This is a genomic window from Klebsiella pneumoniae, assembly GCF_000742135.1.
GTDB lineage: Bacteria > Pseudomonadota > Gammaproteobacteria > Enterobacterales > Enterobacteriaceae > Klebsiella > Klebsiella pneumoniae.
Window position 1 is genome coordinate 5163404 of record NZ_KN046818.1, and the last position, 57671, is coordinate 5221074.

Annotated in this window: 53 protein-coding genes and 4 tRNA genes (2 of these 57 running past the window's edge); 39 read left to right on the forward strand and 18 right to left on the reverse strand. The window is 57.6% G+C overall.

Features of this window, described 5'->3' with window-relative positions; all coding sequences use genetic code 11:
* The 3 genes in view from ilvE to ilvA are tightly spaced (at most 60 nt apart) and all read left to right on the forward strand, a layout consistent with a single transcriptional unit that may run on beyond the window.
* Positions 1-258: the end of a branched-chain-amino-acid transaminase gene (ilvE, locus tag DR88_RS01615; protein WP_002883171.1), read on the forward strand. It extends 672 nt beyond the left edge of the window; only the last 258 of its 930 coding nucleotides appear in the window; its start codon lies beyond the left edge, outside the window; its stop codon occupies positions 256-258.
* 60 nt (positions 259-318) lie between these two features.
* Positions 319-2169: a dihydroxy-acid dehydratase gene (ilvD, locus tag DR88_RS01610; protein WP_002883173.1), complete on the forward strand. Its 1851-nt coding sequence runs from the start codon at positions 319-321 to the stop codon at positions 2167-2169.
* A gap of 2 nt (positions 2170-2171) precedes the next feature.
* The gene (gene ilvA / locus DR88_RS01605) at positions 2172-3716 is read left to right on the forward strand and encodes a threonine ammonia-lyase, biosynthetic (protein ID WP_002883174.1); all 1545 of its coding nucleotides are present in this window, start codon (positions 2172-2174) and stop codon (positions 3714-3716) included.
* Here the strand turns inward: ilvA and ilvY are convergent.
* Positions 3713-4603 (reverse strand): HTH-type transcriptional activator IlvY, encoded by an 891-nt coding sequence (ilvY, locus tag DR88_RS01600; protein WP_002883176.1) that lies wholly within the window; start codon positions 4601-4603, stop codon positions 3713-3715. The two genes, ilvA and ilvY, sit on opposite strands and share 4 nt — an antisense overlap.
* A gap of 152 nt (positions 4604-4755) precedes the next feature.
* Here ilvY and ilvC point away from each other — a divergent pair, with 152 nt between their 5' ends.
* Complete coding sequence (gene ilvC / locus DR88_RS01595) at positions 4756-6231, forward strand: ketol-acid reductoisomerase (protein WP_002883178.1); 1476 nt, start codon at positions 4756-4758, stop codon at positions 6229-6231.
* 203 nt (positions 6232-6434) lie between these two features.
* Here ilvC and ppiC (DR88_RS01590) read toward each other — a convergent pair whose 3' ends face one another.
* Entirely contained in the window at positions 6435-6716 is a 282-nt protein-coding gene (gene ppiC, locus DR88_RS01590) for a peptidylprolyl isomerase PpiC (RefSeq protein WP_002883180.1), read from the reverse strand.
* A 51-nt stretch (positions 6717-6767) separates the two neighbouring features.
* Entirely contained in the window at positions 6768-7049 is a 282-nt protein-coding gene (ppiC, locus tag DR88_RS01585; protein ID WP_002883181.1) for a peptidylprolyl isomerase PpiC, read from the reverse strand.
* Between the two features lie 112 nt (positions 7050-7161).
* Between ppiC (DR88_RS01585) and rep the strand changes: the two genes are divergently transcribed.
* Positions 7162-9183, forward strand: a complete 2022-nt coding sequence (gene rep, locus DR88_RS01580; protein WP_004181641.1) for a DNA helicase Rep — start codon at positions 7162-7164, stop codon at positions 9181-9183.
* A gap of 4 nt (positions 9184-9187) precedes the next feature.
* On the opposite strand, the gene DR88_RS01575 is transcribed toward rep, so the two are convergent.
* From DR88_RS01575 to rhlB, 5 genes are all read right to left on the reverse strand, one after another.
* A complete protein-coding gene (locus DR88_RS01575) occupies positions 9188-9910 on the reverse strand; it encodes a DUF554 domain-containing protein (protein WP_002883185.1) in 723 nt (240 codons plus the stop codon).
* A 62-nt stretch (positions 9911-9972) separates the two neighbouring features.
* Positions 9973-10971, reverse strand: a complete 999-nt coding sequence (locus tag DR88_RS01570; RefSeq protein WP_004181642.1) for an amidohydrolase family protein — start codon at positions 10969-10971, stop codon at positions 9973-9975.
* 130 nt (positions 10972-11101) lie between these two features.
* Positions 11102-12028 carry a LysR family transcriptional regulator gene (locus DR88_RS01565; RefSeq protein ID WP_002883211.1) on the reverse strand — a complete coding sequence of 309 codons (927 nt, stop codon included), beginning with the start codon at positions 12026-12028 and terminating at the stop codon, positions 11102-11104.
* 19 nt (positions 12029-12047) lie between these two features.
* Entirely contained in the window at positions 12048-13556 is a 1509-nt protein-coding gene (gppA, locus tag DR88_RS01560; protein ID WP_004150419.1) for a guanosine-5'-triphosphate,3'-diphosphate diphosphatase, read from the reverse strand.
* A gap of 118 nt (positions 13557-13674) precedes the next feature.
* Entirely contained in the window at positions 13675-14940 is a 1266-nt protein-coding gene (rhlB, locus tag DR88_RS01555) for an ATP-dependent RNA helicase RhlB (RefSeq protein WP_002883222.1), read from the reverse strand.
* Between the two features lie 341 nt (positions 14941-15281).
* Between rhlB and trxA the strand changes: the two genes are divergently transcribed.
* The 19 genes from trxA to DR88_RS01460 all read left to right on the forward strand — a co-directional run bounded on the left by trxA (position 15282) and on the right by DR88_RS01460 (position 32353).
* Complete coding sequence (gene trxA, locus DR88_RS01550; protein ID WP_002883224.1) at positions 15282-15611, forward strand: thioredoxin TrxA; 330 nt, start codon at positions 15282-15284, stop codon at positions 15609-15611.
* Between the two features lie 330 nt (positions 15612-15941).
* Positions 15942-17201 carry a transcription termination factor Rho gene (gene rho / locus DR88_RS01545; protein WP_002883293.1) on the forward strand — a complete coding sequence of 420 codons (1260 nt, stop codon included), beginning with the start codon at positions 15942-15944 and terminating at the stop codon, positions 17199-17201.
* Positions 17202-17441: 240 nt separating this feature from the next.
* The gene (gene wecA / locus DR88_RS01540; protein WP_002883295.1) at positions 17442-18545 is read left to right on the forward strand and encodes a UDP-N-acetylglucosamine--undecaprenyl-phosphate N-acetylglucosaminephosphotransferase; all 1104 of its coding nucleotides are present in this window, start codon (positions 17442-17444) and stop codon (positions 18543-18545) included.
* A gap of 13 nt (positions 18546-18558) precedes the next feature.
* Positions 18559-19605, forward strand: a complete 1047-nt coding sequence (gene wzzE / locus DR88_RS01535; RefSeq protein ID WP_002883296.1) for an ECA polysaccharide chain length modulation protein — start codon at positions 18559-18561, stop codon at positions 19603-19605.
* A gap of 56 nt (positions 19606-19661) precedes the next feature.
* Positions 19662-20792 (forward strand): non-hydrolyzing UDP-N-acetylglucosamine 2-epimerase, encoded by a 1131-nt coding sequence (wecB, locus tag DR88_RS01530; protein WP_002883297.1) that lies wholly within the window; start codon positions 19662-19664, stop codon positions 20790-20792.
* Positions 20789-22051 carry a UDP-N-acetyl-D-mannosamine dehydrogenase gene (gene wecC / locus DR88_RS01525; RefSeq protein ID WP_002883302.1) on the forward strand — a complete coding sequence of 421 codons (1263 nt, stop codon included), beginning with the start codon at positions 20789-20791 and terminating at the stop codon, positions 22049-22051. The genes wecB and wecC overlap by 4 nt, the downstream gene beginning before the upstream one ends.
* On the forward strand, positions 22048-23115 hold the full coding sequence (gene rffG / locus DR88_RS01520) for a dTDP-glucose 4,6-dehydratase (protein ID WP_002883303.1): 1068 nt from the start codon (positions 22048-22050) through the stop codon (positions 23113-23115). Before wecC ends, rffG begins: the two co-directional genes overlap by 4 nt.
* 18 nt (positions 23116-23133) lie before the next feature.
* Positions 23134-24015: a glucose-1-phosphate thymidylyltransferase RfbA gene (gene rfbA, locus DR88_RS01515; RefSeq protein WP_002883307.1), complete on the forward strand. Its 882-nt coding sequence runs from the start codon at positions 23134-23136 to the stop codon at positions 24013-24015.
* A complete protein-coding gene (gene rffC, locus DR88_RS01510; protein ID WP_004146507.1) occupies positions 23993-24667 on the forward strand; it encodes a dTDP-4-amino-4,6-dideoxy-D-galactose acyltransferase in 675 nt (224 codons plus the stop codon). The genes rfbA and rffC overlap by 23 nt, the downstream gene beginning before the upstream one ends.
* 5 nt (positions 24668-24672) lie before the next feature.
* A complete protein-coding gene (gene rffA, locus DR88_RS01505; protein WP_002883310.1) occupies positions 24673-25803 on the forward strand; it encodes a dTDP-4-amino-4,6-dideoxygalactose transaminase in 1131 nt (376 codons plus the stop codon).
* Position 25804: 1 nt separating this feature from the next.
* Complete coding sequence (gene wzxE, locus DR88_RS01500) at positions 25805-27055, forward strand: lipid III flippase WzxE (RefSeq protein ID WP_004150424.1); 1251 nt, start codon at positions 25805-25807, stop codon at positions 27053-27055.
* Positions 27052-28128, forward strand: coding sequence for a TDP-N-acetylfucosamine:lipid II N-acetylfucosaminyltransferase (locus DR88_RS01495; protein ID WP_004150425.1), 1077 nt, complete (start codon positions 27052-27054; stop codon positions 28126-28128). Before wzxE ends, DR88_RS01495 begins: the two co-directional genes overlap by 4 nt.
* Complete coding sequence (gene wzyE, locus DR88_RS01490; RefSeq protein ID WP_004146500.1) at positions 28125-29471, forward strand: ECA oligosaccharide polymerase; 1347 nt, start codon at positions 28125-28127, stop codon at positions 29469-29471. The genes DR88_RS01495 and wzyE overlap by 4 nt, the downstream gene beginning before the upstream one ends.
* A gap of 11 nt (positions 29472-29482) precedes the next feature.
* Positions 29483-30223, forward strand: a complete 741-nt coding sequence (gene wecG, locus DR88_RS01485; protein WP_025861859.1) for a lipopolysaccharide N-acetylmannosaminouronosyltransferase — start codon at positions 29483-29485, stop codon at positions 30221-30223.
* 205 nt (positions 30224-30428) lie between these two features.
* Entirely contained in the window at positions 30429-31814 is a 1386-nt protein-coding gene (gene thrP / locus DR88_RS01480) for a bifunctional threonine/serine APC transporter ThrP (RefSeq protein WP_002883322.1), read from the forward strand.
* 102 nt (positions 31815-31916) lie between these two features.
* Positions 31917-31993 (forward strand) — tRNA-Arg (locus DR88_RS01475).
* A 55-nt stretch (positions 31994-32048) separates the two neighbouring features.
* Positions 32049-32124, forward strand: a tRNA-His gene (locus tag DR88_RS01470).
* 23 nt (positions 32125-32147) lie between these two features.
* A tRNA-Leu gene (locus DR88_RS01465) sits at positions 32148-32234 on the forward strand.
* Positions 32235-32276: 42 nt separating this feature from the next.
* Positions 32277-32353 (forward strand) — tRNA-Pro (locus DR88_RS01460).
* Positions 32354-32814: 461 nt separating this feature from the next.
* Here DR88_RS01460 and hemY read toward each other — a convergent pair.
* From hemY to hemC, 4 genes are read right to left on the reverse strand one after another with little or no spacing between them, the layout of a single operon-like run.
* Positions 32815-34011 carry a protoheme IX biogenesis protein HemY gene (gene hemY / locus DR88_RS01455; protein WP_004150428.1) on the reverse strand — a complete coding sequence of 399 codons (1197 nt, stop codon included), beginning with the start codon at positions 34009-34011 and terminating at the stop codon, positions 32815-32817.
* Positions 34012-34014: 3 nt separating this feature from the next.
* On the reverse strand, positions 34015-35196 hold the full coding sequence (hemX, locus tag DR88_RS01450; RefSeq protein WP_004150429.1) for a uroporphyrinogen-III C-methyltransferase: 1182 nt from the start codon (positions 35194-35196) through the stop codon (positions 34015-34017).
* Between the two features lie 21 nt (positions 35197-35217).
* Positions 35218-35958, reverse strand: a complete 741-nt coding sequence (gene hemD, locus DR88_RS01445) for a uroporphyrinogen-III synthase (protein ID WP_002883380.1) — start codon at positions 35956-35958, stop codon at positions 35218-35220.
* On the reverse strand, positions 35955-36896 hold the full coding sequence (gene hemC, locus DR88_RS01440; protein WP_032444001.1) for a hydroxymethylbilane synthase: 942 nt from the start codon (positions 36894-36896) through the stop codon (positions 35955-35957). Before hemC ends, hemD begins: the two co-directional genes overlap by 4 nt.
* A gap of 357 nt (positions 36897-37253) precedes the next feature.
* Here hemC and cyaA point away from each other — a divergent pair, with 357 nt between their 5' ends.
* Positions 37254-39806, forward strand: coding sequence for a class I adenylate cyclase (gene cyaA, locus DR88_RS01435; protein WP_002883383.1), 2553 nt, complete (start codon positions 37254-37256; stop codon positions 39804-39806).
* 133 nt (positions 39807-39939) lie between these two features.
* On the opposite strand, the gene cyaY is transcribed toward cyaA, so the two are convergent.
* Positions 39940-40260 carry an iron donor protein CyaY gene (cyaY, locus tag DR88_RS01430; protein ID WP_002883389.1) on the reverse strand — a complete coding sequence of 107 codons (321 nt, stop codon included), beginning with the start codon at positions 40258-40260 and terminating at the stop codon, positions 39940-39942.
* A gap of 146 nt (positions 40261-40406) precedes the next feature.
* Between cyaY and lptM the strand changes: the two genes are divergently transcribed.
* The 8 genes from lptM to corA all read left to right on the forward strand — a co-directional run bounded on the left by lptM (position 40407) and on the right by corA (position 47321).
* On the forward strand, positions 40407-40610 hold the full coding sequence (gene lptM / locus DR88_RS01425) for an LPS translocon maturation chaperone LptM (protein ID WP_002883392.1): 204 nt from the start codon (positions 40407-40409) through the stop codon (positions 40608-40610).
* Between the two features lie 35 nt (positions 40611-40645).
* Complete coding sequence (dapF, locus tag DR88_RS01420) at positions 40646-41470, forward strand: diaminopimelate epimerase (RefSeq protein ID WP_002883394.1); 825 nt, start codon at positions 40646-40648, stop codon at positions 41468-41470.
* On the forward strand, positions 41467-42174 hold the full coding sequence (locus DR88_RS01415; RefSeq protein WP_002883395.1) for a DUF484 domain-containing protein: 708 nt from the start codon (positions 41467-41469) through the stop codon (positions 42172-42174). Before dapF ends, DR88_RS01415 begins: the two co-directional genes overlap by 4 nt.
* Entirely contained in the window at positions 42171-43073 is a 903-nt protein-coding gene (xerC, locus tag DR88_RS01410) for a tyrosine recombinase XerC (protein WP_002883396.1), read from the forward strand. Before DR88_RS01415 ends, xerC begins: the two co-directional genes overlap by 4 nt.
* Positions 43073-43789: a 5-amino-6-(5-phospho-D-ribitylamino)uracil phosphatase YigB gene (gene yigB, locus DR88_RS01405; protein ID WP_002883397.1), complete on the forward strand. Its 717-nt coding sequence runs from the start codon at positions 43073-43075 to the stop codon at positions 43787-43789. The genes xerC and yigB overlap by 1 nt, the downstream gene beginning before the upstream one ends.
* 63 nt (positions 43790-43852) lie before the next feature.
* Positions 43853-46015 (forward strand): DNA helicase II, encoded by a 2163-nt coding sequence (gene uvrD / locus DR88_RS01400; RefSeq protein ID WP_002883398.1) that lies wholly within the window; start codon positions 43853-43855, stop codon positions 46013-46015.
* 148 nt (positions 46016-46163) lie between these two features.
* Positions 46164-46220, forward strand: a complete 57-nt coding sequence (gene ysgD / locus DR88_RS31800) for a YsgD/CorL family protein (protein WP_349815745.1) — start codon at positions 46164-46166, stop codon at positions 46218-46220.
* A gap of 150 nt (positions 46221-46370) precedes the next feature.
* Positions 46371-47321: a magnesium/cobalt transporter CorA gene (gene corA / locus DR88_RS01395; RefSeq protein ID WP_002883400.1), complete on the forward strand. Its 951-nt coding sequence runs from the start codon at positions 46371-46373 to the stop codon at positions 47319-47321.
* Between the two features lie 43 nt (positions 47322-47364).
* Here corA and rarD read toward each other — a convergent pair whose 3' ends face one another.
* Both rarD and yigI read right to left on the reverse strand, forming a co-directional pair.
* Positions 47365-48258 carry an EamA family transporter RarD gene (rarD, locus tag DR88_RS01390; RefSeq protein ID WP_002883402.1) on the reverse strand — a complete coding sequence of 298 codons (894 nt, stop codon included), beginning with the start codon at positions 48256-48258 and terminating at the stop codon, positions 47365-47367.
* A gap of 48 nt (positions 48259-48306) precedes the next feature.
* Complete coding sequence (yigI, locus tag DR88_RS01385; protein WP_002883404.1) at positions 48307-48771, reverse strand: acyl-CoA thioesterase YigI; 465 nt, start codon at positions 48769-48771, stop codon at positions 48307-48309.
* 152 nt (positions 48772-48923) lie between these two features.
* On the opposite strand from yigI, the gene pldA reads away from it, so the two are divergent.
* The 3 genes from pldA (at position 48924) to rhtC (ending at position 52360) form a co-directional block, all read left to right on the forward strand.
* Positions 48924-49784, forward strand: a complete 861-nt coding sequence (gene pldA / locus DR88_RS01380) for a phospholipase A (protein ID WP_002883408.1) — start codon at positions 48924-48926, stop codon at positions 49782-49784.
* Between the two features lie 67 nt (positions 49785-49851).
* On the forward strand, positions 49852-51678 hold the full coding sequence (recQ, locus tag DR88_RS01375) for an ATP-dependent DNA helicase RecQ (protein WP_004150440.1): 1827 nt from the start codon (positions 49852-49854) through the stop codon (positions 51676-51678).
* A 61-nt stretch (positions 51679-51739) separates the two neighbouring features.
* Entirely contained in the window at positions 51740-52360 is a 621-nt protein-coding gene (rhtC, locus tag DR88_RS01370) for a threonine export protein RhtC (protein ID WP_004152056.1), read from the forward strand.
* A 44-nt stretch (positions 52361-52404) separates the two neighbouring features.
* On the opposite strand, the gene DR88_RS01365 is transcribed toward rhtC, so the two are convergent.
* Both DR88_RS01365 and rhtB read right to left on the reverse strand, forming a co-directional pair.
* On the reverse strand, positions 52405-53313 hold the full coding sequence (locus DR88_RS01365; protein WP_025861862.1) for an Rpn family recombination-promoting nuclease/putative transposase: 909 nt from the start codon (positions 53311-53313) through the stop codon (positions 52405-52407).
* 162 nt (positions 53314-53475) lie between these two features.
* The gene (rhtB, locus tag DR88_RS01360) at positions 53476-54096 is read right to left on the reverse strand and encodes a homoserine/homoserine lactone efflux protein (RefSeq protein ID WP_002883411.1); all 621 of its coding nucleotides are present in this window, start codon (positions 54094-54096) and stop codon (positions 53476-53478) included.
* A 109-nt stretch (positions 54097-54205) separates the two neighbouring features.
* Between rhtB and pldB the strand changes: the two genes are divergently transcribed.
* From pldB to DR88_RS01345, 3 genes are all read left to right on the forward strand, one after another.
* Positions 54206-55198, forward strand: coding sequence for a lysophospholipase L2 (gene pldB, locus DR88_RS01355; RefSeq protein ID WP_002883412.1), 993 nt, complete (start codon positions 54206-54208; stop codon positions 55196-55198).
* A gap of 44 nt (positions 55199-55242) precedes the next feature.
* Positions 55243-56043, forward strand: a complete 801-nt coding sequence (gene yigL, locus DR88_RS01350) for a sugar/pyridoxal phosphate phosphatase YigL (protein WP_004146466.1) — start codon at positions 55243-55245, stop codon at positions 56041-56043.
* Positions 56044-56131: 88 nt separating this feature from the next.
* A complete protein-coding gene (locus DR88_RS01345; RefSeq protein WP_021440999.1) occupies positions 56132-57031 on the forward strand; it encodes a carboxylate/amino acid/amine transporter in 900 nt (299 codons plus the stop codon).
* Here DR88_RS01345 and metR read toward each other — a convergent pair.
* Positions 56919-57671 carry the 3' portion of an HTH-type transcriptional regulator MetR gene (gene metR, locus DR88_RS01340; RefSeq protein WP_002883415.1) on the reverse strand. It continues 201 nt past the right edge of the window, so the window shows 753 of its 954 coding nt (coding positions 202-954); its start codon lies off the right edge, out of view; the stop codon is at positions 56919-56921. The genes DR88_RS01345 and metR overlap by 113 nt on opposite strands.

Below are 57671 nucleotides of genomic sequence, written 5' to 3' on the forward strand. Positions count from 1 at the left end.
GCCATTATCAAGCTGGCGAAAGATCTTGGTATCGAAGTCCGCGAGCAGGTGTTGTCCCGTGAATCCCTGTATCTGGCGGATGAAGTCTTCATGTCCGGCACTGCGGCGGAAATCACCCCGGTACGCAGCGTGGACGGCATCCAGGTCGGCGCAGGCCGTCGCGGTCCGGTAACCAAACGCATTCAGGAAGCCTTCTTTGGCCTCTTCACCGGTGAAACAGAAGATAAATGGGGCTGGTTGGATCCGGTAAGTAAGTAATTAAAAATGGGACGGCACGCACCGTCCCATTTAATAAACACAGATGGGAGTAAAAAGAGCATGCCTAAGTACCGTTCCGCCACCACCACACATGGCCGCAATATGGCGGGCGCCCGCGCGTTGTGGCGCGCAACCGGAATGACCGATGCCGATTTCGGCAAACCGATTATCGCCGTCGTTAACTCCTTTACCCAGTTTGTCCCCGGGCACGTGCACCTGCGCGATCTCGGCAAACTGGTTGCCGAGCAGATTGAAGCCGCCGGTGGCGTGGCCAAAGAATTCAACACCATCGCAGTGGATGATGGGATCGCTATGGGCCACGGGGGTATGCTCTATTCACTGCCATCCCGCGAGCTGATCGCCGACTCGGTGGAGTATATGGTTAACGCCCACTGCGCTGATGCCATGGTTTGTATCTCCAACTGCGACAAAATCACCCCGGGGATGCTGATGGCCTCCCTGCGTTTGAATATTCCGGTGATCTTTGTTTCCGGCGGCCCGATGGAAGCCGGGAAGACCAAGCTGTCAGATAAAATCATCAAGCTTGACCTGGTGGATGCGATGATTCAGGGGGCGGATCCGAAAGTGTCCGACGAGCAGAGTAATCAGGTGGAACGCTCCGCCTGCCCGACCTGCGGCTCCTGTTCCGGGATGTTCACGGCGAACTCCATGAACTGCCTGACCGAAGCGCTGGGCCTGTCGCAGCCGGGCAACGGCTCTCTGCTGGCGACCCACGCCGATCGTAAGGAGCTGTTCCTAAACGCCGGGAAACGTATCGTGGAGCTGACCAAACGCTATTACGAGCAGGATGACGCTTCCGCGCTGCCGCGCAATATCGCCAGCAAGGCGGCCTTTGAGAACGCTATGACGCTGGATATCGCCATGGGCGGCTCCACCAATACCGTTCTGCACCTGCTGGCGGCGGCGCAGGAAGCTGAAATCGACTTCACCATGAGCGATATCGATAAGCTCTCCCGCAAAGTGCCGCAGCTGTGTAAGGTGGCGCCGAGCACGCAGAAATACCATATGGAAGATGTGCATCGCGCCGGCGGCGTGCTGGGCATTCTGGGCGAGCTGGACCGCGCCGGGCTGCTGAATCGCGAGGTCAAAAACGTCCTTGGCCTGACGCTGCCGCAGACCCTGGAACAGTACGATGTGATGGTGACCCAGGACGATGCGGTGAAAAAAATGTTCCGCGCCGGCCCGGCGGGCATCCGTACCACCCAGGCGTTCTCGCAAGACTGCCGCTGGGATACCCTGGATGACGATCGCGCCGAAGGCTGTATCCGTTCTCTGGAACACGCTTACAGCAAGGACGGCGGCCTGGCGGTGCTGTACGGCAATTTCGCAGAAAACGGTTGTATCGTGAAAACCGCCGGCGTGGACGACAGCATCCTGAAATTTACCGGTCCGGCGAAAGTATATGAGAGCCAGGACGATGCGGTTGAGGCCATCCTCGGCGGTAAAGTCGTGGAAGGCGACGTCGTGGTGATCCGCTACGAAGGGCCGAAAGGCGGGCCGGGGATGCAGGAAATGCTTTACCCCACCAGCTTCCTGAAGTCGATGGGGCTGGGCAAAGCGTGCGCGCTGATCACCGATGGCCGTTTCTCCGGCGGCACCTCAGGGCTCTCTATCGGTCACGTCTCTCCGGAAGCGGCGAGCGGCGGCAACATTGCGCTCATTGAAGATGGCGACATGATCGCGATTGATATTCCGAACCGCAGCATCCAGCTGCAGCTGAGCGATGCGGAAATTGCGGCGCGTCGTGAAGCCCAGGAGGCGCGTGGCGACCAGGCGTGGACGCCGAAGAATCGCCAGCGTCAGGTCTCCTTTGCCCTTCGCGCCTACGCCAGCCTGGCGACCAGCGCCGACAAAGGCGCGGTACGCGATAAATCCAAGCTGGGTGGCTAATCATGGCGGATTCACAACCCTTGTCCGGCGCCCCTGAGGGCGCCGAGTACCTGCGAGCAGTGCTGCGCGCGCCGGTTTATGAAGCGGTGCAGAAAACGCCGCTGCAAAAAATGGATAAGCTCTCGTCGCGGCTGGATAACGTTATTCTGGTGAAGCGTGAAGATCGCCAGCCGGTACACAGCTTTAAGCTGCGCGGCGCTTACGCGATGATGTCCAGCCTGACTGCCGAACAGAAATCCCACGGGGTGATCACCGCTTCGGCGGGCAACCATGCCCAGGGCGTGGCGTTTTCCGCATCGCGGCTGGGCGTTAAGGCGCTGATCGTGATGCCGGTAGCGACCGCCGATATCAAAGTCGATGCCGTTCGCGGCTTTGGCGGCGAAGTTCTGCTGCACGGCGCCAACTTTGACGAAGCGAAGGCGAGAGCGATTGAGCTGGCGCAACAGCAGGGTTTTACCTGGGTGCCGCCGTTCGATCACCCGATGGTCATCGCCGGACAGGGAACCCTGGCGCTGGAGCTGCTGCAGCAGGATGCCCATATTGACCGCGTATTCGTCCCGGTGGGCGGCGGCGGTCTGGCAGCGGGCGTGGCGGTGCTGATCAAGCAGCTGATGCCGCAGATCAAAGTGATCGCGGTGGAGGCGGAAGATTCTGCTTGCCTGAAGGCGGCGCTGGACGCAGGCCATCCGGTGGATCTGCCGCGCGTCGGCTTGTTTGCCGAAGGCGTGGCGGTCAAACGCATCGGCGATGAAACGTTCCGTTTATGCCAGGAGTATCTGGACGATATCATCACCGTCGATAGCGATGCTATCTGTGCGGCGATGAAAGATCTGTTCGAAGATGTGCGGGCGGTGGCGGAGCCTTCCGGCGCGCTGGCGCTGGCGGGGATGAAAAAGTATATCGCCCAGCATAACATCCGCGGCGAGCGACTGGCTCATATTCTGTCCGGGGCCAACGTCAACTTCCATGGCCTGCGCTACGTGTCCGAGCGCTGCGAGCTCGGGGAACAGCGGGAAGCGCTGCTGGCGGTGACGATCCCGGAAGAGAAAGGTAGCTTTTTGAAGTTTTGCCAGCTACTGGGGGGCCGCTCAGTGACGGAGTTCAACTACCGCTTTGCCGATGCCAAAGACGCCTGTATTTTTGTCGGGGTACGCCTGAGTCGTGGCCTGGAAGAGCGCAAAGAGATCCTCCAGTTACTGAACGACGGCGGCTACAGCGTGGTGGATCTCTCTGATGATGAGATGGCTAAGCTGCATGTGCGCTATATGGTCGGCGGCCGGCCGTCAAAAGCGCTGCAGGAGCGGCTGTTCAGCTTCGAGTTTCCGGAATCGCCGGGGGCGCTGCTGAAATTCCTGCATACCCTAGGCACCCACTGGAATATTTCACTGTTCCACTACCGCAGCCACGGCACTGACTATGGTCGGGTACTGGCGGCCTTCGAGTTGGGCGAGCACGAGCCGGACTTTGAAACTCGTCTTAATGAGCTGGGCTATGAGTGCCACGACGAAACGCATAACCCGGCATTCCGCTTTTTCCTCGCGGGTTAGTGGTTGGGAAGAATTTTCCAGAAAGCATCAATAAGCGGCTCATGCAGCCGCTTTTTTTGTGCGCAAACACCCAGCTCAAACGGCGTTTGCTCATCGCTGCGCTCCAGGATCATCACCCTGTTGCGTACCGGCTCCGGACTGTTCTCCAGCACCACTTCCGGCAGCAGCGCCACGCCGCATCCCAGGGCGACCATCGACACCATCGCTTCGTGCCCGCCGACGGTGGCGTAGATCGACGGATTGCTGATTTTATGCCGCCGAAACCACAGCTCGATGCGCCGACGTACCGGCCCCTGGTCGGCCATGATAAAGGGCACTGTCGACCAGTCGGGGCGCTCGACGGTCACCTGGTTGCGCACCGGGCAGGGAAGGGCCGGGGCAATTAACACCACGGCGAGGTTCTCCAGCATCGAAAACGCCACCGACCCTGGCAGAGTCTCCGGCTTACCGGCAATCGCCAGGTCGGCTTCGCCGGTGACGACCTTCTCCATAGCGTCGGCGGCGTCGCCGGTCGAGAGCTTGATCTCCACCGAGGGGTGCGCGGCGCGAAAGCGGTCGAGGATCGGCGGCAGATGGCTATAGGCGGCGGTGACAGAGCAGAAGATGTGCAGCTCGCCGGAGAGCGAAGGGCCCTGCTGATCGATGACGTGACGAAGCTGCTGATACTGCAATAAAGTCTGTTGGGCAAAGGTACGTAACTCTTCCCCGGCTTCGGTAAGGGTCACCGTGCGATTATCTCGCACGAACAGCGGCTGGCCGAGGTCCTCTTCCAGACGCTGGATCTGGCGCGAAAGCGTCGACGGGCTGACGTGCATGGCCCGCGCGCTGCGGCCAAAATGGCGGCTTTCCGCCAGATGCAGAAAGGTTTTCAGATCGCGTAAATCCACGGCGCGTACTCCCCGGTTTTGTATTTCATAAAATGCAACGTGACGTTGTGAATATATCAATTTCCGCAATAAAATTCCTGTCATATAGTAAGTTCATTCTCGCAAAAGCGAACCGAACAATAAGCACGACACAACATCACGGAGTTACAGACATGGCTAACTACTTTAATACACTGAACCTGCGCCAGCAGCTGGCACAGCTGGGCAAATGCCGCTTTATGGCGCGCGACGAATTCGCCGATGGCGCAAGCTACCTTCAGGGTAAAAAAGTGGTCATCGTCGGCTGCGGCGCGCAGGGCCTGAACCAGGGTCTGAACATGCGTGACTCCGGCCTGGATATCTCCTATGCGCTGCGTAAAGAAGCGATCGCTGAGAAGCGCGCCTCCTGGCGTAAAGCGACTGAAAACGGCTTCAAAGTCGGCACTTATGAAGAGCTGATCCCGCAGGCCGACCTGGTGGTTAACCTGACGCCGGACAAACAGCACTCAGACGTTGTGCGCTCCGTACAGCCGCTGATGAAAGACGGCGCAGCGCTGGGTTACTCCCACGGCTTCAACATCGTGGAAGTGGGCGAGCAGATCCGTAAAGACATCACCGTGGTGATGGTGGCGCCGAAGTGCCCGGGCACCGAAGTGCGTGAAGAGTACAAACGCGGTTTCGGCGTACCGACGCTTATCGCGGTACACCCGGAAAACGACCCGAAAGGCGAAGGCATGGCGATTGCCAAAGCATGGGCTGCGGCGACAGGCGGCCACCGCGCGGGCGTGCTGGAATCTTCCTTCGTGGCGGAAGTGAAATCTGACCTGATGGGCGAGCAAACCATCCTTTGCGGCATGCTGCAGGCGGGTTCTCTGCTGTGCTTCGACAAGCTGGTGGCGGAAGGTACCGATCCGGCGTATGCAGAAAAACTGATTCAGTTCGGCTGGGAAACCATCACCGAAGCGCTGAAGCAGGGCGGCATCACCCTGATGATGGATCGCCTCTCCAACCCGGCGAAACTGCGCGCTTATGCGCTGTCCGAGCAGCTGAAAGAGATCATGGCGCCGCTGTTCCAGAAACACATGGACGACATTATCTCCGGCGAATTCTCCTCCGGCATGATGGCGGACTGGGCGAATGATGATAAGAAACTGCTGACCTGGCGTGAAGAGACCGGCAAAACCGCCTTCGAAACCGCGCCGCAATATGAAGGCAAAATCGGCGAGCAGGAGTACTTCGATAAAGGCGTTCTGATGATCGCGATGGTGAAAGCGGGCGTTGAGCTGGCCTTCGAAACCATGGTGGCCTCCGGCATCATCGAAGAGTCTGCTTACTACGAATCACTGCATGAGCTGCCGCTTATCGCCAACACCATCGCCCGTAAGCGTCTGTATGAGATGAACGTGGTTATTTCCGATACCGCTGAATATGGTAACTACCTGTTCTCTTACGCTTGCGTACCGCTGCTGAAAGAGTTCATGACCACCCTGCAGACCGGCGACCTGGGCACAGCGATTGCCGAAGGCGCGGTAGATAACGCGCAGCTGCGCGATGTGAACGAAGCGATTCGCAGCCACGCTATCGAGCAGGTTGGTAAGAAACTGCGCGGTTATATGACCGATATGAAGCGTATCGCGGTAGCCGGCTAATTCCTCGTCGTCTTTCGACTTGCCGATGCGTTGGCTACGGTACGTACACCCCAGTCACATAATAATCTTTGTTCCTGGGGATGTACTTCCTTGCCGCCTTCCGGCAAGCCGAAATCCATAGAGGCATGGATTTGTTTAGTAGGCCTGATAAGCGAAGCGCCATCAGGCAAAAACCCGGAGATTAAGATCCCCGGGTTTTTTTATTATTTCCGGTACAGCACTTTGATGATGTGGTAGCCGAACTGGGTATGCAGCGGGCCGGTTGGCTCCAGTTCAGGGCAGGAGAAGACCACTTTATCGAAGGCCGGTACCATCTGGCCCTGGCGGAACTCCCCCAGATCGCCGCCGCGTTTGCCTGACGGACAAATGGAGTGTTTCTTTGCCAGCTTGCCGAAATCGGCGCCGTTTTTGAGCTGCTCGAGCAGATCGAGCGCCAGTTTCTCTTCTTTTACCAGGATATGCAGTGCTGCCGCGGTTTTAGCCATGATTGCGCCTTGAGTGAGTTGGGATAAATCAGGGCGCCATAGTATCACGCGCTAGCGGCGATACAGCACCTTGATGATGTGGTAGCCGAATTTGGTTTTCACCGGGCCATAGGGTTTGAGCAGCGGACAGCTGAAGACGGCTTGATCAAACGGACCGACCATCGCGCCTTGCTGAAACTCGCCTAAGTCGCCGCCGTTGCGGCCAGACGGACATTTAGAATAGCGTTTCGCCAGATGATCGAAGCTGACGCCCCGCTCCAGTTTGGCGAGGATCTCCAGCGCCAGTTTCTCTTCTTTGACCAGGATATGCAGGGCCGCTGCGCTTTTTGCCATGACATCATTCTCAGGATGGTTTGTGTGGCTGACACTTTACCATCAGTCAGTAAATCTCGGCTCCGCTTTCTGCTACAATCCCCACCCCGTTCGAAGATTGAGCAAGACTCCCATGCGTTTAAACCCTGGCCAACAACAAGCCGTCGAATTCGTCACCGGACCGTGCCTGGTGCTGGCGGGCGCCGGTTCCGGTAAGACCCGCGTTATTACGAATAAAATCGCCCACCTGATCCGCGGCTGCGGCTATCAGGCGCGCCATATCGCGGCCGTGACCTTTACCAACAAAGCCGCGCGCGAGATGAAAGAGCGCGTTGGGCAAACGCTGGGGCGCAAAGAGGCGCGTGGGCTGATGATTTCCACCTTCCACACTTTGGGGCTGGATATCATTAAGCGCGAATACGCTGCGCTGGGTATGAAGTCTAACTTTTCCTTATTCGACGATACCGACCAGGTGGCGCTGCTTAAGGAATTGACCGAAGGGTTGATCGAAGATGACAAAGTGGTGCTTCAGCAGCTGATCTCGACGATCTCCAACTGGAAAAACGATCTAAAAACCCCGGCGCAGGCCGCCGCTGGCGCGAAAGGCGAACGGGATCGTATTTTCGCCCACTGCTATGGGCTATACGACGCGCACATGAAGGCCTGCAATGTCCTCGATTTTGACGATCTGATCCTGCTGCCAACGCTGCTGCTGCAGCGCAACGAGGAGGTGCGCGAGCGCTGGCAAAATAAGATCCGCTACCTGCTGGTGGATGAGTATCAGGATACCAATACCAGCCAGTATGAGCTGGTGAAACTGCTGGTGGGTCAGCGGGCGCGCTTTACCGTGGTGGGCGATGACGACCAGTCGATCTACTCCTGGCGCGGCGCGCGGCCGCAGAACCTGGTGCTGCTCAGCCAGGACTTCCCGGCGCTGCAGGTGATCAAGCTTGAGCAGAACTACCGCTCATCCGGGCGTATTCTGAAAGCCGCCAACATTTTGATCGCCAATAACCCTCACGTCTTTGAAAAGCGGCTGTTCTCCGAACTGGGATATGGCGCGGAGCTGAAAGTGCTCTCCGCCAACAATGAAGATCATGAAGCGGAGCGCGTGGCCGGGGAGCTGATCGCCCACCACTTCATTAATAAAACCAATTACAAAGACTACGCGATCCTTTATCGCGGCAATCACCAGTCGCGGGTCTTTGAAAAGATGCTGATGCAGAACCGCATCCCGTACAAAATCTCCGGCGGCACGTCGTTCTTTTCGCGTCCGGAAATTAAAGATCTGCTGGCCTATCTGCGCGTGCTGACCAACCCGGACGACGACAGCGCCTTCCTGCGTATCGTCAACACGCCGAAGCGCGAGATCGGCCCGGCGACGCTGCAAAAGCTCGGTGAGTGGGCGATGGGCCGCAACAAAGGATTGTTCACCGCCAGCTTTGATATGGGTCTCAGCCAGACGCTGACCGGGCGCGGCTATGAATCCCTCACCCGCTTCACCCACTGGCTACGCGAGATCCAGCAGCTGGCCGAACGCGAGCCGGTCAACGCCGTGCGCGATTTGATTCGCGGGATCGACTACGAATCCTGGCTGTATGAAACCTCGCCCAGCCCGAAAGCCGCGGAAATGCGCATGAAAAACGTCAACCAGCTGTTTACCTGGATGACCGAGATGCTGGAAGGCAGCGAAATCGATGAGCCGATGACCCTGACCCAGGTGGTCACCCGCTTTACCCTGCGCGACATGATGGAGCGCGGCGAATCGGATGAAGAGCTGGATCAGGTGCAGCTGATGACTCTCCATGCGTCAAAGGGGCTGGAGTTCCCCTACGTCTATCTGGTGGGAATGGAAGAGGGATTGCTGCCGCACCAAAGCAGCATTGATGAAGATAACGTCGATGAAGAGCGACGGTTAGCCTACGTTGGCATCACCCGTGCGCAGAAAGAGCTGACCTTTACGCTCTGTAAGGAGCGCCGGCAATATGGCGAACTGGTGCGTCCTGAACCGAGTCGTTTTCTGCTGGAGCTACCTCAGGACGACCTTATCTGGGAGCAGGCACGCAAAACCATTACGCCTGAAGAGCGGATGCAAAAAGGCCAGGCCAACGTCGCTAATATTCGGGCGATGCTGGCAAAGGCGAAAAAAGCTTAGCGTCTCAGGCGATAAACTGCTGCCAGGCGGCGGAGAAGGGCATCACCAGTATTAGCGAGGGCAGCATATTGGCGGTAGGGAAGGCACGGATCCCGCACAGACGGAAACCGGTCGCCAGCATAATGATGCCGCCGCAGGCGGTGAAGTCGGCGATCATCGACGGATTGATTAACGCCATGATAAAGGTTGCCGCGAAAAACAGGATAACGAAAACAATCAGCTGGGGAATAAAGATCACGGTGATGATATACCCCAGCGTGGAGGCGAAAATCGCGGCAGTAAAAAAGTCGAGGATCGACTTGGTCAGCAGAATGGTCGGGTCGCCGGTCATCCCTTCGGTTAAGGCGCCGAAGATGCCGGTACCGCTGGCGCAGAACAGGATCAGCACGGCGATAAACTGATTCATAAAATCTTCCGCACCGACGCTGGCGCTGGACTGCGCCGGAAAGATACGTTCAATGGGGCTGCGCAGCGTTGTTCCGGCTCGTTCAATCCATTTTTCAATATTCAACAGGCCGCCGATAATCGTGCCGACAATAATAGCCAAGGCAATCGGCGGCAGGTTATGCAATTTATTGACAAAGAATATGCCCATACTGATTGAGATCAGTCCGGCGATCAACGGTAAGGTTTTTTTGAAATGTTCCGGAATAAAACGATTCAGTGAAGCGCCCGCCAGCGCACCGACGAGAAGCGAGCCGCTACAGACAAATATACCTATAGCCATAATTTATTTTCCCTAATAAAAATCAGGGCCTGAATATACAGGCCCTGAAATATTTAAATTAATTATTTAATGTTAAATACGCGGCTGGCATTACCCCAGGCGATTTTCTCTTTCAGGCCTGCTTCAAGTTCTAAAGGGTCAAACCAGTCGCAGGCCTGATGAATATCTTCATACGGATAATCGACAGAGAACATCACGCGATCGGCGCCCATGACTTCAATAGCATTATTCAGTGAATGGGTATTGAAATGGCCGCTGGTGGTAACGATGAAGTTATTCTGCAGGTAGTGCATTAACGGTTTTTCCGCTTTACCCAGACCGCAGCCGAAACGCTGACGATAGAGACGATGTTGAGTGCGCGGCAGCATATGTACCAGCCCTTCGCCGAGGTGACCCAGCACCAGATTGAGGTTAGGATAACGATCGAACAGACCGCTCATCATCAGACGAATAGCATGCACTGCCGTTTCCTGAGCGAAGCCCCAGGCAGAGCCGATCAGGCTTTCGTAACCGGTATAGATGCCGCGCGCCGGGCCTTCCAGCGGTTCACGAGGATGCAGATAGACAGGCACGTTCAGCTCGTTGACCTTATCCCAGAATACCAGCATGGATTCGTCATCAAGATACAGGCCATGCTCGCTATCTTTAACGTTGGTGTAGCCGTTGATCAGCGCACCTTTCATGCCTAACTTTTTCACGGCGCGCTCCAGCTCTTCCGCCGCGGCTTCCGGGTTCTGCAATGCCAGGGTGGCGAAGGCGCTGAATTTGTCCGGATTTGGCTTAACATAATTCTCAACGATAAAATCGTTGGTATCGCGGGCAAAAGAGACGGCTTTGGCTTTATCTAAAATAGACTGGGCGCCAGGTGAAGTCAGAGAAAGAATTACATGATCAATATGACGCTGCGCCATTTCTTCCAGCTGAATGCTGCGATCCAGCAGGCGGCGTTCAACATCTTTCATATATTCTGTGCCGTTACGACCTGCTTCACCAGATGAATCCCACAGACGGTTATTTTCAGGAGTGGATACGTGTTCTTCTAAAGCAATTTTTCCGCGCATGATATTTTCCTTGCGATATGAGTCAGTGTGGCTTGATGCGAGGAGAATAAAAGCTTTCACGTATTACCAGCAATAAACCAAACGTAATAGGGGTTATTAATAAAACCAATACACGGGCGTATTTTGTTACTTAGATTTTAATAGAAGTACTCTGCTGTGCGGGATCGGCAAGCGTAGCGATCAGCGAGCGTAGCCAGATATGTCCGGGATCGCGGTGCAGCCGCTGATGCCAGACCTGACGGATGGCGATTTTGGCGAGGGGAAAAGGCAGCGGCCAGCTGCGGCAGGGATAGCGCCGGGTGATATGCCGCGCCACCTGTTCCGGGACGACGGCAATCATATCGCTTTCGGCCACCAGCTCACCGGTACCTAAAAAACTTGGTAACGTTAGCGCAATGCGCCGGGGCATGTGGTGCTCATCAAGCAGCTTATCCATATCGCCATGGGCAGTCCCCTCCACGCGGATCGCCAGATGCTTTTCCTGGCGCCAGTCTTCGGCGCGGAGTTGTGCGCGAATGCGAGGATGGTTTTCCGCAGCCAGGCAGACATATGATTGATCGAAGAGATGTTGCTGGTAGACGCTTTCCGGAAGCTGCGTCAGATAGCCGATCGCGAGATCGCATTTCCCGGATTCGAGGGCGTTGAGGGTCTGCTCATCCAGATTCTGTACCGTAAAGGTGATCCCGTCCGCCGCCTGCTGCTGGAGCGCAATTTGCAATAAAGGCAGCAGCGTCATTTGGCTGATATCGGTCATACCGATCGTAAAATTACGCTGGCTCTGCTGGGGAAGAAATTCAGGTTTGACCGCTAAATCGTTATCGGCAAGCTGGAGAAGAGTCGAGATGGTGGGGGCGATCGCGTCCGCTCGCGGCGTCGGGATCATCCGCTGCCCGACCCGGACAAACAGCGGGTCAGCAAAATGATCTCGTAGTTTTTTCAGCAAAAGGCTGCCGGTGGGCTGGCTGATATCGAGCGCGTCCGCTGCTGGGGAAACATTGCCCAAGCGGTAGAGCGCAGAGAAAAAGCGTAGCGATTTGAAATCCAGTTCTTCCCGCATCCGCCCTCCTGGCTGGATATTATTTCAGCGTATCGCCGCTGGCGACCCGAAGTATCCAGTGGACGTAGCTTTGCCACTGACACTCCTGATCGACCATCTCCCGACCCAGCGGATGTTCATCCAGCCAGTTTCCCGGCAATATCAGCGTCAGTTGTTCGTCTTGAGCGGTCAGCTGAATGGCGGGCAACAGATCGTCGCGCCGCCGGCTGGCAAACAGGATTGCCAGTCGCAGCAGACGACACAGATGCTCAGCCACCCGCGGCGGGACGGCATTCTGTTGATGAAGCGAAGAGAGGTCGATAGCGTTAGTCTGGTTAAGGAGCAGCGTGGCAATCAGCTTCTTCTGCGCCGGGGTAAACCCCGGCAGGTCGAGGTTATTGACCAGATAGGCGGCGTGCTGCGGCGCGCGCTTAAAATCCACGCTCAGCCCAATCTCATGCAGCGCACAGGCGCTAAGGAGTAAATCACGGCTTAGCGGATCCAGCTCCCAGCTGCCATCCAACTGACTGAGCAGATGACTGGCAAGGCCGCCGACGCGCTGGGCCTGTTCGGTGTCGATCATAAAACGACGCTGAATATTACGCAGCGTGCGGCTGCGGATGTCCTGCTCAACGGAGAGATGCAGCATGCCGTACACCAGGCCTTCGCGTAACGCGCCGCCCGCGAGGGTCATACACTGAATATTCAGTTCGCTGAAGATAGCGATCAGGATCGCCAGCCCGCTAGGAAACACCAGCGCCCGCTCAAGGGTTAAGCCTTCGATCTCCAGCTCTTCCAGACGTCCGCACTGGATAGCGCGCTGTTTAAGCTGCTGGAGTTTGGCGAGGGTGATTCGTTCATCCATCCCCTGCGCCATCATAATTTCCTGCAGAGCCTGAACGGTGCCGGAGGCGCCAACGCACACTTTCCATCCGTGATAGCGCAGCACATCGGCGACGGGCAGTAGTACCTCGCGCGCAGCCGCTTCGGCGAGATCGAAATTCTCTTTCGTCAGACTACGGTCGGCAAAATAGCGTTCAAGCCAGGTGACACAGCCCATCGACAGGCTAAACAGCGAGGTTGTTTGTGCGCCGGTCCCGGTCACCAGCTCGGTGCTGGCGCCGCCGATATCGACCACCAGGCGCTGATCGGCGCCGCCGGTGGTGTGGGCGACACCCTGGTAAATCAGGCGCGCTTCTTCTTCGCCGCTGATCACTTGCACTGGAGTGCCGAGGATCTCCTGCGCTTTCGCCAGAAACTCCCCCGCATTGACGGCAAGACGCAGCGTGGCGGTGGCCACGACGCGGATTTGCGTCGGCGGAATATCCTGCAGGCGCTCGGCAAACAGGCGTAAGCACTGCCAGCCCCGTTCCATCGCTTCTGCGGAGAGGGTGTTGTCGCTATTCAGGCCGGCGGCCAGTCGAACCTTACGCTTAATGCGGCTCAGCGTCTGGATGCTGCCCGCCACCTCGCGCACCACCAACATATGGAAACTATTGGAGCCCAAATCAATGGCGGCATATAGCGAGGTGGAGCTCATACTCTTCATCGTTCAGAAGGCTCCCTGGTCGGTGGGGCGCTTAGGCCCGATCCACATCACTGAGCGGGTCGCCAGAGGAAGGTCGCCCTGGCAGATTCTGAATGACTGAGCGTATGGCATAGATCTCTTAACCTGAACGACGACGATTGCGCGGTGGACCGTTACGGCGCGGGCCGTTGCCTGGGCGCGCACGGGTCAGACGCAGCGGCTTAGGCAGGTCGGTCATCAGCGCGTCCGGGTTGTACTTACTGACCGGAATTGAGTGACCAATATAGGTTTCGATCGCCGGCAGATTCAGCGCATACTCTTCGCAGGCGAGGCTAATGGAGTGACCGCTGGCGCCAGCGCGACCGGTACGGCCGATGCGGTGAACGTAATCTTCGCAGTCGTCCGGCAGATCGTAGTTAAAGACGTGAGTCACGGCCGGAATATGTAAGCCACGGGCGGCAACATCGGTCGCGACCAGAATATCGAGGTCGCCACGGGTAAATTCTTCGAGAATGCGCAGACGTTTTTTCTGCGCCACGTCGCCGGTCAGCAGACCTACGCGATGGCCGTCGGCGGCGAGATGGCCCCAGATATCTTCGCAACGGTGCTTGGTATTGGCGAAAACGATGGCGCGATCGGGCCACTCTTCTTCCAGCAGCGTCTGCAGCAGGCGCATTTTTTCTTCATTGGAAGGGTAGAAGAGCTCTTCTTTAATACGGTGGCCTGTCTTCTGTTCCGGCTCGACTTCAACGTACTCGGCGTTATTCATTTGTTCGAACGCCAGTTCGCGGACGCGATAAGAAAGGGTCGCGGAGAACAGCATGTTCAGGCGCTGAGTGGCCGGCGGCATGCGGCGGAACAGCCAGCGGATATCTTTAATAAAGCCGAGATCGTACATGCGATCGGCTTCGTCCAGCACGACAACCTGAATGGCGCCGAGGTTAATGTGGTTCTGCTTCGCGTAATCGATCAGACGACCAGTGGTGCCGATCAGAATATCGACGCCGCTTTCCAGCACTTTCAACTGCTTATCGTAGCCGTCGCCGCCGTAAGCCAGACCCAGCTTCAGACCGGTGGCCTGCGCCAGTGGCTCAGCGTCGGCGTGGATCTGTACCGCCAGTTCACGCGTCGGCGCCATAATCAGCGCGCGCGGTTGGTTAACCTGGCGATCGGCGATAGCCGGGTGAGAGAGAAGATAATGAAACGTTGACGTCAGGAACGCCATCGTTTTACCGGTACCGGTTTGCGCCTGCCCGGCGACATCGCGGCCTTCCAGCGTCAGCGGAAGGGCGAGGGCCTGAATGGGTGTGCAATTATGAAACCCTTTCTTTTCAAGGGCTTCAATGACTGCCGGGTGCAGGGCGAAGTCGGAAAACTTCTGTTCTGTTAAATGTGTTTTGCTCATAGTGTGGTAGAATATCAGCTAACTATTGCATTAAGAAAGCGTATCCGGTGAAATAACGTCAACCTTTCGTTGGCGGTGTACGAAATTATTCAAGGTACGTCTACGGTAACTGAACGAATCCAGGATAGCTTAGACTACTAAGCGAGTCGGGAGCGATAAATCTGCAGCATGCAGTTCGCGTTCGGGCACCCTGGCGTCAACAGGCGAGTCCATGATGGATTGCGCCAGTTGGCAGGCCAGAGAATTGAGGTATCCTGAAGAATAGCGTGCATAACGTAGCCGCAGCGCGTCGTTGATGGCTACGACACCAACACACCAGGCTTATTCCTGTGGAGTTAAATATGAGCGATAAAATTATTCACCTGACTGACGACAGTTTTGACACGGACGTACTCAAGGCTGACGGGCTGACCCTCGTCGATTTCTGGGCAGAGTGGTGTGGTCCGTGCAAAATGATCGCCCCGATTCTGGATGAGATCGCTGAAGAGTATCAGGGCAAACTGACCGTAGCTAAGCTGAACATTGACCAGAACCCGGGCACTGCGCCGAAATACGGCATTCGCGGTATCCCAACCCTGCTGCTGTTTAAAAACGGCGAAGTGGCGGCCACTAAAGTTGGCGCCCTGTCCAAGGGTCAGCTGAAAGAGTTCCTCGACGCTAACCTGGCGTAAGCGAATTGCTGTTCCGGCGTCCAGATTCCTATTTTTTGCGGAACTCTGGACGCCCGGCTGGAGTCGTGCTAAGTTAATCCACAGACTTCGTTTTAAACATACCTTGTTTGAATCTTGTTTTACCCGAAGCATCCCGCATAAATGCGCGTGAAGCTAATAATTCCGGGCTTTTCACTCATTCCGTCTAGTCGTTTCAGTTCTGCGTTCTTTCCTGTGACCAGGCAACGTACAGACACGAGATGAAGGCCGTTAACAGGCATGGAAGTTCCTGCCATACCATTCACAACATTAAGTTCGAGATTTACCCCGAGTTTAAGAACCCACACCACTATGAATCTTACCGAATTAAAGAATACGCCGGTTTCTGAGCTGATTACTCTCGGCGAAAATATGGGGCTGGAAAACCTGGCTCGTATGCGTAAGCAGGATATTATTTTTGCCATCCTCAAGCAGCATTCGAAGAGTGGCGAAGATATCTTTGGCGACGGCGTACTGGAGATACTGCAGGATGGATTTGGATTCCTCCGCTCCGCAGACAGCTCCTACCTCGCCGGCCCTGACGACATCTACGTATCCCCCAGCCAAATCCGCCGTTTCAACCTCCGCACTGGTGACACCATTTCCGGTAAGATTCGTCCTCCGAAAGAGGGTGAACGTTACTTTGCGCTGCTGAAAGTTAACGAAGTTAACTACGACAAGCCGGAAAACGCGCGTAACAAGATCCTGTTCGAGAACTTAACGCCGCTGCACGCGAACTCTCGCCTGCGTATGGAGCGTGGTAACGGTTCTACCGAAGACTTAACCGCTCGCGTACTGGATCTGGCCTCCCCGATTGGCCGCGGCCAGCGTGGCCTCATCGTCGCGCCGCCGAAAGCCGGTAAAACCATGCTGCTGCAGAACATCGCGCAGAGCATCGCATACAACCACCCGGACTGTGTCCTGATGGTACTGCTGATCGACGAACGTCCGGAAGAAGTGACCGAGATGCAGCGTCTGGTGAAAGGTGAAGTGGTTGCTTCCACCTTTGACGAGCCGGCATCCCGTCACGTGCAGGTTGCCGAGATGGTTATTGAGAAAGCGAAACGTCTGGTTGAACACAAGAAAGACGTTATCATCCTGCTCGACTCTATTACCCGTCTGGCGCGTGCCTACAACACCGTGGTTCCGGCTTCCGGTAAAGTGTTGACCGGTGGTGTGGACGCTAACGCCCTGCACCGTCCGAAGCGTTTCTTTGGTGCGGCACGTAACGTCGAGGAGGGCGGTAGCCTGACCATCATCGCCACGGCGCTGATCGACACCGGTTCCAAAATGGACGAAGTTATCTACGAAGAGTTTAAAGGCACCGGTAACATGGAACTGCACCTCTCTCGTAAGATTGCTGAAAAACGCGTCTTCCCGGCTATCGACTACAACCGTTCCGGTACCCGTAAAGAAGAGCTGCTTACCACTCAGGAAGAGCTGCAGAAAATGTGGATCCTGCGCAAAATTATCCATCCGATGGGTGAGATTGATGCGATGGAATTCCTCATCAATAAGCTGGCAATGACCAAGACGAATGATGACTTCTTCGATATGATGAAGCGCTCGTAAGGTAAAAAAAGCCAAAAACGCCACGCCTTTGCGTGGCGTTTTCATTTTTGGGTTTGTATGATCCAGAGACAGAGAAAGCGGGACGAAAGTTGTCGTATAATGGCGCCGGATAGCAGGCGGAGACAGCTTTAACAGACTAAAATCTATACAATAAATTTGTAATGTTCTGCTTTTCCCCTTCTGGAGTTGGGGCATCATCGCTATACTTCCCGGATTAACTATGCTGAGAGCACATGCGTTGTGAATTTACTCACTGCTATTACTGAATTAATCAGTATTTTCTTATTCACGACCCTCTTTATTTTTGTCGCGCGGAAAGTGGCAAAAAAGATCGGGTTAGTGGATAAACCCAACTATCGCAAACGGCATCAGGGGTTGATTCCGTTGGTCGGTGGTATCTCAGTTTATGCAGGTATCTGTTTCACTTTCGCCATCGCCGATTATTATATTCCTCACGCCTCGCTGTATCTGGCCTGCGCGGGGGTATTGGTGCTGGTTGGCGCGCTTGACGATCGCTTCGACATCAGCGTGAAAATTCGCGCGGTCATTCAGGCCGCGATCGCCGTGATTATGATGATGGCAGGGAATCTGCATCTGAGTAGTTTGGGCTTTATTTTTGGCTCGTGGGAACTGGTGCTGGGGCCCTTCGGCTTCTTCCTGACGCTGTTTGCCGTCTGGGCCGCTATCAATGCGTTCAACATGGTCGATGGTATCGACGGCCTGCTCGGCGGACTGTCATCGGTCTCTTTTGCGGCGACCGGGATTATCCTTTGGTTTGATGGTCAGTACAGCCTGGCGATGTGGTGTTTCGCGATGATCGCCGCCATTCTACCCTATATTCTTCTCAATCTTGGCGCCCTCGGCCGCCGCTATAAAGTCTTTATGGGTGACGCCGGCAGCACGATGATTGGCTTCACCATCATCTGGATCCTGCTGGAAACCACGCAAGGTAAAACGCATCCCATTAGCCCGGTGACCGCGCTGTGGATTATCGCTATCCCGCTGATGGACATGGTGGCGATTATGTATCGCCGCCTGCGCAAAGGCATGAGTCCTTTCTCACCGGACCGTCAGCATATTCATCATTTGATCATGCGCGCCGGGTTTACTTCCCGCCAGGCGTTTGTCCTGATTACCCTGGCCGCCGCCCTGCTGGCGCTGGTTGGCGTCGTGGCGGAGTACACCCGCATTGTGCCGGAATGGGTGATGTTAATTCTCTTTTTGGTAGCCTTCTTTCTTTATGGCTACTGTATTAAGCGCGCCTGGAAAGTGGCGCGCCTGGTTAAGCGCATCAGACGCAGAATTCGGCGACACAGCGGCAATAATCCGAAACTAACCAAGTAGAGCTGGGGATGTGATGACTCAACCATTACCGGGAGCACAAGCAGTGAACGTTGAGAACGAGCTGGATATTCGCGGGCTGTTTCGCGCTTTATGGGCAGGAAAAGGCTGGATAGTCGGCGGCGCCGTACTCTTCGCCGCCATCGTGCTGGTGTACACCTTCTTTGCTCGCCAGGAGTGGAGCGCCACGGCGATCACCGATCGGCCTACTGTCAATATGTTGGGGGGATACTATTCCCAACAGCAGTTCTTACGCAATCTGGACATTAAAGCCGACCTCGCCTCGGTCGACCAGCCTTCCGCCATGGATGAAGCGTATAAAGAGTTCATCATGCAGCTGGCCTCCTGGGATACCCGGCGCGATTTCTGGCTGCAAACGGACTACTACAAGCAGCGTCAGTCGGGTAATGCCCGCGCTGATGCGGCGATGCTGGATGACCTGATTAACAATATCCAGTTTATGCCAGGCGATGCGGCCAAGAGCATTAACGACAGCGTCAAACTGACCGCCGAGACCGGGCAGGATGCCAATAATCTGTTGCGTCAGTATGTGGCCTTCGCCAGCCAGCGGGCGGCAGGCCATCTTAACGACGAACTTAAAGGCGCCTGGGCGGCGCGGACGGTGCAGATGAAGGCGCAGGTGAAGCGCCAGGAAGAGGTGGCCGAGGCCATCTTCAATCGCCGGACGCACAGCGTGGAGCAGGCGCTGAAGGTGGCTCAGCAGCACAATATTTCACGTAGCGAAACGGATGTTCCTGCCGATCAGTTGCCGGATTCAGAGCTATTTTTATTGGGCAGGCCGATGCTGCAGGCCAGGCTGGAAAACCTGCAGGCCGTCGGGCCGGAATATGACCTCGATTACGACCAGAACCGCGCCATGCTGAGCACGTTGAACGTCGGTCCAACGTTAGATCCGCGTTTTCAGACTTACCGGTATTTGCGGACGCCGGAAGAACCTGTAAAACGCGATAGCCCGCGCCGTGTATTTCTGATGGTGATGTGGGGGATTGTGGGTGCGCTCATCGGCGCAGGCGTGGCGTTATCGCGTCGTCGTGTCCTGTGATTGCGGCCTGTGGTGAAGGGCAGATGACCTTCATCGCCTAATCGAAGAGAATCGATGTGAAAGTACTAACTGTATTTGGCACGAGGCCGGAAGCCATCAAGATGGCGCCTCTGGTCCATGCGCTGGCAAAGGATCCTCATTTTGAGGCGAAAGTATGCGTGACCGCGCAGCATCGGGAGATGCTCGATCAGGTGTTGAAACTTTTCTCTATTGTCCCGGACTACGATCTCAACATCATGAAGCCGGGGCAGGGGCTGACCGAGATCACCTGTCGCATCCTTGAAGGGCTGAAGCCGGTGCTGGAGTCGTTTAAACCCGACGTGGTGCTGGTGCATGGCGATACCACCACCACCATGGCGGCGAGCCTGGCGGCGTTTTACCAGCGGATACCGGTGGGTCACGTAGAGGCCGGCCTGCGCACCGGCGATTTAAGTTCGCCGTGGCCGGAAGAAGGCAACCGTACGTTGACCGGCCATCTGGCGACATACCATTTCGCCCCCACGGAAACCTCGCGGCAGAACCTGCTGCGGGAAAATATTGCCGACAGTCGGATCACGGTCACCGGGAATACGGTCATTGACGCCCTGTTCTGGGTGCGGGATCGGGTGCTGGGTGATGAAGCGCTACGGGAGACCCTGCTGCAGCGCTATCCTTTCATCAGCCACGGTAAAAAGATGATTCTGGTTACCGGCCACCGGCGGGAAAGCTTTGGGCTCGGTTTTGAACAGATCTGCCAGGCGCTGGCCGAGATAGCCCATACCCACCCTGAGGTGCAGATTGTCTATCCGGTTCACCTGAATCCTAATGTCAGCGAGCCGGTGAATCGTATTCTTGGTCATATTGACAATGTGATGTTGATTGAACCGCAGGATTACCTGCCGTTCGTCTGGCTGATGGATCGCGCCTGGCTGATCCTGACCGATTCCGGCGGCATTCAGGAAGAGGCCCCCTCGCTGGGTAAGCCGGTGCTGGTCATGCGCGATATGACCGAACGTCCGGAAGCGGTGGCCGCCGGCACCGTGTGTCTGGTGGGCACCGACAGCCAGCGCATCGTCGCGGAAGTGACGCGACTGCTGGAGGATGATGCTGCATACCAGGCGATGAGCCGCGCGCATAATCCCTATGGCGATGGCGAAGCATGTCGTCGCATTTTGTCTGCACTTAAAAATAATCAGGTAACGCTATGAGTTTTTCTACCATTTCAGTGATTGGCCTTGGCTATATCGGGCTGCCAACCGCTGCCGCGTTCGCCTCCCGGCAGAAGCGGGTGGTCGGCGTTGATGTTAATCAACATGCCGTGGAGACCATTAACCGTGGAGAGATTCATATCGTGGAGCCAGATCTGGCGAGCGTGGTGAAGACCGCGGTCGAGCAGGGGTATTTAAGCGCCACCACCACTCCGGTGGAGGCGGATGCTTACCTGATTGCCGTGCCGACGCCGTTTAAAGATCGCCACGAGCCGGATATGGTGTTTGTCGAGTCGGCCGCCAAATCCATTGCGCCGACGTTAAAGAAAGGGTCGCTGGTGATCCTCGAGTCCACCTCACCGGTCGGGTCGACCGAACAGATGGCCGAGTGGCTGGCGGAGATGCGCCCGGATCTTAGCTTCCCCCAGCAGGTGGGTGAAGCGGCGGACGTGAATATCGCCTACTGCCCGGAGCGGGTATTGCCCGGTCAGGTGATGGTCGAGCTGATTAAAAACGACCGTGTTATCGGCGGCATGTCGCCGGTCTGCTCCGCTCGCGCCAGCGAGCTGTATAAAATCTTCCTTGAAGGCGAATGCGTGGTGACCAACTCGCGCACCGCCGAGATGTGCAAGCTGACGGAAAACAGCTTCCGCGACGTCAACATCGCTTTTGCCAACGAACTGTCGCTGATTTGCGCCGACCAGGGGATTAACGTCTGGGAGCTGATCCGCCTGGCGAACCGCCATCCGCGCGTCAATATCCTGCAGCCGGGCCCGGGTGTTGGCGGCCACTGTATCGCCGTCGACCCATGGTTTATCGTGGCGCAAAACCCGCAGCAGGCGCGTCTGATCCGCACCGCTCGCGAGGTCAACGACCACAAGCCGGAATGGGTTATCGAACAGGTGAAAGCGCAGGTGGCGGACTGCCTGAATGCCACCAACAAGCGGGCCAGCGAACTGACGATCGCCTGTTTTGGCCTCGCTTTTAAACCGAATATTGACGACCTGCGCGAAAGTCCGGCGATGGAAATTGCCGCGCAGATTGCCCGCTGGCACAGCGGCACGACCCAGGTGGTTGAGCCCAACATTCACGCGCTGCCGAAGAAACTCGATGGACTGTGTACGCTGGCGACCCTTGAGGCGGCGCTGGCCAGCGCCGATGTGCTGGTGATGCTGGTCGATCACAATGAATTTAAAGCCGTTAGCGGCGATAGCGTCACCCAGGCGTTTATCGTCGACACCAAAGGAGTGTGGCGGTGAGAACCATTCTGGTCACCGGCGGCGCGGGCTTCATTGGTTCGGCGGTAGTGCGGGAGATTATCCAGCACACCGCCGATCGCGTGGTGGTGGTGGATAAACTGACCTACGCCGGCAATTTAATGTCGCTGGCGCCGGTGGCGCAGGATGCGCGTTTCGCCTTTGAACAGGTGGATATCTGCGACCGCGCCGAGCTGGATCGCATTTTTCGTCAGCATCAACCGGATACGGTGATGCACCTGGCGGCGGAAAGCCATGTCGATCGTTCGATTGACGGCCCGGCGGCGTTTATCGAGACCAATATCGTGGGCACCTATACGCTGCTGGAGGCGGCCCGTAGCTGGTGGAATACCCTGGCTACGGCGCAAAAATCGGCGTTTCGCTTCCATCACATCTCCACCGATGAAGTGTATGGCGATCTGCACGGCAGCGATGATTTCTTTACCGAGACCACGCCCTATGCGCCAAGCAGCCCCTATTCGGCTTCGAAAGCCAGCAGCGACCACCTGGTGCGCGCCTGGCTGCGAACCTACGGCCTGCCGACGCTTATCACCAACTGCTCAAATAACTACGGCCCGTATCACTTTCCCGAGAAGCTGATCCCGCTGACGATCCTTAACGCGCTGGCGGGCAAGCCGCTGCCGGTGTATGGCAATGGACAACAGATCCGCGACTGGCTGTACGTGGAAGATCACGCCAGAGCGCTGTATCTGGTGGCGACCCGCGGCGAACCGGGCGAAACTTACAATATCGGCGGTCATAACGAACGTAAAAATATCGAGGTGGTGGAAACCATTTGTCAGCTGCTGGAAGAGCTGGCGCCGGATAAGCCGCAGGGCGTGGCGCACTATCGCGATCTGATCGCCTTCGTTGCCGATCGTCCGGGCCACGATCTGCGCTATGCCATTGATGCCTCGAAGATTGCCCGCGAGCTGGGCTGGACGCCGGCAGAGACTTTCACCTCCGGTATGCGTAAGACCGTGGCGTGGTATCTGGCGAACGAGGCCTGGTGGCGTCAGGTTCAGGACGGAAGCTATCAGGGCGAGCGTCTTGGGCTGCAAAGCTAATCATCTCTGGGGGGAATGATGAAAGGTATTATTCTGGCGGGCGGTTCCGGAACGCGGCTACATCCCATCACCCGCGGCGTATCGAAGCAGCTGTTGCCGATCTACGATAAGCCGATGATCTACTACCCGCTGTCGGTATTAATGCTGGCCGGGATCCGTGAGATCCTGATTATCACCACGCCGGACGACCTACGTGATTTCCAGCGCCTGCTCGGCGATGGCTCAGAGTTTGGCATTGCGCTGCACTATGCCGTACAGCCGACGCCGGATGGTTTAGCCCAGGCGTTTATCATCGGCGAAGCCTTTCTTAACGGCGAACCGGCGTGTCTGGTGTTAGGCGACAATATCTTCTTCGGGCAAAGCTTTAGCCCGAAGCTGCGCAGCGTCGCTGCCCGCACGGAAGGGGCGACGATTTTTGGCTATCAGGTGATGGATCCTGAGCGCTTTGGCGTGGTGGAGTTTGATGATAACTTCCGTGCGCTATCGCTGGAAGAGAAGCCGAAGCAGCCGAAGTCGAACTGGGCGGTCACCGGTCTCTATTTCTACGATGGCAAGGTGACGGAGTATGCCAAACGGGTCAAACCATCCGAGCGCGGCGAGCTGGAAATCACCTCCATCAACCAGATGTATCTGGAGGATGGCGCATTGACCGTCGAACTGCTTGGACGCGGCTTTGCCTGGCTGGACACCGGCACCCACGATAGCCTGATCGAGGCCAGCATGTTCGTGCAGACCGTCGAGAAGCGCCAGGGCTTTAAAATCGCCTGTCTGGAAGAGATCGGCTGGCGTAACGGCTGGCTGGACGACGACGGCGTCAAACGTGCGGCGAAGCGGCTGGAAAAAACCGGCTACGGCCAATATCTGCTGGATCTGCTCCGTGCCCGTCCGCGCCAGTATTGACCCCCTGGAGTGGGAGAACCGCTTCTTTGCCGTGAACAGCGCGATCGTGCGCTTTGACGAGCACGCGCCGCGGCTGACGCCTGAGGCGCTGGCGGGGTGGTCGCGAGTGCAGGCGAAGATCGCCGCCAGCGACACCGTCCGGCTGGACGCGCTGCAGCGGCTGGGTTTTCAGCTGGTGGAAGGTGAGGTCGATCTGGCGCTGCCGGTGGGCAGCCCTGCAGATGCCGGCGCAGACGTCGCCGTGGAAGCGGATATTGCGCCGCTGCGCGAGCAGGCGGCGCAGGCATTTGCCATGAGCCGCTTTCGCGCGCCCTGGTACGCTGCCGACGCTAGCGGCCGCTTCTATGCCCAGTGGATTGAAAATGCGGTGCGCGGCACCTTCGATCATCAGTGCCTGATTTACCGCCATCCTGAGGGCGATATTCGCGCCTTTGTCTCCCTGCGGCAGATCACTGCGACCGAAGCGCGTATCGGCCTGCTGGCCGGACGCGGCGCCGGGGCGCAGTTGATGCAGGCGGCGCGGTACTGGGCCGCCTCGCGCGGACTTTCTACACTGCGGGTGGCGACCCAGATGGGCAACACCGCCGCGCTTAAACGTTATATTCTCAGCGGTGCTAACGTGGAAAGCACCGCCTACTGGCTATACAGGTGACCCCCATGATCCCATTTAACGCGCCGCCGGTGGTTGGAACCGAGCTTGATTACATGCAGTCTGCGATGAACAGCGGCAAGCTGTGCGGCGACGGCGGCTTTACGCGCCGCTGCCAGCAGTGGATGGAGCAGCGATTTGGCACGGCAAAAGCGCTACTGACCCCTTCCTGCACGGCTTCGCTGGAGATGGCTGCGCTGCTGCTGGATATCCAGCCGGGCGACGAAGTGATTATGCCCAGCTATACCTTTGTCTCCACCGCCAACGCCTTTGTGCTGCGCGGGGCGAAAATCGTCTTCGTTGATATCCGTCGCGATACGATGAATATCGACGAAACGCTCATCGAAGCCGCCATCACCGATAAAACCCGGGCGATTGTCCCGGTGCATTATGCCGGCGTAGCTTGCGAGATGGACACCATCATGGCCATCGCCGACAAATACAACCTGTTTGTGGTGGAAGACGCCGCACAGGGGGTGATGTCCACCTACAAGGGGCGCGCGCTGGGCACCATCGGCCATATCGGCTGCTTCAGCTTCCATGAAACCAAAAACTACACCGCCGGCGGTGAGGGCGGGGCGACGCTGATCAACGATCGCACGCTGGTGGAACGCGCGGAGATTATTCGCGAAAAAGGCACCAACCGCAGCCAGTTCTTTCGCGGCCTGGTGGATAAATATACCTGGCGGGACATTGGCTCCAGCTATCTGATGTCCGATCTGCAGGCCGCCTATCTGTGGGCGCAGCTGGAAGCGGCGGAGCGCATCAACCAGCAGCGCCTGGCCCTGTGGCAGAACTACTATGATGCGCTGCTGCCGCTGGCGCGCGCCGGGCGTATCGAACTGCCGACGGTTCCGGCCGACTGCGGGCAAAACGCGCACATGTTCTACATTAAGCTGCGTGATATCGAGGATCGCAGCAGACTGATCGCCTGGCTGAAAGAGGCGGAGATCCTCGCGGTATTCCATTACATTCCCCTGCACAGCTGCCCGGCAGGCGAACAGTTCGGCGAATTCCGCGGTGAAGACCGCTACACCACTCAGGAGAGCGAGCGTCTGGTACGCCTGCCGCTGTTTTACAATCTGTCTGTGGTGAACCAGCGGACGGTGATTAACTCGCTGCTGAGCTACTTCTCCTGATATGTCGTTAGCAAAAGCCTCACTGTGGACGGCGGCATCGACGCTGGTCAAAATCGGCGCCGGTCTGCTGGTCGTCAAGCTGCTGGCCGTCTCGTTTGGGCCGGCGGGCGTTGGCCAGGCCGGTAACTTCCGGCAACTGGTCACCGTACTCGGCGTGCTGGCCGGGGCCGGGATATTTAATGGCGTCACGAAGCTGGTGGCGCAGCATCACGACGATCCCCCGCGCCTGAAGCAGGTGGTGGGCACCTCGTCGGCGATGGTGCTTGGCTTTTCCACCCTGCTGGCGCTGGTATTTTTACTGGCGGCGGCGCCGATAAGCCAGGGGCTGTTCGGCCATACGCACTATCAGGGGCTGGTACGCCTGGTGGCGCTGGTGCAGATGGGGATCGCCTGGGCGAATTTCCTGCTGGCGCTGATGAAAGGCTTTCGCGATGCGGCGGGTAACGCCTTCTCGCTGATTGCCGGGAGCCTGATCGGCGTGGCGGCTTACTATGCTTGCTACGTGTTGGGCGGCTATCAGGGCGCGCTGCTGGGGCTGGCGTTAGTTCCAGCGCTGGTGGTGGTCCCGGCGGGTATTATGCTCTGGCGGCGGGGTAATATCCCGCTGAGCGCCCTGCGTCCGCGCTGGGATAACGGTCTGGCGGGACAGCTATCGAAATTTACCCTGATGGCGCTGATAACCTCGGTGACCCTGCCGGTAGCCTATGTGATGATGCGTAATCTGCTGGCGGCGCATTACGGCTGGGAGGCGGTCGGGATCTGGCAGGGGGTTAGCAGCATCTCCGATGCCTACCTGCAGTTTATTACCGCCTCGTTTAGCGTCTATCTGCTGCCGACGCTGTCGCGGCTGAGCGCCAAAACGGATATCACCCACGAGATAGTCAAGTCGCTGAAATTCGTCCTGCCGGCAGTAGCGGCGGCGAGCCTGACGGTCTGGCTGCTGCGCGATTTTGCCATCTGGCTGCTGTTTTCCGATCGCTTTACCGCGATGCGTGACCTGTTTGCCTGGCAGCTGGTGGGCGACGTTTTAAAAGTAGGCGCCTACGTCTATGGCTATCTGGTGATCGCCAAAGCGTCGCTGCGTTTTTATATTCTGACGGAAATCAGCCAGTTCGCACTGCTGACCACATTCTCACACTGGCTTATACCGGCGCACGGCGCGGTTGGCGCGGCGCAGGCATATATGGCCACTTATATTGTTTATTTCGCCCTTTGTAGTGGCGTGTTTTTACTCTGGCGTAAACGGGCATGACAGCACTGATACATGTACTGGGATCGGATATCCCGCATCATAACCAGACCGTACTGCGGTTCTTTAACGACGAACTGGCCGCCGACCCGCAGGCCAGGAGATTTATGATCGTCGGTGATGAGGCCTGCGTGCGTGATGGGTATCCGGCGCTGGACATCACCTGCTATCCGGGGAAGAAATCGCTGGCGCAGGCAGTGATTGCTACCGCGAAAGCCAACCGCCAGCAGCGCTTTTTCTTCCACGGCCAGTTCAATACCGGGCTGTGGCTGGCGCTGTTGAGCGGCGGCATCCGCCCGTCGCAGTTTAACTGGCATATCTGGGGGGCGGATCTGTATGAAAATTCTGCCAGCCTGAAGTTTCGCCTGTTCTATCCGCTGCGCCGTATGGCGCAGGGGCGGGTAGGGCGCGTTTTCGCCACCCGCGGCGATCTCAGCTGGTTCGCTAACCGCCATCCGCGCGTCCCGGGCGAGCTGCTCTACTTCCCGACCCGTATGGATCCGGCGCTGAATACCCTGGCCGATAACGCTCCGCGCGGTGATACCCTGACTATTCTGGTCGGCAACTCCGGGGATCGCAGCAATGAACATATTGCCGCGCTGAAGGCAATCCATCAGCAGTTTGGCGATACGGTAAACGTCATCGTGCCGATGGGCTATCCAGCGAAAAACGACGCCTATATCAATGAGGTTCGCGAGGCGGGGGCGGCGCTGTTTAGCGGTGAGCATCTGCAGATCCTCAGCGAGAAGCTGGAGTTTCATGATTATCTGGCGCTGCTGCGCCGCTGCGATCTGGGCTATTTTCTGTTTGCCCGCCAGCAGGGGATCGGCACCCTGTGTCTGCTGATTCAGGCGGGCATCCCCTGCGTGCTCAATCGGGAAAACCCGTTCTGGCAGGATATGGCCGAGCAGCATGTGCCGGTGCTGTTCACCAGCGACGCACTGGACGTCAGCGTGGTGCGCGAAGCGCAGCGTCAGCTGGCGAGCGTGGATAAATCCGCTATCGCCTTCTTCCGGCCGAACTATCTGACGGGCTGGCGGCGGGCGCTACGGTTAGCGGCGGAGGGGCAGGCATGACGTTAATGCAATTTAGCGGGCTGCTGGTGGTCTGGCTGCTGTCGACGCTGTTCATCGCCACCGCCACCTGGTTTGAGTTCCGTCGGGTACGCTTTAACTTCAACGTTTTTTTCTCGTTGCTGTTTCTGCTGACCTTTTTCTTCGGCTTCCCGCTGACCAGTATTCTGGTGTTCCGCTTTGACGTCAGCGTGGCGCCGCCGGAGATTTTGCTGCAGACGCTGCTGATCGCGGTGTGCTTCTACGCAGTCTACTACGTGACCTATAAAACGCGGCTGCGTTCGGCATCGCGTGAGGTTGCGCATCGCCCGCTGTTTACCATGAACCGGGTGGAAACCCATCTGGCGTGGGGCATTTTGATGGGGCTGGCGCTGCTGTGCGTCGGCATCTTCTTCGCCCACAACGGTTTCCTGCTGTTTAAGCTCAACTCCTACAGCCAGATTTTCTCTGCTGAAGTGTCCGGCGTGGCGTTGAAGCGCTTCTTTTACTTCTTTATTCCGGCGATGCTGGTGGTCTATTTTCTGCGCCAGGATTATAAGGCGTGGATCTTCTTCCTCGTCAGCACGGTGGCCTTTGGTTTGCTGACCTACGCCATCGTCGGCGGGACGCGCGCCAATATTATCATCGCCTTCGCCATCTTTCTGTTCATCGGTATTATTCGCGGCTGGATCAGCCTGTGGATGCTGGCGGCGGCGGGTGTGCTGGGTATTGTCGGCATGTTCTGGCTGGCGCTGAAGCGCTACGGGATGAACGTCAGCGGCGACGAAGCGTTTTATACCTTTCTGTATCTCACGCGCGACACCTTCTCACCGTGGGAGAACCTGGCGCTGCTGCTGCAGAACTACGACAAGATCGATTTCCAGGGTCTGGCGCCGATGATCCGCGACTTCTACGTCTTTATCCCCAGCTGGATGTGGCACGGTCGCCCGACGATGGTGCTCAATACCGCCAACTACTTTACCTGGGAAGTATTAAACAACCATTCGGGGCTGGCGATCTCGCCGACGCTGATTGGCTCGCTGGTGGTGATGGGCGGCGTCTGGTTCGTACCGCTGGGCGCCGTGGCGGTAGGGTTGATTATTAAATGGTTCGACTGGCTGTATGAGCTGGGCAACCGGGAGAGCAATCGCTATAAAGCGGCTATCCTGCACAGTTTCTGTTTCGGCGCTATCTTCAACATGATAGTGCTGGCGCGCGAGGGGCTGGATTCGTTCGGCTCCCGCGTGGTGTTTTTCCTCGTGATCTTTGGTATCTGCTTGCTGGCGGCGAAACTGCTGTACTGGTTCCTGGATAGCGTGGGACTGATTCATAAGCGCGTAAAACCGCTTTCGCAACCGCAAGTCTGAGAAGGATGGACATGACTGGGACCATTTCCGCGCCGTTGTACCTGTTAAGAGGGCTGCAGCTCATAGGCTGGCGCGATATGCAGCACGCTCTGGATTATTTATTTGCCGACGGCGCGCTCCGGGAGGGGACGCTGGTAGCCATTAATGCTGAGAAAATGCTGGCCGTAGAGGATAACCCGGAGGTACGGGCGCTGATTGAGGCGGCGGAGTTTAAATATGCCGATGGCATCAGCGTGGTGCGTTCACTGCGCAAAAAATACCCGCAGGCCCAGGTATCCCGCGTCGCCGGGGCCGATCTCTGGGAAGCGTTAATGCAGCGCGCCGGCGCTGAAGGGACACCGGTGTTTTTGGTTGGTGGTAAACCTGAGGTCCTGGCGCAGACAGAATCCAGGCTGTGTCAGCGCTGGCAGGTGAACATCGTCGGCAGCCAGGACGGTTATTTCACCCCTGAGCAACGCCAGGCATTGTTCGAACGCATTCGCGACAGCGGGGCGAAAATCGTCACCGTCGCGATGGGGTCGCCGCGCCAGGAGATCTTTATGCGCGACTGCCGGCGCCTGTATCCGCACGCGCTGTATATGGGCGTCGGCGGCACTTACGATGTTTTTACCGGGCACGTCCATCGGGCGCCGAAGTTCTGGCAGGATCTGGGGCTGGAGTGGTTCTATCGCCTGCTTTTGCAGCCGAGCCGCATCAAGAGACAGTTCCGTCTGCTGCGCTATTTACGTTGGCATTATTCCGGTAAGCTCTGATATTCCACTGCAACCAGGCGAGTTTGCATACATATTCTGTGTAATCTCTTCACTCGCCTGATACTTTATTTGCCATTTCCGCAAAATTAATTAACCATTCGCAGGCTTCATACGCGCCGGGGAGACCTGCGCGTCGGCAAGGCTATGGTTTCAGTTAATAACAATAACCGGGAGTACCCGGAATACGGCAAACACAAGAGGATATATGACTGAGAAAAAAGCGGAGCTTCAGCGTGGACTGGAGGCCCGGCATATTGAACTGATCGCCCTTGGCGGGACGATAGGCGTGGGGTTGTTTATGGGGGCGGCCAGTACCTTGAAATGGGCTGGGCCTTCCGTGCTGCTGGCGTATATTATCGCTGGCCTGTTCGTCTTTTTCATTATGCGCTCAATGGGCGAAATGCTGTTCCTTGAGCCTGTCACTGGCTCCTTCGCGGTGTATGCGCATCGCTATATGAGCCCCTTCTTCGGCTATCTGACCGCGTGGTCCTACTGGTTTATGTGGATGGCGGTGGGGATCTCGGAGATTACCGCCATCGGGGTCTATGTGCAGTTCTGGTTCCCGGAGATGGCGCAGTGGATCCCGGCGTTAATTGCCGTGGGGCTGGTGGCGCTGGCGAACCTTGCGGCGGTCCGGCTATACGGTGAAATCGAGTTCTGGTTCGCCATGATAAAAGTGACCACCATTATCGTGATGATCGTCGTCGGGCTGGGCGTCATTTTCTTCGGCTTTGGCAACGGCGGCCACTCCATCGGTTTTGGTAATCTCACCGAACATGGTGGTTTCTTTGCTGGCGGCTGGAAGGGCTTCCTGACGGCGCTGTGTATCGTGGTCGCGTCCTATCAGGGGGTGGAGCTCATCGGCATTACCGCAGGTGAAGCGAAAAACCCGCAGGTGACGCTGCGCAGCGCGGTGGGCAAAGTGCTGTGGCGGATCCTGATTTTCTACGTCGGCGCGATTTTCGTTATCGTCACTATCTTCCCGTGGGATCAAATCGGCTCCAATGGCAGCCCGTTCGTACTGACGTTTGCCAAAATCGGTATTACCGCGGCGGCGGGAATTATCAACTTCGTGGTGCTGACGGCAGCGCTTTCCGGCTGCAACAGCGGAATGTACAGCTGCGGACGTATGCTGTACGCCCTGGCGAAGAACCGTCAGCTGCCGGCGGCGATCGGTAAGGTATCGCGCAACGGCGTTCCGTCCGTCGGTGTGGCGCTGTCGATTCTGATCCTGCTGGTGGGCTCCTGCCTGAATTACATTATTCCTAATCCGCAGCGGGTGTTCGTCTATGTCTATAGCGCCAGCGTCCTGCCGGGGATGGTGCCCTGGTTTGTGATCCTGATTAGTCAACTGCGTTTCCGTCGCGTGCATCAGGCGGCGATTGCCAGCCATCCGTTCCGTTCGCTGCTGTTTCCGTGGGCCAACTATTTCACGATGGCCTTCCTGATCTGCGTGCTGGTCGGGATGGGACTGAATGATGAAACCCGCATGTCGCTCTTCGTCGGCATTATTTTTCTGGCCGCCGTCACCCTGATTTATAAGGTGTTTGGCCTCGGAAGACAGGGGCAAGTCAATAATACGGCTGAATAACCGTCAAAACGAACAAAGCATGAGCAAACGATAGTTTTCTTTAAAAAGGCACTAGACAGCGGGGTAGGAAGTCCGTATTATCCGACCCCGCAACGGCGCTAAGCGCCCGTAGCTCAGCTGGATAGAGCGCTGCCCTCCGGAGGCAGAGGTCTCAGGTTCGAATCCTGTCGGGCGCACCATTAACCCGGTGCTGGAGCTGCGGTGGTTTTAATACCGCGTAAAAGGTTTGCAGTGGTGGCTATAGCTCAGTTGGTAGAGCCCTGGATTGTGATTCCAGTTGTCGTGGGTTCGAATCCCATTAGCCACCCCATTATTTGATAGAGTTGTGAATTTGCGAAGGTGGCGGAATTGGTAGACGCGCTAGCTTCAGGTGTTAGTGTTCTTACGGACGTGGGGGTTCAAGTCCCCCCCCTCGCACCACGACTTTAACGAATTGAACTAAAAATTCAAAAAGCAGTATTTCGGCGAGTAGCGCAGCTTGGTAGCGCAACTGGTTTGGGACCAGTGGGTCGGAGGTTCGAATCCTCTCTCGCCGACCAATTTTGAACCCCGCTTCGGCGGGGTTTTTTGTTTTCTGCTGCCGTCCGCCATCTCTTATTTCTCTGATCTTGCTGATAAAAAATCTTCTCTTTGCTTAAGAATACGCGTCAGGAAAACTCTCAATTCATCACTGTGGTAGATGCAATTTCCCCGGATCCTGTGCGATAATAACCGGGTAGATGCTCATTCCATCTCTTATGTTCGCCTTCGTGCCTCATAAACTCCGGAATGATGCAGAGCCGTTCTTACGGTGCTTATCGTCCACTGACAGATGTCGCATTTATGCCTCATCAAACACCATGGACATTACGTTGAGTGAAGCACCCAATTTGTTGTCAAACAGACCTGTTTTAACGCCTGCCCTGATTTCAGCGCAGGCGTTTTTTTCTTTCGGGGATCCGTCAATACGAAGGCGGGGGAGAAGGGCTATCGCCCCGCAGGAGGCGATAGCCATGCCAGGTTATGGCTGAGGATTATTCTGCAGCGTCAGCAGCAGTCCATCGCGGCGCATAGCGGCGGCTTCTTCCGGCTGATGCAGGCGGTCCAGGGCATCCGCCAGCCAGGCGTAATCAAAGGCATCCGGACGCTGCTTAAGCGCGGCGCGGAAGGCGATGCTGGCCTCCTGCCATTCGCCGTGCCGCATCAGCGACTGGCCCAGGGTGCTCCACAGCAGCGGACGGTCGCCAACGGCTTTGATCTGCTGGCGCAACACTTTCTCCAGCTGTTCCGGGTTATTGGTCTTCAGACGCGGGATCGGCATCACCAGACGGTCATCATACTGTTTCTTCAGACCATCAATGATAATTTGCTGCGCGGTATCGTGATCGTCGCTCTCGATGAGGCGCTCGGCCATCGCCACCTGCAGCGGCACCAGCGCCCGCGTTTTACGGCTCTGGTTGCGCCACCATTCGCGTAGTCCTTCGCTGCCGCCATCGGCCAGCGCTTTATCCATCAGGCCAACCCAGGCCAGCTGTTCCAGCGCCGCGCGGTGCGCTTCATCGCCGACGTTAGCTTTCGCCATCGACGGAATGATGTCCAGCAGCGACTGCCAGGCGCCGGTGCGGGTGTATGCCTGTTCGGCGAGGCGCAGCACTTCCGGATGACGCGGGGTAATTTCCAGCAGCTTATCGATGCCATGGCGCGCGGCGTGATTTTCATTACGCGCCAGCTGCAGGCGAACGCGAGTGATTTCCACCGGGATCAGGTCATCGCCCGCCAGCTCGGTGGCGCGCTCCAGATGCTGGTTGGCCCGCGCTTCATCACCGCGCTGCTGAGCCGCTTCCGCCGCCAGAAGATAGTTCACCACCGGCTGTTCGGCGTGATCGGCATTTTTCGCCATCAGCTTCTCAACCTGCTGGTAATCACCTTCCGCCAGTTTGAGCAGCGCCTGTTCGGTTTGCTTACGCGCGCGACGGCGTTTACGGCCGACAAACCAGCCGCGCGTATGCGCCCCGGTGCGGAAAATGCGGCGCAGCAGCCATTCGATGGCGAACAGCACCACCATGGCGAGGATCAGGATGATCACCAGCCCGGTCACGCTGGTCTCGATATTGTAATTATCGGTCTGGATCAGGACGTAGCCCTGATGCCCGGCGATCATCGGGCCAAGCACGATCCCGGCGATCAACAGTGCGAAGAGTAAAAGAATTTTCAGCATGCGTTACTCTCCTTGCGGCGCAGCGGGGGCGGCCGGCGCAGCAGGTGCGGGCGAAGGCGCGCCGCCCGCGGTAACGGCAGGCTGCGCCATCAGGTTGCGCACTCGGGTTTGCATCAGTTTTTCCAGCAACGCCTGACTCTGCAGCGTTTCCGGCACCGTCATGGTAATGCTTTGCTGACTGAGCTTATCCACCTCGTCGAGGAAGGCTTTAGTGGTGGCGTCATCGGTATCATAATAGGCGCGTACCCAGGTCGAGACGTTATCCAGCGACTGTTTCCAGGTCTCTTCCTGATGGCGCGGAACTGCCTGCGCGGCGACCAGCAGGCGAGAGCGAATATTTTCCCGCAGATAGATATCCTGATTCGGCGCCAGCAGCGGGACCGCCGTTTCATCGCGGCGGCGCACGGTGATAAAGCTGTCCATAAAGTTCTGCCAGCTTTTCTGCAGGTTGACGCGCCATTCGCTGATAGAACTGGAAAGCTCATCGCTATCAGCGTCCATCGGCGAATCGTCATCGTTATTATCTGCCAGCCGCAGGTTATCGATTTGGTTCGCCAGCTGATTAACCTTGAGGATCATGCCGTCATAGTCCACCTGGCTTACCGCGGAGAGGGTGGCGATGTCGTCGGTGATCGCCCGGCGGGCGCCGATGAGGCTTGGGTCGTTCATGTCGGCGAGGCTGGCGTCAGCGCTTTTCAGCAGCGCGGCGGCGGTGGTGACATCCTGATCGCTCCACAGCTTACGTCCCGCCAGCTTGACGAGGAAGTCGGCCTGGGCCAGCAGCCAGGTTTTGGCATCGCTACCGGAAATCACCGCCACTTTTTGCTGCAGCTCATCCAACTGTTTGGCCAGCGTCTCCTGCTGGTGTTTGGCTTCGTTTAGCTGGTCGGCCTGCTGTTTGATAACACCTTCCAGTTCACTTTTTTGATTTTCCTGCGCTTTTTGCAGCGCCGCGACCTGGCTTGCTAATTCAGAGGTAGTTGCGTTTTGCCGCGTGGCCTGTTGTTTGTTCAGGCCATACAGGCCGATGCCGGCGGCTATCGCAATGGCGATAGCGATCGCGCTGAGCGCCAGGCTGGTTTTATTGCCTGCCTTCTTCTTCTCAGTGTTCTCTGGCTGTGGTGTGGTCTCCACGGCCTCCCTGGTCTCTTCAACCACGGCGGATTGATTTTGTTGTTCCGTCATTATGGCTTCCAATGTTGAGAGTTATTGTAATGCGCGTAGCAGCGCATCGTTGTCGGCGCTATCGGCAACCTGAATCTCCTGCCAGCCCAGTTCCCGGGCCTGAAGGGCCAGACGTTCGCTGACAACGACAACGCGGCAGTGCAGGAGCCACTGTTCGCGATACCATTGCGGTATTAACGACCATAGCTGCTGCAGCATCTCGCCGCTGGTGACCACCAGCGTGGTGACTCCGCGAGATTGCCAGCGCATCGCTTCTTCTGCGCCATCGTAATGTTTTGCACTACGTTGATAACATTCACAAAATGTGACCCTGGCGCCGCGCTCGGTCAGCGTCGCGCCTAAGAGTTCCCGCCCGCCATTGCCGCGTAGGATCAGCGCATTTTTCCCGGCAATGTTTTGTAATTCAGGTAATTGTAGCAAGACTTCGCTAATTTCCCGATCTAACGGGTAATGGATATGCTGCCCACTGACCGTATGCAGGGCCAGCGCCGTCGTGCGGCCAATGGCAAAATAGCGCGGAGAAGTGGGCCAGGGCAGGCCCTGCTGCTGCAGACGGGCATGGGCGAATTCCACCGCATGCTGGGATAGCGCAAATAGCAGATCGTCGGGTCCCAGTCGGGCAAGCGCATCGCCCAGCGCGGGAAGCTCCCTGCCGGGCGTAAATTCTATCAGCGGAAAGCTCCAGGCCACGCGTCCCATGGCCCGCAGACGGCTGACCAGCGCTTCTCCTTGCGGTAGTGGACGAGTGACCAGGATGCTCATCGCGGGGCTTCTCCATCATAAACCGCCGCGAGAATCTCGCGGGCGCCATTATCCAGAAGCTCTTCCGCCAGCGAGATGCCGAGGGCTTCCGCTTGTTCCGCTGGCCCGCGTCGTTCGCCGCGCACCAGCTGTGAACCATCCGGAGCGCCAACCAGCGCCCGCAGCCACAGTTCCCCGTCCTTCAGTTCCGCATAGCTGCCGATCGGCACCTGGCAGCCGCCTTCGAGGCGGGTGTTCATCGCCCGCTCGGCGCGCACGCGCACCGCCGTTTCCGTATGGTTGAGAGGCGCTAACAGCCCCTGGGTCCATGCATCATCAAGACGGCATTCGATGCCGACCGCGCCCTGGCCGACCGCCGGCAGAGATTGCTCAGGCGACAGCGGCTGGCGAATACGCGCTTCCAGCTGCAGACGCTTCAGGCCGGCGGCGGCGAGGATGATGGCGTCGTACTCGCCGTTATCCAGCTTACTCAGCCGGGTACCGACGTTACCGCGCAGAGAGCGGATCGCCAGATCCGGACGGGTGGCGGCCAGCTGGCACTGACGGCGTAAACTTGACGTGCCAACGACGCTGCCGGCCGGCAGTTCGTCAATCGAGGCATAGCGATTGGAGACAAACGCGTCGCGCGGATCGTCGCGCTCGCAGATAGTCACCAGCCCCAGGCCCTCCGGGAATTCCACCGGCACATCTTTCATCGAATGGACGGCGATATCGGCGCGCCCTTCGAGCATGGCGAGCTCTAACTCTTTCACAAATAAGCCTTTGCCCCCCACCTTTGCCAGCGGAGTATCAAGGATGACATCCCCGCGCGTGACCATCGGCACCAGCTCGACCTTCAGTCCGGGATGCGCTTGTTCCAGGCGCGCTTTAACATACTGCGCCTGCCATAGCGCAAGCGGGCTTTGCCGTGTGGCAATTTTCAAAACTTTGTCTAACATGCTTGTTACCGTCATTATCGACCACTATCCATCCTAACATTGTTGTCTTACGGATGTTAGTTTTCACGGTTTATGTGGGAGGTGGCTCCGGCCCACTCTTTTTTAACCTTTCATGCGCGTGGCGGTTGCCGGAGGCGTAGTGAGGAATTTACAGGTAATAAACGGTGCTACACTTGTATGTAGCGCATCTTTCTTTACGGTCAATGAGCAAGGTGTTAAATTGATCACGTTTTAAACCATTTGTCAGTCCGCTGCTCATCACAACCACACCGACGACGAATGGTGACGGTTTTTGTTGAAATACTGAAATCCTCCGTACTATTGTACCTCGGGTTTTTGAACATCAGGCGATATGTCTTGTACCTCTATATTGAGACACTGAAACAGAGACTGGATGCCATCAACCAATTGCGCGTGGATCGCGCGCTTGCTGCCATGGGACCCGCTTTCCAGCAGGTTTACAGTCTACTGCCAACGTTATTACATTATCATCACCCGCTGATGCCGGGTTACCTTGACGGTAACGTTCCCCGTGGCATTTGCCTCTACACGCCTGATGAAACCCAACGCCACTATCTTGAAGAACTGGAACTGCATCGCGGTATGCAGACTCAGGAGCCGCCGAAAGGCGAGCTGCCGATCACCGGCGTCTACTCGATGGGCAGTACTTCCTCCGTCGGCCAGAGCTGCTCTTCCGATCTTGATATCTGGGTATGTCACCAGGCCTGGCTGGATAGCGAAGAGCGTCAGCTGCTGCAGCGAAAATGCAGCCTGCTTGAGAGCTGGGCTGCCTCGCTCGGCGTGGAAGTCAGCTTCTTCCTGATCGACGAAAACCGTTTCCGTCATAACGAAAGCGGTAGCCTCGGCGGCGAAGACTGCGGTTCGACCCAGCATATCCTGTTGCTTGATGAGTTCTACCGCACCGCGGTGCGCCTCGCCGGCAAGCGTATTCTGTGGAATATGGTGCCGTGCGATGAAGAAGAGCATTACGATGATTACGTGATGGGGCTGTATGCCCAGGGCGTGCTGACGCCTAACGAATGGCTCGATCTCGGCGGCCTCAGTTCGCTGTCGGCGGAAGAGTACTTCGGCGCCAGCCTGTGGCAGCTGTATAAAAGTATCGACTCCCCCTATAAAGCGGTGCTGAAAACGCTGCTGCTGGAAGCCTACTCCTGGGAATACCCCAATAACCGCCTGTTAGCGAAAGATATCAAACAGCGTCTGCACGACGGGGAGATTGTCTCCTTCGGCCTCGACCCGTACTGCATGATGCTGGAGCGCGTGACCACCTATCTGCAGGCCATCGAAGATGAAACCCGCCTCGATCTGGTGCGCCGCTGCTTCTACCTGAAAGTTTGTGAAAAACTCAGCCGCGAACGCGCCTGCGTCGGCTGGCGTCGCGAAGTCGTCAGCCAGTTGGTGAATGCCTGGGGCTGGGACGAAAAGCGTCTGATGATGCTCGACAACCGCGCCAACTGGAAAATCGATGAAGTGCGCAAGGCGCACAACGAACTGCTCGACGCCATGATGCAGAGCTATCGTAATCTGATCCGCTTCGCGCGGCGCAATAACCTTAGCGTCTCCGCCAGCCCGCAGGATATTGGCGTGCTGACCCGTAAGCTGTATGCGGCCTTTGAAGCGCTGCCGGGGAAAGTGACGCTGGTAAACCCGCAAATTTCGCCGGATCTGTCGGAACCGAACCTGACCTTTATCCACGTGCCGCCGGGCCGCGCCAACCGTACCGGTTGGTATCTGTACAACCGCGCGCCGGACATGGAATCGATCATCAGCCATCAGCCGCTGGAATATAACCGTTATCTTAATAAGCTGGTGGCCTGGGCCTGGTTTAACGGCCTGCTGACCTCACGCACCCGCCTGTTTATTAAGGGCAACGGCATCGTCGATCTGGCGAAGCTGCAGGAGATGGTGGCCGACGTGTCGCACCACTTCCCGCTGCGCCTGCCGGCGCCGACGCCAAAGGCGCTGTACAGCCCGTGCGAAATCCGCCACCTGGCGATTATCGTCAACCTCGAATATGACCCAACCGCGGCCTTCCGTAACCAGGTGGTGCACTTCGATTTCCGTAAGCTGGATGTTTTCAGCTTCGGCGAAGAGCAAAAATGCCTGATCGGCAGCGTCGACCTGCTGTATCGCAACTCGTGGAACGAAGTGCGTACGCTGCACTTTAACGGCGAACAGGCGATGATCGAGGCGCTGAAAACGATCCTCGGCAAAATGCACCAGGACGCCGCGCCGCCGGACAGCGTGGAGGTGTTCTGCTATAGTCAGCACCTGCGCGGCCTGATCCGCACCCGCGTGCAGCAGATGATCTCCGAATGTATCGAACTGCGTCTCTCCAGTACCCGCCAGGATACCGGGCGCTTCAAAGCGCTGCGCGTCTCCGGCCAGACGTGGGGGCTGTTCTTCGAGCGGCTTAACGTTTCGGTGCAGAAGCTGGAAAACGCCATTGAGTTCTACGGCGCTATCTCGCACAACAAGCTGCACGGGCTGTCGGTGCAGGTGGAAACCAATCACGTTAAGCTGCCGGCGGTGGTGGATGGCTTCGCCAGCGAAGGGATTATTCAGTTCTTCTTTGAAGACGCGGATAACAACGACAGCGGCTTTAACATCTATATTCTTGATGAGAGCAACCGCGCCGAGGTCTATCATCACTGCGAGGGCAGTAAAGAGGAGCTGGTGCGCGACGTCAGCCGCTTCTATTCGTCATCGCACGATCGTTTCACCTACGGCTCCAGCTTTATCAACTTCAACCTGCCGCAGTTCTATCAGATTGTCGAGGTAGACGGGCGCACCCAGGTGATCCCTTTCCGCACCCAGGCGATTGCCGCTGCGATACCCACCAGCCAGGACGTTACCGCCTCGCCGGTGCTGCAGCAGCGCTACTCGTAGATTTGGCCCGGATAAGGCGTGAGCCGCTATCCGCAGATATTCCCTGCTGGCGCTGCGCTTAGCAGGGCTACGGTTCTAAGTCGTCGGGTCGCCCGGATAAGGCGCGATGCGCCGCTATCCGGGAAACACGTCATTAACGGAACTTCACCGTCTCACCGGCCTGCTGGCTCGCCGCCTGCTCCAGCAGATCCCAGAAGGTTTCGCCGCTGCGATCGCAGATCCACTCGTCGCCTTTGAGATCGAAGTGATAGCCGCCCTGTTTGGTGGCCAGCCACACCTGGTGCAGCGGCTCCTGACGGTTAATAATGATTTTGCTGCCGTTTTCAAAGCTGATGGTCAGCACGCCGCCGTTGATTTCGCAGTCGATGTCGCTATCGCCGTCCCAGTCGTCCAGACGTTCTTCGATGGTCATCCACAGGCTATCGGCCAGGCGATGGAATTCACTGTCGTTCATAATTTGATTCTGCTTTTTTGATTTTTGAAGATGGGTCGCAGTATAGCGCGAAACAAAAGCGCGCGCAGTCGGATGCTAAAGGCTTGCTTTTACGTCTTCTCCTGCGATGATAGAAAGCAGAAAGAATGAATCACGGGCAACTATCAATGAAAAACGTTTTTCCTACGCTTGCCGTTTTGTTTGCGATCTTCAGCCTGACCGGCTGCGGTCTGAAAGGGCCTCTCTATTTCCCACCGGCGGACAAAACCGCGCCGCCGCCGACCAAACCGGTTAACCCTGGCATTCAGAGCGCAACGCCGGATCGTAACGATCGTGGCGATACCGGTGGTCCGAGCCAGGTCAATTACTAACGATAACGTTCTGTTCCGCGCAACTGGAGTAGATGATGCAGTTCTCTAAAATGCATGGCCTTGGCAACGATTTTATGGTCGTTGACGCGGTAACGCAGAATGTTTTTTTCTCGCCGGAGCTGATTCGCCGCCTGGCGGATCGCCACCTTGGCGTCGGGTTCGATCAGCTATTGGTCGTCGAACCGCCCTACGATCCGGATCTGGATTTCCACTACCGGATCTTTAACGCCGACGGCAGCGAAGTGTCGCAGTGCGGCAACGGCGCGCGCTGTTTTGCCCGCTTCGTCCGGCTGAAAGGCCTGACCAATAAACGTGATATCCGCGTGAGTACGGCCAACGGGCGTATGGTATTAAGCGTAACGGAAGACGATCTGGTGCGGGTGAACATGGGCGAGCCCAACTTCGAGCCGTCCCAGGTGCCGTTCCGCGCCAACAAAGCGGAAAAGACCTATATCATGCGTGCCGCCGAGCAGACAGTATTGTGCGGCGTGGTGTCCATGGGAAATCCGCACTGCGTCATCCAGGTTGATGATGTGGATACGGCGGCGGTGGAAACTCTCGGCCCGGTAATGGAAAGCCATGAGCGTTTTCCGGAGCGCGCCAATATCGGCTTTATGCAGGTGGTCGGCCGGTCTCATATCCGTCTGCGCGTCTACGAACGCGGCGCGGGGGAAACCCAGGCCTGCGGCAGCGGCGCCTGCGCCGCGGTGGCGGTGGGGATCCAGCAGGGGCTGCTGGCGGAAACGGTACGCGTGGAATTACCCGGCGGTCGTCTTGATATCGCCTGGAAAGGCCCGGGCCAGCCGCTGTTTATGACCGGCCCGGCGGCCCATGTCTATGATGGATTTATTCATTTATGAAACCAATCGGGGAAGAACAGCAGGAGGTTGCCAGCGCGTTGAACGATCGCGCAGTGGTGGACTATCTGTTGCAACATCCTGAATTTTTTATTCGTAATGCCGCCCAGGTCGAACATCTCCGCGTCCCGCATCCGGTACGTGGTACGATTTCGCTGGTGGAGTGGCACATGATGCGGGCGCGTAACCATATTCATGTGCTGGAAGAGAATATGTCGCTGCTGATGGAGCAGGCGGTCGCTAATGAAAGCCTGTTCCAGCGCCTGCTGCAGCTGCAAACGCGGCTGGCGGCGGCGGAGAGCCTCGACGATATGCTCAACCGCCTTCACCGCTGGGCACGCGAGCTGGGGCTGGCGGGCGCCACGGTGCGCCTGTTTCCTGACTGCTGGCGCCTCGGCGCGCCCTCGAAGTTTACCCATCTGGCATTAAACCGGCAGGCGTTTGAGCCGATCCGTATTCAACGTCTGGGCCAGGCGCGCCACTATCTTGGGCCGCTGAACGGCCCGGAGCTGCTGGTGGTGCTGCCGGAGGCGAAGGCCATTGGGTCTGTGGCGATATCGCTGCTGGGGGGCGATAATGCCCCGGGGGTGATGCTCTTCAGCAGCCGCGATGCGCAGCATTATCAGCCAGGGCAGGGGACGCAGCTGTTGCAGGAGATTGCCCAGATGCTGCCCGGCCTGCTGGAGCGCTGGATTGAACGCGCATGACCGATTCTCCTCTCTTCTCCGCCGTCGCCCGCTTTCTTCGCCATCTTGGCGTTGAACGCCAGCTCAGCCCGATCACGTTACTGAATTACCAGCGACAGCTGGACGCGCTGATCGCCCTGGCGGATGAGGCGGGCCTGAAAAGCTGGTCGCAGTGCGATGCCGCTCAGGTGCGAAGCTTTGCGGTGCGTAGTCGCCGCGCGGGGTTAGGCCCGGCAAGCCTGGCGCTTCGCCTGTCGGCGCTGCGCAGTTTCTTCGACTGGCTGGTCGGCCAGGGCGAGCTCAGCGCCAATCCGGCGAAGGGGATTGCCGCGCCGAAAATTCCCCGCCACCTGCCAAAAAATATTGACGTCGATGATGTCAATCGACTGCTGGATATCGATCTCAACGATCCGCTGGCGGTGCGCGATCGGGCGATGCTGGAGGTGATGTACGGCGCGGGATTGCGTTTGTCCGAACTGGTCAACCTGGATATCAAACACCTCGATCTCGAAAGCGGTGAGGTCTGGGTGATGGGCAAAGGCAGCAAGGAGCGTCGTTTGCCGATCGGTCGCAACGCGGTGGCATGGATTGAGCACTGGCTGGATTTGCGCGGCCTGTTCGGTACCGACGACGACGCGCTGTTTTTGTCGAAGCTGGGCAAACGTATTTCGGCGCGCAACGTACAGAAGCGATTCGCCGAGTGGGGGATTAAGCAGGGGCTGAACAGCCATGTGCACCCGCACAAGCTGCGCCACTCCTTTGCCACCCATATGCTGGAGTCGAGCGGCGATCTGCGCGGCGTGCAGGAGCTGCTGGGGCATGCTAACCTCTCCACCACCCAAATCTATACCCATCTTGATTTTCAACACCTTGCCTCGGTGTACGATGCCGCGCATCCGCGCGCTAAACGGGGGAAATAATGCGTTTTTACCGACCTCTGGGCCAGATTTCCGCGCTGACGTTTGACCTGGACGATACCCTTTACGATAACCGCCCGGTGATTGACCGGACGATGCACGAGTCGCTGGCCTTTGTGCGCAGCTACCATCCTTCGCTCAGCCAGTTCGACGCCCATGAGCTTAATCAGCTGCGTCAGACGCTGCTGGCTGCTGAACCTGAGATTTATCATGACGTGACCGTCTGGCGCCACCGTGCGCTGGAGTTAGGTATGCGTAATGCCGGGCTCTCCGCCGAAGCGGCGAAAGCGGGGGCCGATGCGGCGATGGAACACTTCGCCCACTGGCGCAGCCGCGTCGATGTCCCGCAGGAAACGCACGATACGCTGGCGAAGCTGGCGAAGAAGTGGCCGCTGGTGGCGATTACCAATGGCAACGCCCGCCCGGAACTGTTCGGTCTGAGCGACTATTTCCGCTTCGTGCTGCGCGCCGGGCCGGATGGCCGCTCCAAGCCGTTTGCCGACATGTACCACCTTGCGGCGGAGCGTCTGAATGTGCCGCTCGGGCAGATTCTGCACGTCGGCGATGATCTGACCACCGACGTGGCCGGCGCTATTCGCTGTGGGATGCAGGCCTGCTGGATCAAACCGCAAGGCGCGGACCTGATGCACACCGCGGACAGCCGCCTGCTGCCGCATATTGAAATTTCACGGTTGGCATCTCTGACCTCGCTGATATAATCACCAGTCACTCTGTATATATTAACAGGGGTTCGTGGAACCCCTTCTCTTCCGGCGGTGCCAATGGACGTTTCTTACCTGCTCGACAGCCTTAATGACAAACAGCGTGAAGCCGTAGCGGCCTCGCGCACCAATATGCTGGTTCTGGCAGGGGCGGGCAGTGGTAAGACGCGCGTTCTGGTGCACCGTATCGCCTGGCTGCTGAGCGTGGAGAACTGTTCCCCGTATTCCATTATGGCGGTGACCTTTACCAACAAAGCGGCGGCGGAGATGCGTCACCGTATCGGCCAGCTGATGGGCACCACCCAGGGCGGCATGTGGGTGGGCACCTTCCACGGCCTGGCGCACCGTTTGCTGCGCGCGCACCATCTGGATGCCAACCTGCCGCAGGACTTCCAAATCCTCGACAGCGAAGACCAGCTGCGTCTGCTGAAGCGTCTGATTAAGGCGATGAACCTCGATGAGAAACAGTGGCCGCCGCGCCAGGCAATGTGGTACATCAACAGCCAGAAAGATGAAGGACTGCGCCCGCATCATATTCAGAGCTACGGCAATCCGGTCGAGCAGACCTGGCAGAAGGTCTATCAGGCCTATCAGGAAGCCTGCGACCGCGCCGGGCTGGTGGACTTCGCCGAGCTGCTGCTGCGCGCCCACGAGCTGTGGCTGAACAAACCGCATATCCTGCAGCACTACCGCGAGCGCTTCACCAATATCCTCGTCGATGAATTCCAGGATACCAACAACATTCAGTACGCCTGGATCCGCCTGCTGGCGGGCGATACCGGCAAGGTGATGATCGTCGGCGATGACGATCAGTCTATCTATGGATGGCGCGGCGCGCAGGTCGAGAACATTCAGCGCTTCCTTAACGACTTCCCCGGCGCGGAAACCATCCGCCTGGAGCAGAACTATCGCTCGACCAGCAATATTCTCAGCGCTGCCAACGCCCTGATTGAAAACAACAACGGGCGCCTGGGCAAAAAGCTGTGGACCGACGGCGCCGACGGCGAGCCGATTTCGCTGTACTGCGCCTTCAACGATCTCGACGAAGCGCGCTTTGTGGTGAACCGAATTAAAACCTGGCAGGAGAACGGCGGTGCGCTGGAGCAATGCGCCATTCTCTATCGCAGTAACGCCCAGTCGCGCGTGCTGGAAGAGGCCCTCCTGCAGGCCAGTATGCCGTACCGTATCTACGGCGGCATGCGCTTCTTCGAGCGTCAGGAAATCAAAGACGCGCTCTCTTACCTGCGCCTTATCGCCAACCGCAACGACGACGCGGCCTTTGAGCGCGTAGTCAATACGCCGACCCGCGGCATTGGCGACCGCACGCTGGACGTGGTGCGCCAGACGTCGCGCGATCGCCAGCTGACGCTATGGCAGGCCAGTCGCGAGCTATTGAAAGAAAAAGCGCTGGCCGGTCGCGCCGCCAGCGCCCTGCAGCGCTTTATGGAGCTGATTGACGCGCTGGCGCAGGAGACCACCGATATGCCGCTGCACGTTCAGACCGATCGGGTGATTAAAGACTCCGGCCTGCGCGCGATGTACGAGCAGGAGAAAGGCGAGAAGGGCCAGACCCGTATTGAAAACTTAGAGGAGTTGGTGACGGCGACGCGCCAGTTCAGCTACAACGAAGAAGATGAAGATCTGATGCCGCTGCAGGCGTTCCTCTCCCACGCCGCGCTGGAAGCGGGCGAGGGGCAGGCGGACACCTGGCAGGACGCGGTTCAGCTGATGACCCTGCACTCGGCGAAAGGGCTGGAGTTCCCGCAGGTGTTCATCGTCGGCGTCGAAGAAGGGATGTTCCCGAGCCAGATGGCCCTTGATGAAGGCGGCCGCCTGGAAGAGGAGCGTCGCCTGGCCTACGTCGGCGTAACGCGCGCCATGCAGAAGCTGACGCTGACCTATGCGGAAACCCGCCGTCTGTACGGGAAAGAGGTTTATCACCGCCCGTCGCGCTTTATCGGCGAGCTGCCGCAGGAGTGCGTAGAAGAAGTGCGTCTGCGAGCCACGGTGAGCCGCCCGGTAAACCATCAGCGACTGGGCGCGCCGATTGCCGAGAGCGATACCGGCTACAAGTTAGGCCAGCGCGTACGGCATCCGAAGTTTGGCGAAGGCACTATTGTCAACCTCGAAGGCAGCGGCGAGCACAGCCGACTGCAGGTGGCTTTTCAGGGCCAGGGAATCAAATGGCTGGTGGCGGCTTACGCCCGGCTGGAGGCAGTGTAACTTTAAGAAAAATATCATTATTTTGTAATATTCTGCTACCTTTATACGTTAAGGCGCCTGATTTGCGCTTTCGCGTTCCGTTGCGTGTTGACGCCGATTTTGCGCTGGCGTAACATGCGCGCACGATTACGCTAAGAGGACATTCGCCTTGGACACACCCAGTAGATGCTGGCTCAACTTCCTGTCATTCAGGAACAACTCCTAAGGCTATCCTCTTATGCTGATAGCCTTAGCGGTTGTCAGCGACCTGCCCCATTCCCGTCGCGCTGAGTCAGGCTTAATGGTCTGAAACCCAATTTGTTTCTGTGTGCCCACCGAACTGTCCGATAATTTTTTTGCATTGGGAGTCCCGGTCATGCTGAGCGCATTTCAACTGGAAAACAATCGTTTAACGCGCCTGGAAGCCGATGAGATCAAACACCTCGCCAGCTCGGTGTGGGTCGATCTGGTCGAGCCTGACGACGATGAGCGAAGCCGCGTGCAGACGGAACTGGGTCAAAACCTGGCGACGCGCCCGGAACTGGAAGATATCGAAGCCTCCGCGCGTTTCTTTGAAGATGAAGACGGGTTACACATCCACTCGTTCTTCTTTTTTGAAGATGCCGACGATCACGCCGGCAACTCTACCGTGGCGTTTACCATCCGCGAAGGCCGCCTGTTCACACTGCGCGAGCGCGAACTACCCGCTTTCCGCCTCTACCGTATGCGCGTGCGTAACCAGACGCTGGTCGACGGCAACGCCTACGAACTGCTGCTCGACCTGTTCGAGACCAAAATCGAGCAGCTGGCGGATGAAATTGAAAACATCTACAGCGACCTGGAAAAGCTGAGCCGTGTCATTATGGAAGGCCATCAGGGCGACGAGTACGACGAAGCGCTGTCGACGCTGGCGGAACTGGAAGATATCGGCTGGAAGGTGCGACTCTGTCTGATGGATACCCAGCGCGCGCTGAACTTCCTCGTGCGCAAGGCGCGCCTGCCGGCGGGCCAGCTGGAGCAGGCGCGGGAGATCCTGCGCGATATCGAATCTCTGCTGCCGCACAACGAATCGCTGTTCCAGAAGGTGAACTTCCTGATGCAGGCGGCGATGGGTTTTATCAATATCGAGCAGAACCGCATAATCAAGATCTTCTCGGTGGTCTCGGTGGTATTCCTGCCGCCAACTCTGGTGGCCTCCAGTTACGGGATGAACTTTGAATTTATGCCGGAACTACACTGGAGCTTTGGTTATCCGGGAGCCATCGTGTTTATGATGCTGGCCGGCCTGGCGCCGTATCTCTACTTCAAGCGCAAAAACTGGCTGTAAAAAAAGGGAGCGTCGGCTCCCTTCTTTACTGGTTGATGCAGGCTTAGCCTCTGCGCAACCGGCGCTGGGTATACAGCGCATCGACGATAAACACCGCCAGCGCGACCCAGATAAAGCCAAAGGTCACCATTTTATCCTTGCCCGGCACTTCGCCGTAGAACGTCACCGCCAGCAGGAACATCAGCGTTGGGCCGATGTACTGGAAAAAGCCCAGCGTGGAGAGCCGCAGACGCGTTGCCGCCCCGGTAAAGCACAGCAAAGGGATGGTGGTCACCACGCCCGCGGCCATCAGCAGCAGATTGAGCGACCAGGGGTTCTCGCCCATATGGCTGGTCGGGCTGTCGGTGATGCCGAACAACCAGATTGCCGCCACCGGCAGCAGCCACAGCGTTTCCACCAGCATGCCGGTTTGCGCATCGACAGCAATTTTCTTTCGCACCAGGCCGTAAAAGGCAAAACTGAAAGCCAGCCCAAGACCGATTATCGGCAGCGAACCAAAGGTCCACAGCTGGACCAGCACGCCGCAAAAGGCGAGGATCACCGCCAGCCACTGCAGACGACGAAAGCGTTCGCCGAGGAAAATCATCCCCAACAAAATATTCACCAGCGGGTTGATAAAGTAGCCGAGGCTGGCTTCCAGCATATGGTGGTTATTCACCGCCCAGATGAACAACAGCCAGTTACCGCCGACCAGCACTGCCGAGAGCGCCAGCAGGAAGATCTTGCGCGGCGTTTTCAGCAGCTTTTTCACCTGTGGCCACTGGCGGCTGACGCTGATGAGCGCCACCATGAAGAAGAAAGACCAGATCACGCGATGGGTTAGAATTTCATCGGCGGGAACATAGTAGATAAGTTTGAAGTACGCTGGCGCGATACCCCAGATAAAGTAGGCGGCGAGGGCCAGAATGATCCCCAACCGCGTCTGTTTCGCATCCATCGGTAAAATCCATTGCCAAAGAGAGTGATGTTACTCGATTTTGGCCAATCAACCCACCATATAGGTGGCCGTTGCGCTGGCAATATAGACCTGAGCTTCGTTATGCAGTTCCACGCGGGCAACCGCCACTTTATTGCCGGCGCGCAGCAGGGTGCTGGTGGCGGTAAAACGTTCGCCGCGGCCCGGACGCAGGTAGTCCACGCGCAGGTCGATGGTTCCCATACGGGAAAGCCGTTGGCGCAACTCTTCTTCGTTGATGGTGTCATGGCGGGTAAGGGTACTGCCGACGCAGACCAGGCCAGCGGCAACGTCCAGCGCGGAGGCGATCACCCCGCCATGCAGAATGCTTTGCGCCCAGTTGCCGACCATCATCGGCTGATTATTAAAGCTAAGCTGGGCAAACGCTTTTTCGTAGCGTTCCAGTTCGAGACCGAGGGCGCGGTTAAACGGCATGTGATAGACGAAAATCTCCCCTACCAGTTTCAGGGCTGCTTCGGCAGTAAGTTCAGACATAACACCGGTTCCATTCGTTAATAAAATGTTGATTTTATGCTTCTAAAATATTGATTTCCACTTTCGGAGCGGATTAGGGGGCAGGTGATTAATAAACAGGTAGAATGGCTTCAGGTTAAACAAAAATAAAAACTATTTTTCAGGAGACCAGCATGCGTATCTCTTTGGCCTGCCTGGTGGCGCTGTGCGCGCTACCGGCCGGTGTTATGGCGCAGGACGCGTCGGTACACGACAAACCGGCAGTGCGCGGCAGCATTATCGCCAACCTGCTCCAGGACCATGATAATCCTTTCCTGCTCTACCCTTATGAGAGCAACTATCTGCTCTATACGTGGACCAGCGACCTCAATAAAGAGGCGATCCGCAGCTATGACTGGGCCGAAAATGCCCGTAAAGATGAAGTGAAGTTTCAGCTAAGCCTGGCGTTCCCGCTGTGGCGCGGTATCCTGGGCGATAATTCGCTGCTGGGCGCGTCCTATACCCAGAAATCCTGGTGGCAGCTCTCTAACAGCAAAGAGTCGGCGCCGTTTCGCGAAACCAATTATGAACCCCAGCTGTTTTTGGGCTTTGCGACCGACTACCAGTTTGCCGGCTGGACGCTGCGCGATATCGAGATGGGGTATAACCACGACTCGAATGGGCGTTCCGACCCCACCTCGCGCAGCTGGAATCGGCTTTATGCCCGCCTGATGGCGCAAAACGGTAACTGGCTGGTGGAAGTGAAGCCCTGGTATGTGGTGGGCAACACCGATGATAACCCGGATATCACCAAATATATGGGCTATTACCGGCTGAAGGTGGGCTACCAGCTGGGAGAGGCGATCCTCAGTGCGCAGGGGCAATACAACTGGAACACCGGCTACGGCGGGGCGGAACTTGGCGTGAGCTATCCCATTACCAAACATGTTCGCGCCTATACGCAGATCTACAGCGGCTATGGCGAGTCGCTTATCGACTATAACTTTAACCAAACGCGCGTCGGCGTCGGGCTAATGCTCAACGATCTGTTTTAATCGTTGCACTCTGGCTCGCAGGCGCTGAAAATAGCGCCTGTTTTCTTTTCAGGCAAATGGGGTCAACGTGGCACAGGCGGAAGTATTAAATCAGGAATCGCTGGCTAAGCAGGTTTTACAAGAGACCTTCGGCTACCAGCAGTTCCGTCCTGGCCAGGAAACGATTATCGAGACGGCGCTCGAAGGCCGGGACTGCCTGGTGGTCATGCCGACCGGTGGCGGCAAGTCGCTGTGCTATCAGGTGCCGGCGCTGGTCATGGGCGGTCTGACGGTCGTGGTCTCACCGCTGATCTCGCTGATGAAGGACCAGGTCGATCAGCTGCTGGCCAACGGCGTGGCGGCGGCTTGTCTGAACTCGACGCAAAGCCGCGAGCAGCAGCAGGAGGTGATGGCCGGCTGCCGCAGCGGGCAGGTTCGTCTGCTGTATATCGCGCCGGAACGGCTGATGCTGGATAACTTTCTTGAGCATCTGGCGAACTGGAACCTGGCGATGCTGGCGGTAGACGAGGCGCACTGTATCTCGCAGTGGGGCCATGACTTCCGTCCGGAATATGCCGCGCTGGGCCAGCTGCGTCAGCGGATGCCGCAGATCCCGTTTATGGCGTTGACCGCCACCGCCGATGATACCACCCGCCGCGATATCGTCCGCCTGCTGGGGCTTAACGATCCGCTGATTCAGGTCAGCAGCTTCGACCGGCCAAACATCCGCTATATGCTGATGGAGAAATTCAAGCCGCTCGACCAGCTGATGCGCTACGTTCAGGATCAGCGCGGCAAATCGGGCATTATCTACTGCAACAGCCGTTCGAAAGTGGAAGACACCGCCGCCAGGCTGCAAAGCCGCGGTATTAGCGCGGCGGCTTACCATGCCGGTCTGGAAAACGACGTGCGCGCCGAGGTGCAGGAGAAATTCCAGCGCGACGATCTGCAGATCGTGGTGGCGACGGTGGCCTTCGGGATGGGCATTAACAAGCCGAACGTCCGCTTTGTGGTGCATTTTGATATTCCGCGCAATATTGAATCCTACTATCAGGAGACCGGCCGCGCCGGGCGTGATGGCCTGCCGGCGGAAGCGATGCTGTTTTACGATCCGGCGGATATGGCGTGGCTGCGCCGCTGTCTGGAAGAAAAACCCGCCGGGCCGCTACAGGATATCGAACGGCATAAGCTGAATGCGATGGGGGCGTTTGCCGAAGCGCAGACCTGTCGCCGTCTGGTGCTGCTGAACTATTTTGGCGAAGGGCGTCAGGAGCCGTGCGGCAACTGCGATATCTGTCTTGACCCGCCAAAGCAGTACGATGGCTTAATGGACGCCCGCAAGGCGCTTTCAACGATTTACCGGGTCAATCAACGTTTCGGGATGGGTTACGTGGTGGAGGTCCTGCGCGGGGCCAACAACCATCGCATCCGAGAGATGGGCCACGATAAGCTGCCGGTTTACGGTATCGGCCGGGAGCAAAGTCACGAGCACTGGGTGAGCGTGATCCGCCAGCTGATTCACCTTGGGCTGGTGACGCAGAATATCGCCCAGCACTCCGCGCTGCAGCTGACCGAAGCCGCGCGACCGGTGCTGCGTGGCGAAGTGCCGCTGCAGCTCGCCGTGCCGCGTATCGTGGCGCTGAAGCCAAAGGCGATGCAGAAATCCTTTGGCGGCAATTACGACCGTAAACTGTTCGCCAAGCTGCGCAAATTACGTAAAGCGATCGCCGACGAAGAGAACATCCCGCCATATGTGGTCTTCAACGACGCGACGCTTATCGAGATGGCCGAACAATCGCCGCTGACCGCCGGCGAAATGCTCAGCGTCAACGGCGTGGGGACACGCAAGCTCGAGCGTTTCGGGAAGCCGTTTATGGCGCTGATCCGGGCGCATGTTGATGGCGACGATGAGTAGTCAGCTGGCTGAAAAAGTGCCAGAATAGTTTCTCTCTTCATTATTTTCCTGCGAGTTAACTATGCTGATGCTTTTCCTCACCGTGGCGCTGGTGCATATCATTGCGCTGATGAGCCCGGGGCCGGACTTTTTCTTTGTCTCACAAACGGCCATCAGCCGCTCGCGAAGAGAGGCGATGATGGGTGTGCTGGGGATTACCTGCGGCGTCATGGTCTGGGCGGGAGTGGCGCTGCTCGGCCTGAACCTGATCCTCGCCCGGATGGCGTGGCTGCATAACATTATAATGGTCGGCGGGGGCCTGTATCTATGCTGGATGGGCTACCAGATGCTGCGTGGCGCGCTGAAAAAAGAGAAGGTGGCCTCGGCGGAGCCGCAGGTGGAGCTGGCCCGCAGCGGACGCAGCTTCGTGAAGGGATTGCTGACCAATCTGGCGAATCCGAAAGCGATTATCTACTTCGGCTCGGTGTTTTCGCTGTTCGTGGGTGACAGCGTCGGCGCCGGCGCGCGCTGGGGCATTTTCCTGCTGATTATCGTTGAGACGCTGGCCTGGTTTATGGTGGTTGCCAGCCTGTTCGCCCTGCCGGGGATGCGCCGCGGCTATCAGCGGATGGCGAAGTGGATCGACGGTATCGCCGGTACGCTGTTTGCGGGCTTCGGCATCCACCTGATTATCTCGCGTTAACCGGCATGCTGTTTCCCACCCGGTTGTTTCCGGGTGGGAAAGTATCAGTGGCGAAGCCGCTGCAGCTCGTCTTCAGACAGACCGGTCATTTCCATAATCGCCTGGTCATCAATACCGCGACTGCGCATCGCTTCGGCAACCTGCACCAGAGCCTGGTATTTACCTTCTTTTATGCCCTGCTGTACGCCTTTCTCCATACCTTCTGCAAGCCATGTTTCCGCCAGCGTCATCAGTAATCCTCCATGCTGCGGCACGCGCTGTGCCAGCCCGTACAAGAGTGTCCGAGTATCTTCGGCATCCCCTGCCTGAGCCATATAGTTTACCAATACGGTGATTTGTTGTCCGCTCATCTGCTCCAGCATTAAGAGGTGGGTCAACTTATCCAGCAATTGCGCCATATCGCGCTGGCGGATGTGCTTTTGCACCAGCGTCAGGGCTGCCATGCTGCGGTGCTGCATGATGTCGTCGTCGGGGATCACCGTGATATCGACCAGCGGAAACGACCCGCTATAGAGCTGGCTGGCGGTCTCAGGATCGGCAAAATTATCCAGCCAGCGCATCGACCAGGGATAGGGGCTGCGTCGTCCCTGATAGAAGAGAATAGGGATAACCAGAGGCAGCGTTTTATGGCCGCTCTCCAGGTGCCGCTGCATGGCGGCGATGGCATAGCGCATTAAGCGAAAGGCCATCAGCTTATCGGGTGCGCTCTGGTGCTCGATCAGAACATGGACATAGCCCGAACCGCGGGTGGTTTCCAGCGAATAAAGGATATCGCTGTAGTAAGGCCTGAGATCGTCTTCGAGAAAGCTGCCGGATTCCAGACGCAGGGTGTCCAGTTTGCAGATCTGTGTTAACGACGGAGGCAGGTGGAGCTCGATAAAATCGCGCGCCGTCTCTACCCGTGAGAGAAAAGTTTTAAATACCGCATCATGAGGGGTCGCCGTTTCCGCCATTGCCGTTCATCCATGAATCACGTATCTGGCGGCATCCTGGCACGGCGGGTTCAGCGCCGACAGCGGGCAAAAAAATTAATTACCCACTTTGCGCGCCGGCTCGCGCAGAGAGAAAGCGTTGTTCACCTGGCGAGCCTCTCTTTGCGAGCGAGATTCCATGATTCAGGCATGGCGGGCGGAGGCGAGCAGCGCCCCGACCAGCATAAACAGTGAACCAAAGACTTTGTTCAACGCCTTCATCTGCTTTGGCCCTTTGATCCATGCGGAAATGCGCTGCGCCAGGGTCGCATAGCCAATCATCACAATGATATCGACGACGATGGTGGTGACGCCCAGAACGAGATATTGCATCACCTGCGGCTGGTGCGGCAGGATAAACTGCGGAAACAGGGCGGCCAGAAAAACAATGCTTTTGGGATTGGTGAGATTTACGAACACCGCGCGCTGAAACAGTTTGCCGCGCGTCTGCGCCTTCGCCAGCGTATTCAGGTCGATCGCCCCTGCCGCCCGCCATTGCTGGATACCCAGCCAGATCAGGTAGGCGGCGCCGGCCCATTTTAGCACCTCAAAGGCCAGCACCGAGCGGGAGAAGAGAGTGCCGAGACCAACGCCAACCAGCACGATATGAATGGCCAGCCCGGTCTGCAAACCGGCAATCGACGCCGCCGCGCCGCGGTATCCGTGGTTAATGGAAGTGGTCATGGTATTAATCGCTCCGGAACCCGGCGACAGGCTGAGAATAATTGATGTCAGCAGGTAGGCGAACCACCACTCAATGGTCATGAGAAACTCCCTGATTGTCTGTTTTTATGCCACAATACGCTATTGTGTCAGCATTGTGTGATACACGGTAAAAAAACGATTTTCAGCGGTTAACAGGGGTGTAAACCCGATGTTTGGGCAGAAAAAGGACTGGGAAACACGAGAAAACGCGTTTGCGGCCTTTAGCATGGGGCCGCTGACGGATTTCTGGCGACAGCGCGAAGAAGCTGAATTTAAAGGCGTCGACGATGTACCGGTACGCTTTGTCCGCTTTTGCGCGCAACATAACGATCGTCTGGTGTTGATTTGCCCCGGGCGCATTGAAAGCTACGTGAAGTATGCTGAAGTGGCCTACGATCTCTTTCACTGCGGCTTTGACGTGATGATCATTGACCATCGCGGGCAGGGACGCTCGGGCCGCCTGCTCTCAGATACCCACCGCGGACACGTGGTTAACTTCAGCGACTATGTTGATGACCTGGCCGCGCTCTGGCAGCAGCAGGTGGTTCCTGGACACTGGCGAAAACGGTTTATCCTTGCTCATTCTATGGGCGGAGCGATTGCCACGCTTTTTCTGCAACGTTACCGGGCGCATTGCGATGCAATAGCGCTCTGCGCGCCGATGTTCGGGATTATCATTCGGCTGCCGGACTGGATGGTGCGCCATATTCTCGACTGGGCTGAGGGCCATCAGCGCATTCGCGAAGAGTATGCCATCGGCACCGGGCGCTGGCGGGCGCTGCCTTTTGCCGTTAACGTGCTGACGCACAGTCGGCAACGCTATCGTCGCAACCTGCGCTTCTATGCCGATGAGCCGCGGCTGCAGGTCGGCGGTCCGACCTGGCACTGGGTGCGTGAGGGCATGCTGGCCGGCGACGAAGTGCTGGCGAATGTGGAAAAAGATACCGCCCCGACGCTGCTTTTACAGGCGGAAGAGGAGCGGGTGGTCGATAATCTGATGCACGACCGCTATTGCGAATTACGGGCCGCTGCCGGCCATCCCTGTGAGGGCGGTAAGCCGCTCGTCATTGAAGGGGCATATCATGAGATCCTTTTTGAAAAGGACGCTATGCGCTCAGTCGCGCTCAATGCCATCGTCGAGTTTTTCAATCGACATACTTAATCCGACGATAACGCTCGTCGCCCTGCTTAGAGGTTAACTTTTTTATGTACCAGGTTGTTGCGTCTGATTTAGACGGCACGCTGCTTTCCCCCGATCATTTCCTGACCCCGTATGCCAAAGAGACGCTAAAGCTGCTTACCGCCCGTGGGATCAATTTCGTCTTCGCCACCGGCCGTCACTACATCGACGTCGGGCAAATCCGCGATAATCTCGGCATCCGGTCGTACATGATCACCTCTAACGGCGCCCGCGTTCACGATAGCGATGGTCAGCAAATCTTTGCCCATAACCTCGATCGCGATATTGCCGCCGACCTGTTTGAGATCGTGCGTAACGACCCGAAAATCGTCACTAACGTTTATCGGGAAGACGAGTGGTATATGAACCGCCATCGTCCGGAAGAGATGCGCTTCTTCAAGGAGGCGGTGTTTAACTACAAGCTGTATGAGCCGGGCGAACTGGATCCGCAGGGGATCAGCAAAGTATTCTTTACCTGCGAGGATCATGAGCATCTGCTGCCGCTGGAGCAGGCGATGAACGCCCGCTGGGGCGATCGGGTGAACGTCAGCTTCTCCACCTTAACCTGCCTGGAAGTCATGGCGGGTGGGGTATCGAAGGGGCATGCGCTGGAGGCGGTGGCGAAGATGCTCGGCTACACTCTTTCCGATTGCATCGCCTTCGGCGACGGTATGAACGACGCTGAGATGCTGTCGATGGCTGGCAAAGGCTGCATCATGGCCAACGCCCACCAGCGGCTGAAGGATCTGCATCCGGAACTGGAAGTGATCGGCAGTAACGCCGACGATGCTGTCCCGCACTACCTGCGTAAGCTATACCTCGACTGAAAAAGATTGACGACTGGCGAATAAGCGTCCAGTCGTCAACCTGACTCTTCGCTACAATGCCTGTTCTTTATCCAACGAGACGACCATTGTGGCGCTGTTAATTATCACCACTATCCTGTGGGCCTTTTCTTTTAGCCTGATTGGCGAATACCTGGCCGGTAGCGTCGACAGCTATTTTTCGGTGCTGATGCGCGTGGGCCTGGCGGCGCTGGTGTTCCTGCCTTTCCTGCGCACGCGCGGCCAGTCTCCGCGCACGATCGTGCTCTATATGCTGGTGGGCGCGATGCAGCTAGGCATCATGTACCTGCTGGCTTTCCGCGCCTATATCTATCTGACGGTCTCGGAATTTCTGCTGTTTACCGTGTTTACTCCCCTGTATATCACGCTGATCTACGACCTGCTCAGCGGACGTAAGCTGCGCTGGGGCTATCTGCTGAGTGCCGCGCTGGCGGTGCTGGGGGCGGCGATTATCCGCTATGACAAAGTCAGCGATCATTTCTGGACCGGGCTGTTACTGGTACAGCTGTCAAACCTCTGCTTCGCCATCGGTATGGTGGGGTATAAGCGTCTGATGGAGGTGCGTCCGATGCCGCAGCACAATGCCTTTGCCTGGTTCTATGTCGGGGCCTTTATCGTGGCGGTGGCGGCGTGGTTTATGCTCGGCAACGCCCAGAAGCTGCCGACCACCACGCTGCAGTGGAGCGTGCTGGTGTGGCTCGGCGTGGTGGCTTCCGGGCTGGGTTACTTTATGTGGAACTATGGCGCCACCCAGGTGGATGCCGGCACGCTGGGGATCATGAATAACGTCCATGTCCCCGCCGGGCTGCTGGTTAACCTTGCCATCTGGCAGGAGCAGCCGCACTGGCCGAGCTTTATTAGCGGAGCGTTGGTGATCCTGGCCTCGCTGTGGGTCCATCGCCGCTGGGTCGCTCCGCACTCCGGACAAACGGCAGATGATCGCAGGCGTGGTTCCGCGCAGAGCGAATAAACGCTTCGGTGACCGGTTGACGCTGTTCGCCATCGCGAACGGCCGCGTACAACCGGCTCCATAACCCCTCACCCAGGGTTTTGGTGACCACCAGGCCCTGGCGTTCAAAGCTTTCCACCACCCAGTGCGGCAGCGCGGCGATGCCCATCCGGGCAGCCACCATCTGGATCAACAACAGCGTGTTATCGACGCTTTTCAGCTGCGGGCTGATGCCGGCCGGCTGCAGGAAGTGGCGCCAGATATCGAGGCGCCCGCGCTGCACCGGATAAATCAACAGCGTTTCCGCGGCCAGATCCTCCGGGGTAACCAGCGTCTTCATAGCTAACGGATGCTCGGGCGCCAGCACCAGACGCACCTCAAAATCAAACATCGGCGAGTAGTGCAGGCCGCTGCGCGGCAGAATATCGGAGGTCATCACCAGATCCAGTTCACCCTGCTGCAGCGCAGGCTGTGGGTCGAAGGTGACGCCGGAATGGAAGTCGACCTCCACATGTGGCCAGCGGGCGCGGAAATTCTCCAGCGCCGGCGTCAGCCACTGAATACAGCTGTGACATTCGATAGCCAGCCTCAGCCGGGTCTGCTGTGGTTCGTTACAGTCCTGCAGGGCGCGAGCGATCTGCGGCAGCACCTGGTTGGCCAG

Bases quoted from the DNA above. Each gene is read 5' to 3' on its own strand.
- ilvD (WP_002883173.1), top strand. From the start codon at position 319: ATGCCTAAGTACCGTTCCGCCACCACCACACATGGCCGCAATATGGCG.
- ilvA (WP_002883174.1), top strand. From the start codon at position 2,172: ATGGCGGATTCACAACCCTTGTCCGGCGCCCCTGAGGGCGCCGAGTAC.
- ilvC (WP_002883178.1), top strand. From the start codon at position 4,756: ATGGCTAACTACTTTAATACACTGAACCTGCGCCAGCAGCTGGCACAG.
- ppiC (WP_002883180.1), bottom strand. From the start codon at position 6,716: ATGGCTAAAACCGCGGCAGCACTGCATATCCTGGTAAAAGAAGAGAAA.
- ppiC (WP_002883181.1), bottom strand. From the start codon at position 7,049: ATGGCAAAAAGCGCAGCGGCCCTGCATATCCTGGTCAAAGAAGAGAAA.
- rep (WP_004181641.1), top strand. From the start codon at position 7,162: ATGCGTTTAAACCCTGGCCAACAACAAGCCGTCGAATTCGTCACCGGA.
- DR88_RS01575 (WP_002883185.1), bottom strand. From the start codon at position 9,910: ATGGCTATAGGTATATTTGTCTGTAGCGGCTCGCTTCTCGTCGGTGCG.
- DR88_RS01570 (WP_004181642.1), bottom strand. From the start codon at position 10,971: ATGCGCGGAAAAATTGCTTTAGAAGAACACGTATCCACTCCTGAAAAT.
- DR88_RS01565 (WP_002883211.1), bottom strand. From the start codon at position 12,028: ATGCGGGAAGAACTGGATTTCAAATCGCTACGCTTTTTCTCTGCGCTC.
- gppA (WP_004150419.1), bottom strand. From the start codon at position 13,556: ATGAAGAGTATGAGCTCCACCTCGCTATATGCCGCCATTGATTTGGGC.
- rhlB (WP_002883222.1), bottom strand. From the start codon at position 14,940: ATGAGCAAAACACATTTAACAGAACAGAAGTTTTCCGACTTCGCCCTG.
- trxA (WP_002883224.1), top strand. From the start codon at position 15,282: ATGAGCGATAAAATTATTCACCTGACTGACGACAGTTTTGACACGGAC.
- rho (WP_002883293.1), top strand. From the start codon at position 15,942: ATGAATCTTACCGAATTAAAGAATACGCCGGTTTCTGAGCTGATTACT.
- wzzE (WP_002883296.1), top strand. From the start codon at position 18,559: ATGACTCAACCATTACCGGGAGCACAAGCAGTGAACGTTGAGAACGAG.
- wecC (WP_002883302.1), top strand. From the start codon at position 20,789: ATGAGTTTTTCTACCATTTCAGTGATTGGCCTTGGCTATATCGGGCTG.
- rfbA (WP_002883307.1), top strand. From the start codon at position 23,134: ATGAAAGGTATTATTCTGGCGGGCGGTTCCGGAACGCGGCTACATCCC.
- rffA (WP_002883310.1), top strand. From the start codon at position 24,673: ATGATCCCATTTAACGCGCCGCCGGTGGTTGGAACCGAGCTTGATTAC.
- wzxE (WP_004150424.1), top strand. From the start codon at position 25,805: ATGTCGTTAGCAAAAGCCTCACTGTGGACGGCGGCATCGACGCTGGTC.
- DR88_RS01495 (WP_004150425.1), top strand. From the start codon at position 27,052: ATGACAGCACTGATACATGTACTGGGATCGGATATCCCGCATCATAAC.
- wzyE (WP_004146500.1), top strand. From the start codon at position 28,125: ATGACGTTAATGCAATTTAGCGGGCTGCTGGTGGTCTGGCTGCTGTCG.
- wecG (WP_025861859.1), top strand. From the start codon at position 29,483: ATGACTGGGACCATTTCCGCGCCGTTGTACCTGTTAAGAGGGCTGCAG.
- thrP (WP_002883322.1), top strand. From the start codon at position 30,429: ATGACTGAGAAAAAAGCGGAGCTTCAGCGTGGACTGGAGGCCCGGCAT.
- hemY (WP_004150428.1), bottom strand. From the start codon at position 34,011: ATGCTGAAAATTCTTTTACTCTTCGCACTGTTGATCGCCGGGATCGTG.
- hemX (WP_004150429.1), bottom strand. From the start codon at position 35,196: ATGACGGAACAACAAAATCAATCCGCCGTGGTTGAAGAGACCAGGGAG.
- hemD (WP_002883380.1), bottom strand. From the start codon at position 35,958: ATGAGCATCCTGGTCACTCGTCCACTACCGCAAGGAGAAGCGCTGGTC.
- hemC (WP_032444001.1), bottom strand. From the start codon at position 36,896: ATGTTAGACAAAGTTTTGAAAATTGCCACACGGCAAAGCCCGCTTGCG.
- cyaY (WP_002883389.1), bottom strand. From the start codon at position 40,260: ATGAACGACAGTGAATTCCATCGCCTGGCCGATAGCCTGTGGATGACC.
- lptM (WP_002883392.1), top strand. From the start codon at position 40,407: ATGAAAAACGTTTTTCCTACGCTTGCCGTTTTGTTTGCGATCTTCAGC.
- dapF (WP_002883394.1), top strand. From the start codon at position 40,646: ATGCAGTTCTCTAAAATGCATGGCCTTGGCAACGATTTTATGGTCGTT.
- DR88_RS01415 (WP_002883395.1), top strand. From the start codon at position 41,467: ATGAAACCAATCGGGGAAGAACAGCAGGAGGTTGCCAGCGCGTTGAAC.
- xerC (WP_002883396.1), top strand. From the start codon at position 42,171: ATGACCGATTCTCCTCTCTTCTCCGCCGTCGCCCGCTTTCTTCGCCAT.
- yigB (WP_002883397.1), top strand. From the start codon at position 43,073: ATGCGTTTTTACCGACCTCTGGGCCAGATTTCCGCGCTGACGTTTGAC.
- uvrD (WP_002883398.1), top strand. From the start codon at position 43,853: ATGGACGTTTCTTACCTGCTCGACAGCCTTAATGACAAACAGCGTGAA.
- corA (WP_002883400.1), top strand. From the start codon at position 46,371: ATGCTGAGCGCATTTCAACTGGAAAACAATCGTTTAACGCGCCTGGAA.
- rarD (WP_002883402.1), bottom strand. From the start codon at position 48,258: ATGGATGCGAAACAGACGCGGTTGGGGATCATTCTGGCCCTCGCCGCC.
- yigI (WP_002883404.1), bottom strand. From the start codon at position 48,771: ATGTCTGAACTTACTGCCGAAGCAGCCCTGAAACTGGTAGGGGAGATT.
- pldA (WP_002883408.1), top strand. From the start codon at position 48,924: ATGCGTATCTCTTTGGCCTGCCTGGTGGCGCTGTGCGCGCTACCGGCC.
- rhtC (WP_004152056.1), top strand. From the start codon at position 51,740: ATGCTGATGCTTTTCCTCACCGTGGCGCTGGTGCATATCATTGCGCTG.
- DR88_RS01365 (WP_025861862.1), bottom strand. From the start codon at position 53,313: ATGGCGGAAACGGCGACCCCTCATGATGCGGTATTTAAAACTTTTCTC.
- rhtB (WP_002883411.1), bottom strand. From the start codon at position 54,096: ATGACCATTGAGTGGTGGTTCGCCTACCTGCTGACATCAATTATTCTC.
- pldB (WP_002883412.1), top strand. From the start codon at position 54,206: ATGTTTGGGCAGAAAAAGGACTGGGAAACACGAGAAAACGCGTTTGCG.
- yigL (WP_004146466.1), top strand. From the start codon at position 55,243: ATGTACCAGGTTGTTGCGTCTGATTTAGACGGCACGCTGCTTTCCCCC.